The 50,794-nt window shown below is 41.0% G+C and carries 35 protein-coding genes and 4 tRNA genes; 15 read left to right on the top strand and 24 right to left on the bottom strand.

Annotated features, from left to right (window positions below):
* Window positions 1-502 precede the first annotated feature (502 nt).
* Window positions 503-1,276 carry an SDR family NAD(P)-dependent oxidoreductase gene (locus QNI22_RS36915; protein ID WP_314519227.1) on the top strand — a complete coding sequence of 258 codons (774 nt, stop codon included), beginning with the start codon at window positions 503-505 and terminating at the stop codon, window positions 1,274-1,276.
* A 317-nt stretch (window positions 1,277-1,593) separates the two neighbouring features.
* Entirely contained in the window at window positions 1,594-2,514 is a 921-nt protein-coding gene (locus tag QNI22_RS36910) for a helix-turn-helix domain-containing protein (RefSeq protein WP_314519226.1), read from the top strand.
* 533 nt (window positions 2,515-3,047) lie between these two features.
* Here the strand turns inward: QNI22_RS36910 and QNI22_RS36905 are convergent.
* The 8 genes from QNI22_RS36905 to QNI22_RS36870 all read right to left on the bottom strand — a co-directional run bounded on the left by QNI22_RS36905 (window position 3,048) and on the right by QNI22_RS36870 (window position 13,781).
* Window positions 3,048-4,172: a serine hydrolase domain-containing protein gene (locus tag QNI22_RS36905; RefSeq protein WP_314519224.1), complete on the bottom strand. Its 1,125-nt coding sequence runs from the start codon at window positions 4,170-4,172 to the stop codon at window positions 3,048-3,050.
* Window positions 4,173-5,374: 1,202 nt separating this feature from the next.
* Window positions 5,375-7,234: a TonB-dependent siderophore receptor gene (locus QNI22_RS36900; protein WP_314519222.1), complete on the bottom strand. Its 1,860-nt coding sequence runs from the start codon at window positions 7,232-7,234 to the stop codon at window positions 5,375-5,377.
* 44 nt (window positions 7,235-7,278) lie between these two features.
* Window positions 7,279-7,791 (bottom strand): hypothetical protein, encoded by a 513-nt coding sequence (locus QNI22_RS36895; protein ID WP_314519220.1) that lies wholly within the window; start codon window positions 7,789-7,791, stop codon window positions 7,279-7,281.
* A complete protein-coding gene (locus tag QNI22_RS36890) occupies window positions 7,791-8,723 on the bottom strand; it encodes a hypothetical protein (protein ID WP_314519218.1) in 933 nt (310 codons plus the stop codon). The genes QNI22_RS36895 and QNI22_RS36890 overlap by 1 nt, the downstream gene beginning before the upstream one ends.
* 12 nt (window positions 8,724-8,735) lie before the next feature.
* A complete protein-coding gene (locus QNI22_RS36885) occupies window positions 8,736-8,987 on the bottom strand; it encodes a hypothetical protein (protein WP_314519217.1) in 252 nt (83 codons plus the stop codon).
* 64 nt (window positions 8,988-9,051) lie between these two features.
* Window positions 9,052-10,749: a hypothetical protein gene (locus QNI22_RS36880; RefSeq protein WP_314519215.1), complete on the bottom strand. Its 1,698-nt coding sequence runs from the start codon at window positions 10,747-10,749 to the stop codon at window positions 9,052-9,054.
* Window positions 10,750-10,788: 39 nt separating this feature from the next.
* A complete protein-coding gene (locus QNI22_RS36875; protein WP_314519213.1) occupies window positions 10,789-11,304 on the bottom strand; it encodes a Riean_0653 family protein in 516 nt (171 codons plus the stop codon).
* A gap of 53 nt (window positions 11,305-11,357) precedes the next feature.
* Window positions 11,358-13,781 carry a hypothetical protein gene (locus QNI22_RS36870; protein WP_314519211.1) on the bottom strand — a complete coding sequence of 808 codons (2,424 nt, stop codon included), beginning with the start codon at window positions 13,779-13,781 and terminating at the stop codon, window positions 11,358-11,360.
* A 231-nt stretch (window positions 13,782-14,012) separates the two neighbouring features.
* On the opposite strand from QNI22_RS36870, the gene QNI22_RS40440 reads away from it, so the two are divergent.
* The 9 genes from QNI22_RS40440 (at window position 14,013) to QNI22_RS36830 (ending at window position 20,327) form a co-directional block, all read left to right on the top strand.
* Window positions 14,013-14,513, top strand: coding sequence for a leucine-rich repeat domain-containing protein (locus QNI22_RS40440; protein WP_419836267.1), 501 nt, complete (start codon window positions 14,013-14,015; stop codon window positions 14,511-14,513).
* Window positions 14,514-14,546: 33 nt separating this feature from the next.
* A complete protein-coding gene (locus QNI22_RS36865; protein WP_314519209.1) occupies window positions 14,547-15,812 on the top strand; it encodes a leucine-rich repeat domain-containing protein in 1,266 nt (421 codons plus the stop codon).
* 491 nt (window positions 15,813-16,303) lie between these two features.
* Window positions 16,304-16,377 (top strand) — tRNA-Leu (locus QNI22_RS36860).
* Window positions 16,378-16,436: 59 nt separating this feature from the next.
* Window positions 16,437-16,510, top strand: a tRNA-Leu gene (locus tag QNI22_RS36855).
* 9 nt (window positions 16,511-16,519) lie between these two features.
* Window positions 16,520-16,604 (top strand) — tRNA-Leu (locus QNI22_RS36850).
* Between the two features lie 11 nt (window positions 16,605-16,615).
* Window positions 16,616-16,696 (top strand) — tRNA-Leu (locus QNI22_RS36845).
* A gap of 21 nt (window positions 16,697-16,717) precedes the next feature.
* Window positions 16,718-17,155 carry a hypothetical protein gene (locus tag QNI22_RS36840; RefSeq protein WP_314519208.1) on the top strand — a complete coding sequence of 146 codons (438 nt, stop codon included), beginning with the start codon at window positions 16,718-16,720 and terminating at the stop codon, window positions 17,153-17,155.
* 559 nt (window positions 17,156-17,714) lie between these two features.
* Window positions 17,715-19,367 carry a carboxylesterase/lipase family protein gene (locus tag QNI22_RS36835; RefSeq protein WP_314519206.1) on the top strand — a complete coding sequence of 551 codons (1,653 nt, stop codon included), beginning with the start codon at window positions 17,715-17,717 and terminating at the stop codon, window positions 19,365-19,367.
* 72 nt (window positions 19,368-19,439) lie between these two features.
* Window positions 19,440-20,327 (top strand): dienelactone hydrolase family protein, encoded by an 888-nt coding sequence (locus tag QNI22_RS36830; RefSeq protein ID WP_314519204.1) that lies wholly within the window; start codon window positions 19,440-19,442, stop codon window positions 20,325-20,327.
* Between the two features lie 393 nt (window positions 20,328-20,720).
* On the opposite strand, the gene QNI22_RS36825 is transcribed toward QNI22_RS36830, so the two are convergent.
* The 7 genes from QNI22_RS36825 to QNI22_RS36795 all read right to left on the bottom strand — a co-directional run bounded on the left by QNI22_RS36825 (window position 20,721) and on the right by QNI22_RS36795 (window position 33,125).
* Window positions 20,721-22,139, bottom strand: a complete 1,419-nt coding sequence (locus QNI22_RS36825) for an efflux transporter outer membrane subunit (RefSeq protein ID WP_314519202.1) — start codon at window positions 22,137-22,139, stop codon at window positions 20,721-20,723.
* 10 nt (window positions 22,140-22,149) lie between these two features.
* Window positions 22,150-25,293 (bottom strand): efflux RND transporter permease subunit, encoded by a 3,144-nt coding sequence (locus QNI22_RS36820; protein WP_314519201.1) that lies wholly within the window; start codon window positions 25,291-25,293, stop codon window positions 22,150-22,152.
* Between the two features lie 17 nt (window positions 25,294-25,310).
* Window positions 25,311-26,447, bottom strand: coding sequence for an efflux RND transporter periplasmic adaptor subunit (locus QNI22_RS36815; protein ID WP_314519199.1), 1,137 nt, complete (start codon window positions 26,445-26,447; stop codon window positions 25,311-25,313).
* A 473-nt stretch (window positions 26,448-26,920) separates the two neighbouring features.
* Window positions 26,921-29,581, bottom strand: coding sequence for a DUF7133 domain-containing protein (locus QNI22_RS36810; RefSeq protein ID WP_314519198.1), 2,661 nt, complete (start codon window positions 29,579-29,581; stop codon window positions 26,921-26,923).
* 427 nt (window positions 29,582-30,008) lie between these two features.
* The gene (locus QNI22_RS36805) at window positions 30,009-30,764 is read right to left on the bottom strand and encodes a LytR/AlgR family response regulator transcription factor (protein ID WP_314519197.1); all 756 of its coding nucleotides are present in this window, start codon (window positions 30,762-30,764) and stop codon (window positions 30,009-30,011) included.
* Window positions 30,761-31,849 carry a sensor histidine kinase gene (locus QNI22_RS36800; protein WP_314519195.1) on the bottom strand — a complete coding sequence of 363 codons (1,089 nt, stop codon included), beginning with the start codon at window positions 31,847-31,849 and terminating at the stop codon, window positions 30,761-30,763. The genes QNI22_RS36805 and QNI22_RS36800 overlap by 4 nt, the downstream gene beginning before the upstream one ends.
* A 196-nt stretch (window positions 31,850-32,045) precedes the next feature.
* Window positions 32,046-33,125, bottom strand: a complete 1,080-nt coding sequence (locus QNI22_RS36795; protein ID WP_314519192.1) for a cytochrome-c peroxidase — start codon at window positions 33,123-33,125, stop codon at window positions 32,046-32,048.
* 251 nt (window positions 33,126-33,376) lie between these two features.
* Here QNI22_RS36795 and QNI22_RS36790 point away from each other — a divergent pair, with 251 nt between their 5' ends.
* Entirely contained in the window at window positions 33,377-34,993 is a 1,617-nt protein-coding gene (locus QNI22_RS36790; RefSeq protein ID WP_314519191.1) for a Na+/H+ antiporter, read from the top strand.
* Window positions 34,994-35,015: 22 nt separating this feature from the next.
* On the opposite strand, the gene QNI22_RS36785 is transcribed toward QNI22_RS36790, so the two are convergent.
* Together QNI22_RS36785 and QNI22_RS36780 are read right to left on the bottom strand one after the other, a co-directional pair.
* A complete protein-coding gene (locus QNI22_RS36785) occupies window positions 35,016-35,729 on the bottom strand; it encodes a LytR/AlgR family response regulator transcription factor (RefSeq protein ID WP_314519190.1) in 714 nt (237 codons plus the stop codon).
* Window positions 35,729-36,775: a sensor histidine kinase gene (locus QNI22_RS36780; RefSeq protein ID WP_314519188.1), complete on the bottom strand. Its 1,047-nt coding sequence runs from the start codon at window positions 36,773-36,775 to the stop codon at window positions 35,729-35,731. The genes QNI22_RS36785 and QNI22_RS36780 overlap by 1 nt, the downstream gene beginning before the upstream one ends.
* A gap of 275 nt (window positions 36,776-37,050) precedes the next feature.
* Between QNI22_RS36780 and QNI22_RS36775 the strand changes: the two genes are divergently transcribed.
* The gene (locus QNI22_RS36775) at window positions 37,051-37,677 is read left to right on the top strand and encodes a hypothetical protein (RefSeq protein WP_314519186.1); all 627 of its coding nucleotides are present in this window, start codon (window positions 37,051-37,053) and stop codon (window positions 37,675-37,677) included.
* Between the two features lie 149 nt (window positions 37,678-37,826).
* Here QNI22_RS36775 and QNI22_RS36770 read toward each other — a convergent pair whose 3' ends face one another.
* Window positions 37,827-38,042, bottom strand: coding sequence for a hypothetical protein (locus QNI22_RS36770; RefSeq protein WP_313981864.1), 216 nt, complete (start codon window positions 38,040-38,042; stop codon window positions 37,827-37,829).
* Between the two features lie 463 nt (window positions 38,043-38,505).
* Between QNI22_RS36770 and QNI22_RS36765 the strand changes: the two genes are divergently transcribed.
* Window positions 38,506-39,585: an NAD(P)-dependent alcohol dehydrogenase gene (locus tag QNI22_RS36765; RefSeq protein WP_314519184.1), complete on the top strand. Its 1,080-nt coding sequence runs from the start codon at window positions 38,506-38,508 to the stop codon at window positions 39,583-39,585.
* A 137-nt stretch (window positions 39,586-39,722) separates the two neighbouring features.
* On the opposite strand, the gene QNI22_RS36760 is transcribed toward QNI22_RS36765, so the two are convergent.
* The 5 genes from QNI22_RS36760 to QNI22_RS36740 all read right to left on the bottom strand — a co-directional run bounded on the left by QNI22_RS36760 (window position 39,723) and on the right by QNI22_RS36740 (window position 47,462).
* The gene (locus QNI22_RS36760) at window positions 39,723-40,454 is read right to left on the bottom strand and encodes a DUF92 domain-containing protein (RefSeq protein ID WP_314519182.1); all 732 of its coding nucleotides are present in this window, start codon (window positions 40,452-40,454) and stop codon (window positions 39,723-39,725) included.
* A 7-nt stretch (window positions 40,455-40,461) separates the two neighbouring features.
* Window positions 40,462-41,484 carry a synaptic vesicle VAT-1 family membrane protein gene (locus tag QNI22_RS36755; RefSeq protein WP_314519181.1) on the bottom strand — a complete coding sequence of 341 codons (1,023 nt, stop codon included), beginning with the start codon at window positions 41,482-41,484 and terminating at the stop codon, window positions 40,462-40,464.
* A 173-nt stretch (window positions 41,485-41,657) separates the two neighbouring features.
* Entirely contained in the window at window positions 41,658-45,362 is a 3,705-nt protein-coding gene (gene purL / locus QNI22_RS36750) for a phosphoribosylformylglycinamidine synthase (RefSeq protein ID WP_314519179.1), read from the bottom strand.
* Between the two features lie 644 nt (window positions 45,363-46,006).
* The gene (locus QNI22_RS36745) at window positions 46,007-46,666 is read right to left on the bottom strand and encodes an SMI1/KNR4 family protein (protein WP_314519177.1); all 660 of its coding nucleotides are present in this window, start codon (window positions 46,664-46,666) and stop codon (window positions 46,007-46,009) included.
* Between the two features lie 172 nt (window positions 46,667-46,838).
* On the bottom strand, window positions 46,839-47,462 hold the full coding sequence (locus QNI22_RS36740; protein ID WP_314519175.1) for a hypothetical protein: 624 nt from the start codon (window positions 47,460-47,462) through the stop codon (window positions 46,839-46,841).
* A 364-nt stretch (window positions 47,463-47,826) separates the two neighbouring features.
* Between QNI22_RS36740 and QNI22_RS36735 the strand changes: the two genes are divergently transcribed.
* On the top strand, window positions 47,827-49,932 hold the full coding sequence (locus QNI22_RS36735; protein WP_314519173.1) for an HRDC domain-containing protein: 2,106 nt from the start codon (window positions 47,827-47,829) through the stop codon (window positions 49,930-49,932).
* 212 nt (window positions 49,933-50,144) lie between these two features.
* Here the strand turns inward: QNI22_RS36735 and QNI22_RS36730 are convergent, their stop codons facing one another.
* Window positions 50,145-50,648: a nuclear transport factor 2 family protein gene (locus tag QNI22_RS36730; RefSeq protein ID WP_314519171.1), complete on the bottom strand. Its 504-nt coding sequence runs from the start codon at window positions 50,646-50,648 to the stop codon at window positions 50,145-50,147.
* Window positions 50,649-50,794: the final 146 nt, after the last annotated feature.

The following is a 50,794-nucleotide window of genomic DNA, read 5'->3' as shown; positions in this document are numbered from 1 at the left end:
ACAAAGATGCTGTGCTAAAAAAAAATGGATGTAGCCGTATTAATGGTCGTTGTGCCGAAATCAACGATTAGGGTAAAAAATGATGAAAAAAGGAGATCTAAGGATGGATTTGTATAGTTAATAGAGAGAAGGATGCTTCAGATGTAAATCTGTATTCCACCAAGTCGATGCCCAATGCATTGGCTTGGTGGAATACATTTTATTTCGGGTTATGGCCTAAAATGTGTGATAAGATAATTTCCTGATAATGAACAATTTTAACAAGGTCGCTTTTGCCTTATATGCATCACAACCTTTCTATACGTACAATTGAAAACTAATGTCTCATAATTCCGGTTTAACTGGTTTTCAAAGACTGATTCTGATTTTCTTTCCATCATACATTTTAGACCACAGCCTTATTTCGGTTACAAATGTCCTTGATTCGGTTATTTCCAGAAGACAATAATTGCTGAGTTTTGCCTTGCTTATCATTAGTTATTATTCTTAAGTTATTATTCTTATGAAAAACCAAAGTGAATCATCTGCCAATACACAGCGGGTTGCCCTTGTCACTGGTGCCAACCAGGGGGTAGGTTTTCAAATCGCAAAAGCACTTGCGGCTCAGGGGTATAGTGTATATGTTGGATCACGCAATCTGAATAATGGTGAGAAGGCCGCTGCTGAAATTAAAGCTAATTCACAGGCCATTCAACTGGATGTCACACAGCCGCTTTCCATCAGTGCTGCCGTAACCCGAATTGAGAAAGAGCATGGATGCCTGGACCTGCTGGTCAACAATGCGGGTATATCACATGCAGGCAAGCCCGGTCGCACACTGGAAGAAATCACCGAGGCTGGCCGTGCCAGTACCGCATCGCTGGATGAGGTACGGACTGCCTGGGAAACCAACGTATTTGGTGTGATTGCCGTTACGCAGGCTATGCTGCCTTTGCTACGGAAATCATCGGCAGCCCGTATTGTCAATGTATCAAGTGCCCTAGGTTCACTCACCTGGATCTCTGATCCGGCCTGCTGGGCCAGAGATCATTTCGGGATTGTATATGCTGCTTCCAAAACAGCACTTAATGCCATTACCCTGGCTTTTGCCATTGAATTGGAAAAAGAAAATATCAAGGTCAATGCCGTTAGTCCCGGCTTTACGGCTACCGCACTGAATAACTTTCAGGGCACTGATTCAGTGGAGGTAGGTTCGCGGGAACCCATCCGGGTGGCACTGGAGACCGATGGACCAACGGCTACCTTTACCGGTCCGGATGGCCTTCTCGCTTGGTAAGTGGTGTTTTTCGGGTACCTGGAAGCGTACTTTGATTAAGAATATATTTAGGGTTTTGGATTACAATTATCTTTTGGAGCAATCTTTGCCCAAACTCTTGGCTTTTTAAGTGGAAAACATATCCAATCAGATATCGTATCTGCACTCAGATACCGTATTGCACGAAGATCTCACAGGAGAAACAAAAAGATCATAAAAAAATAGAGTAGAAAATAGTATGTTTTGAAAAGGCACTGCCTGTTTGCTATTCTTACAACTAATTTTAATGGATGACTGGTGATTACAATTTTCACCGGTCATCGTTATTGTCTTTGAATATGAAAAATGAAACGCCTAAAGTCAGAAAGCTGGAATCTATACCAGACATGCACAAGATGTTGGGTCTTCCCGGCCCTGTACATCCGTTGATCAGTTTGCTGGATGCCACAAAAACACAAGTAAGCCTGAACCAGCTTCCGGGCAGCTATGTGCCAGGCTTTTATAAGATCTCTTTCATTACCAAGCTAGGCGGAAAATTCAGGTATGGTCAGGGCTATTATGATTTCGATGAGGGTAGTCTTATATTCACTGCTCCCAATCAGGTGGTAGGCAGCTTGAGGGAAAAATACGAGGATAACCAAGCCTATTCACTGATCATTCATCCGCATTTTCTGCAAGGCTATCCGCTAGTCAACAAGATTAAAGGCTATGGCTTCTTTTCTTATGCCAGCAACGAGGCGTTGCATCTTTCTGAACAGGAAAGAGCTACAATGCTTGCCATTTACAAGTTCATTGGGGAAGAATTAAACAGCCGCATCGATGACTTTAGCCATGAGGTAATCATCGCTCAGATCGAGTTGCTCCTGAGCTATGCCAAACGCTTTTATAAACGTCAGTTCCTGACCCGGCAGGCGGTGAGTGGTGACCTGCTTGAGCAATTGGAAGAGCTGCTAAATATATATTTTGAACAGGAACAGCCGCTTAATCATGGGGTGCCTACGGTACATTACCTGGCAGAGCGGTTGAACTTTACCCCTAACTACTTAAGTGACATGCTGCGTGCACTCACCGGACTAAGCGCACAACAGCATATCCATCAAAAGCTAATCGAAAGATCAAAACAACTGTTGTCTACCACAAGCCTTACCATCAGCGAAGTGGCTTATCAGTTAGGTTTTGAGCATCCTCAATCGTTCAGCAGGCTGTTCAAAATGAAAACCCAGGTGTCACCTGTGCAATTCAGGGCTGCTTTCAATTGATGTAGGCAAGTGTTTAGGATTACTTAACAAACAACTTTATAAAATCCAGGCTGCTTGTCCTGGTATGATTTTTATAGCGGTTGCTAGCCAGTTGTATATGGTGAGTGGTAAACATCGAATACATATATTGTCCCTGCTGCCACCTGGCATATAGCTCAGGTTCCCCTGCCGGGTAATCGGCTCTTTGTTTTTTAATGAATTAGGCAAAATCTTCCAGACCGGATAAATGATGCATCCTGAATTCCAGACAGGTTGCTGTTATTATTCAGTCGCATAACATTCAGTCTCACAACTGGTGCTGCATTCGTGTCCGGCAGCGCACGGAAGTTTTTCGTATCTGGACAATCAGATTTCGCCTAAACAATGATAAAAGGCCACGACTGTGCTTTGTAAGGGTATTTCGACCTTTGGCCTGCGATTTGATCTACAAAATTCCAACAAATGTGCCGCTTGGAACCCAGGTGCAGCCCCCAACAGTAGGCGCGCAAGTCGTTTGCAGACAATATACTGTCATTAATTCTTATTTCTAATTCTTATTTTTTCGATATGCTAGTTTTAAATACCAGATCAATAATAGGTTCAGTCAGATCTACTCTGGATTCAGTAAATTCCAGATTACTCAAAATGATCACACACAATCCATTGGTCAGGTACCTGTCTATACAAGCAGAAAAACCATCAATCCCCCCTTCATGAAACGTTCGGTAGTCCTGATAAGCTGTCGATTGACTCACATACCAGCCAAAGCCATAATAACTTGGCTGGACAGCTTTGTTTTCGGCAAATACTTGCTGAATTGTAACCTTTTTGAGCAATGTTTCATTTCGCAATGCCTGATCGAAAAGATAGAGATCCTCCACTGTAGAATACAGGCCTCCGGCTGCATAAGCTCGTCCAATGTCTTCTATCTGAGTTGGGACCACCTTTCCTTCCCTGAGGGTATAGCCTTGGGCAAAATCCTGTGATTGGGAAGATTGCAACTCGGAGGGTAGGTAACCTGTGCGTTTCATATTTAAGGGGTGCAGGATTTTATCATACAAAAGCTGCTGGAAGGTCTGACCGGTTATCTGCTCGAGTAATAGCCCTAATAAATAATAATTTGTATTACTGTAGGAAAACCTGCTGCCAGGTGCAAACTCAAGTGACAACTCTGGTAGGCAGGTCAGGAAATTCTTAGGCTGTATTGGGTGTTGGTCCAAAGCAGTACAGCTTAATTGGGTTTCAGTGTAATCAGCTAAACCAGTAGTCTGTTGCAGAAGCTGCCTGACTGTTATCTGACTTAGCTTAGTTTCTGTTGTCTGCTCTGATGGGAAATAGGTTGACAGGGGTTTATCTAAGTCAATTCTGCTTTGTTCGACAAGCTGCAGGACTAGCACACTGGTAAAGGGTTTGGTCAAAGAACCTATACGAAAGATGGTATGGGGAGTATTTGTTTTTTTTGATTCGCTATTGGCATATCCATATCCCTTACTTAAGAGGACTTTGCCTTGTTTGGCAATCAAAACAGCTCCGCTAAATTTTCCTTTTTTGACTAAGTCAGTTATATATTGGTCCGCTTGCTGCTGCAATGTTTGACTACAGGCAATACCAGTAATTAGTAAAATGCCACAAACCACTAGCAGGAGAAGGCGAAAAGGGTAGTATGGGTAATTTTTCATGATTTCTTTGTAAATGATGATGAAAACCCAAAATTTTAATGAATGCCAAGCTTCTTTAGCTGGCTTATTGTATGCTTAGTATTCATATTTCCATCTTCGGCAATGAGTTGATTCATCGAGAGAAATGAAAAAATGTGGTATACTCTTTAAATCTATTCTATTAACTGATTTACTAACTAATAATCTATTATAGTCTTGATTGGAGCATGCAGTCGCTGACTATTTTATACATAAACAGAATGTGCTATAATAACTATATAGTATCTGATCCCATAGCGTAATAACAGATATACTAATACTAAATATAGTAATAACAGATTCAGATACTAGTATTTATTATAACATACTACAAGCCAGTCAAAAAGTGGTTTGTTGAACTATTAGTGTTATTTATTGTCTGTCTCATTAAGAAATATCACGGCTGTTGATCTGAGTCCTTTATAAAAGAGAGCTTTACTGCTAACAGGTTTGAGAAATTGCTTCGCAGTAATTGTCTTTTTTATAATGACATGGCAAAGCGGTGAATAAATCTAATATTTTTTCGGTTTGATCCCTGTCTGAATTTTTTGGGGCTTACAAATCAACCAGATCAAAAAACAGGCAGATGGATAGGATTTCTTTGCTCCCTGCATTGGTTTGCTATATTTATAATTTCTGGCATTTTTCCTAAAATAGAAAGTGGTTGCTCACAACTAATGCTACAATTCAGATTTTACTACAAGGAGAGAGCATGTCTTTTGCCTATAGGCAATTGTTATATAATTTGATCTAGCGCATCTAAAGTGCTCACAAGAGTAGGAAATTTATCCTTATCAACGTGCTTATGCTTAACCCGAAAACCGTTGAGTAAGTTAAACAATGCTTGGGTAAGCCGTTGATTTATATAATCTGATTTATATAATCACGTAAGAGCTTATTGTTAAACTTTAAACATCAAATACTGTTGATCAAAATACAGTTCATCAAAAAGAGCTCGAAATAAAAATCCTGGCAAGGAGTAAATACTAAGGACTCTATGTAATCCTTTCCTAACGCCAACCTATTTCAGGAAAGGACAGATGAAAAATAAAAGCCGATCTTTCAAAGGATCGGCTTTACTGATTGAATTAAGATGTTCTTGGTTTACTATCAAGTATGAAATAGTTAGTATGTCTGTAGAAAAGAGATTTACTTTCTGAATCTCTTTTCCGTAGTGAGACCTGTTAAAACGTATAATTAACGCTTACTCTATAGTTGGTTGGAGCTTCTACCTGCCAGGAGTAATAATGAGGGTTAGGATCAGTCCAATCCTCATATCCACCACTATACAGGTATTTATTCAGGATATTATACACATTGGCTGTAATGCGTAACCTTTCTCCCTTCCAGAAAGCACCTCCATCCAGACGAAAATAATCAGGCAGCCTTGCAATTCCATCATGATTAAGCCAGCTAAAGCTATCCCGGTCCACCTGATAGGTAGCTCCGGTGGAAAGACCCAAGCCTTTCAGTACACCTTTTTGTAAGGTATAGGTTAACCAGGCATTGAAGTTATGGGTAGCATAGCCTGGAACACGGTCGCCTACCTGAATAGCTTCAACCGCTTCGTTAGCTTTTGTGACTTTTGAATCCGTATAGGCATAATTGACAACCATATTCAAACCCGATAGCAATTCTCCTTTAATATCCACTTCAATACCCTGTGCAACTTTTTGCCCCAGAACGACAGAATAGGGTACGGCTCCTGCAGTATCCGGATCATCGGTCAGTTCATTAGTATTCAGAATCCGATATAAACTCACCGTGCTGCTCCATCTTTGGTCAAACCATTCCTTTTTCAATCCCACTTCCATATTATTTCCGGTAATGGGTTTGATTTTTCCGCCACTTCTTAACACACCCGACTGTGGAACAAAGGATTGGTCATATAAAGCGTACAACGATGTTTGAGGATCCAGAGTAATACTTAGCCCTAGTCTTGGCGTTACTCGTTCTCCATTGTAGTCAACCCCATAATCCGTTTGTTTCACATACGTATACCGACCTGCCAGGGTAAGACGTATTTTGTTATCTAAAAAGCCAAGTTCATCCTGAAGATAGATTCCCGTATAGGCTTGTGAGGTAACGTAAGCGGCTCTCTGCTTAAGTGGCGTCGTACGATCCCAAACCGGATAGCCATTGACAGGAGTATTATAATCAGGTTTGTGAGGATCAAATTCTGCTCCTGCAGAATCCAATACATGATACTGATAGAAATCAGCTATGTATTTTTTTGTTCCCAGATCCAGACCTGCCAGAATCCGGTGATGTACAGCTCCTGTTTGTACATCACCATTCAGAAATATCTGCCCAAATTTATAGTTGCTTTCTGCATCCCAATTACCTACAGCACGTATCATTGTTCCATCTGCATTAACTATATCCGGCCACATACTTGTGCCTGTGTGTGAGTAGTTGAAATATGCCAGTTGTCCGGTCAGCTTCCAGTTTGCATTCAACCGATGTTGCAAATTAATGAAGGCACTATGGTCGTTGATGATTGTTGGTTCCATGCCAGGCAGTAAGGTGGTAAAATTACGTGGCAGAGTTCCAAATCCATTCGGAGCAAACGAGTAAACCGATCCCGGATCAGACATATTTGCACGCTGATAGGTATATTCCAGTGTCAGGGTGGTTTTGTCATCCAGTTTGAAGGCCAGGACAGGAGCAACGCTGAGACGGTTATTGAATTCATAGGGACGGAACGAGTTTTTTGTTTGCCCCATCAGATTAAACCGGAATAAGGCTTTTCCTGCTTTGTCCAGTTTTCCATCCAGATCCAATGTGCCACGGTATAAATCAAAGCTACCCAAGGTAAACCCAACCTGTCCATTAAAATCTCTTCCGGTTGGCTTTTTAGTTACTACATTATAAATGCCACTCGGATCACCATTGGACATCAGAAAGCCTGCCGGACCTTTTACAAACTCAATGTGATCTACAAAGCTCATATCTTCATTGAGCGGACCCCAGTTGGAAGTAAGATTTACACCATTCCGAAAAGCAGCAGCTCTGGCACCCCGCATATTGACACGTGTATACAAATCAGCCCAGTGCTCAATACGGGTAGCCCCACTTACATTTCGGATTACACCATCTGCTGCACATCATTGAAGGTAAACGTTAGCTTTCCATCGGAGTCAGTATTGGCAGTAGCCAGTGTGGAAGAGTACTCTGCCGGATTGACCTGCTGAACGGGAATCATTCCTTTTATCAACTTTGTTCCTGTAGTACCTTTACCGGCAGTGGTGTCAACCACGGCGTAAAATTTGCGCAGCCTGGCACTGCCCTGGTAGGGATAGGTTTCTGTGTCTGAATCGTACCGATACACAAGCTGCATTGTCAGGGTCACATCCCATTTGGAAATGTCATCCGGGATGATTTTGTACAGAAATTTTACCTTGTCTGACTGGGCCACTTTTTTATTGGTAACCGTGTCGGTTCCAGTAATGCGGATGGTATAGAACGATTCATGTGTTAGTACTGAAAGTGGCTTGATGGCAGAGTAATAAAACAGGTTTTTACTCGTCTGGGAGAGTAAAATGTTACTCGTATTAGCATCGGCAATTTCCATCGTATACCGCAAATCTTTTTTGATCATCAGAATATCAGACCCCGTCTGATTTTACTGGTCTTGGTGAGACCATTTTCCTGATAGGTAATCGTCTCGTAATATACCTGTGAACTGTCAACTGTCACAAATTCACTGCCAGGAAACCAGAATATGCCAAAAGGTTTTTGCTTATTGACTTCCATGACGGGTATTTTACCTGATGCCCACAGTGAATCACTGGGACTGATCAGCCGGATACGTGAGGCGGTCATCATGGGTTGAGAAACGTTGCTCAGATAGGTAAATGTATGTACTTCACTTCGTCCGCCATTGCGAAACACAGCCTTTTGCATGGGGTCTGTAGCCGTGACCCTATAAGCATACTTTCGCCCAGCCACCAGGGGCGGATCTGCCGGTCCATAGAGTAATGTGTTTGTTTGCACAGTGCGTTCAAAGAAAACCGGTACCGTTGCTGCCTGCAACGCATTGTTGGGATTCATCCCCGGCACGATTTCAACCATCTGCAGGGTATATTCGGTTGTCGGAGGTGCCGAAGCTGGTACTGTCCAGGTAAATAGCAGGTTTTGAACAGGCAAAGCCGGCAATTCGGCATCTGCGACAGGAGTAATTAGAATAGGTGGCTCCAGATTGGTAACCGGAAAGGAATTACTACATGTTTCTTCGGACAGCTGCAGATTGTTTCGTACGGCATCTACCGCATACGCGCATACAGTATACAATCCTTCCGGAAGGCCATCGTCAATCTGCGTACGACGATAAGTGATGCCGGTAAAGGCTAGTTTTCTCGAATCAAACAAATCCTGAATCTCAGCAACAGTCAGTTGACGGCTCTCTAGCGGATTAAGGGTAATCACGCCCGAAGCACCCCGGTCTTTGGCCACTACTTTGACATTGTTGTCCAGACCATTGATGCTTCCGACCAGGCGGAAACTTTGCTGCTGCCGACTCAGGTTGATCATCTGTACGATTACCTACTGTGGATGATCAGCATAGTAACTGACCGATACCGGATAGGGAGGTGTCACGGTAAGGACCAGTTTAACCGGCAGTGTCTGGGCCAGTGTCGCATGGCCCGCCCAGCCCAAAAGTATAAAAGCCAGATAGCCGGGTAGATACGTTCGTAAAAAAGACAGCGTTTTCATGTGTTTCGTGTTCTGTATTTTTCCGGCACTGCCGGGTTTTGCCTGTGAAAGAGATCCTATCTTCAGACATTCTATTTTCACAGATACTATTTTCAGACATCCTATCTTCAATTAGTCAATTTTCAGCTACTCAGAGCTCAGCTACTCAGAAAGTGAAGTTATAACCTACATCACCACGAACCTCGGTAAAGGTGGGATAGCCACCTGCCTGCTGCGATTCTGCACTTCCCTGGCTCTGTATGTAATTGACAGTCAGGTTCAGACTGTGTCGTTTGGTGGCCTGGTATGACCCCGACAGTCCGTTGGTATAAAGCATAGTCTGGGCGGTCCCTTGCAGATTCTGTAAAATTGAGCTATTTAGTCGTAATGTAAGTTTGCTATGTAGCAAACTTTTGCCCACTCCTAAGGTAAGTCCCTGATTGCCCGAGGTGAGCATCGCTGTTTGAAGACGGGCATAGCTCAAGCCTGCCGACAGGTTAAGCCCTGTGGCCTGAAAAGTGATCTGGTAATTGAAAAAGGCATTGGTCGAGTGCACATTTCTTTGTTGGTTCAGCAGACTCAGATCATTCAGCGTCATGTAGTTAACTAAAAGGGTAAATACATGATTTCGGGACGTTCCCAAAATGAAATAGTGTGGCGTAAAGGAAAAATTCTGCGTAGTCTGGGCTACGCGCAACGAATCGTTAAATTTAACGGCAATGGGTGTTTGGGAGGTGGCAAAGTTGCTGTAAGCCATCTCGATGCCAAACCGGCTGCTTAAGGCCAGCGAAGCATTGAGCGAGCCAATGACCCGGCGGGCCGTGGCTTGCTTTTGGCCAGAAAGATTGTCGCGCTGAATCCCCAGGCTGCCGTTGAATCGAATCTTGCCTTGCCAGAGCAGTACCATCGGGTTGAGGGTGATGTTTTCCAGATCGTTCTGAAAAAAATATGCCCCCATCGACTGGTAGTTCGGATCAATGCGACGGTATTGCAGGCTGAATCCGTATTTCTTTTGCCGGTAGCCAATCGCCCCGCGAAGGGCTTTGTTATTTTCGGTGCTGGCATTGATGGTCATTAAAGTAGGAAGCCATGCAGGAATATGGGCAACGGTACTGTCTATGGCAATGCTACTCCGGTTATTTTTTGTGTAAATACTCACCGCACCTTCGGCCTCCACAAAGAAATATTTTAACAACCCAACACGTCCTCCCAGGCTCATCACCAGATTTTCGGCGGGTGTAACAGGCAAAACACCAAGTGTATCCTGACCTATGTTCTGATACTCCACACTGGTGGCGTTGTCTTTGGCTTTGATAAAACTAAACTCGACATGGGTGGTATCACTACCGTAGCCGATTTTTCCGGCAACGCCCCGGCGGTTAAAAGATACTGCCTGCAGATCGCCCAGGTTCTGATTGGCGACTACTGCCCGGTTCAGACGGCCATACATCAGGCCGATGTGCCATTTGCCGGGCCGCAGCTCAACCCCGCCGCCCAGCATGGTATAACCATCCAGTGTAAAAGGAGAAAAGGACACGTTGCGGTAGCCGCCATGCAGAGTGATCCATTTATAGGAAGGACTCAGACCAAACTGATTGAACGGCTGGCGAAATGAACGTTCCTGCTCGGATACAATAAAAGTAAACGGAATGGAAAACCCATACAGACTCAGTGTCGGTGACCCAGTAATCAGATACGAAAAAGGTTGGCGGCGATTTGTGATTCCCTCAACATGGTAGAACATTCCCCGTACGTTAATACCTCCGTGAAACGTGAGGGGTTTCTGCTGGCTCAGGGTACTTAAATCCTGAGCCAGCAACGAATACCCTAGACAAGACAATAGCACACTCAGATAGCGTTTCATAGTAGATCAGATAGTGTTTCATCGCCGGACAACAATACCTTAGATTTCACTATAGGTTACATCCAATTCGCCATTGGTCACACTGACCTCTTTCTTTTTCTGGGTGTTGTAGGTAGTATAGCTAAAGGTTCCTTTTATGGTTTTTCCATCAAAAAACGTAATGACTAACTGGCCGGTACGTCCGCTGTTGGTTGTGTAGAAAATCGGATCCTGTGAGTTGGTATTGTCAACATAAGTTCCTGAATTTTTCCCATCGGCATCTCCCAGAGCATACGTACCCGTTTTCTTAGGAAATCCATATACGGTAATGGCCAGTAGGGTTGTGGTACCTGTGCCATATATATAGAGTTTGTTGTCTGTTTGGCTGAATATGGCACTGCCACCCGTCATCTGGTTAGGGCTGGGTGTGCCTTCAGTAAGAAAACTTTTCCCATCCACAGACGCTTTTACATAGACATTCTGATTGGGAGCGGGATTGTTCGATTCTTTTTTGCAGGCACTGATCAAAACCAGCAATACAAGGGAGAAACAGGCTTTTTTTAGAAATAATAACATGGTTGAAAAGAAGTTTTAGAAGATGAAAGAATATAGTAAGGCTTGTAGGTGAATTAAGGTTTATAGGTTATATAAAAAGTATGGATGCTTCCGTATACATAGCCATTGGCCGTTTTGGCGTAGGCCCGGAAAGAGTAGTCGGTATTTTGCGGCACGGTTACCTCCAGGCTAAATCCAAAGGGAAAGCTGGCGGGTACAGGCCTGGTCTTGCGCACTACACTCACAGTCTGGTCACCGACTTGAAAATTGGTTGTAGCATTGGCTGAAGGCACGTAACAGAAGCCATATTCGTCAATAACGGCTGAGCCACCTGATGAGATACTGCCAAACAGTGTCTGAATACCGGCTGCGTTGTCTTTGGTTGCAGTCCGGTCGGTCGTAATAGTCGGATTCACATACACCCCTACCACTATGACACTCCCATAGGCTACACCATTACTATTGGCAGCATAGGCCCGCACGTAATAGGTGCCGGGTGCCCACCGGATAAAGGAATACGAAAATGCCATAGGAACATTCCCTACCGTCGTACCCACATCGGTTGGATTGTCGGCAATGGTAGGTGTGGCACTGGTAGCCGAGTAGCAGAATCCATAGCGGGTAATTGCCGATACCCCAGCCGACTGGACCGAACCGCTGGCCGTTACCGAATTTCTGGCTTCACTGTACACGACACGGTCTGTAGTAACGTTGGGAGTGGCCACCAGGGTAGTAAAACGCTGGACAGCTCCGTAACTGGTTCCGACACTGCTGGTCGCATATGCCCTTACTGCATAGGTAGTATTGGGGACAAGTCGGCTCAGATTGCCGGTAAAACCGAACGGAAAACTCCCTGGCTGTGCACTAGCTGTGACTTGTTTGTTATCGGCAGTAGTCGGATTGGCATTTGTGGCCGAGTATACAATCCCGTATTCGGTTACAGGAGCAGTTCCGGAACTGGTCAGATTTCCCAAAACACTGGCCGAATTGTAACTGATGGAATGAATGGTAACGGTTTGCACCGTTGGCGGTGCTGTTGCAGCGGCAATGGTCCGAAACGTCTTGGTTGCGCCATAACTGGTGCCCGCACTGCTTCGCGCAAAGGCTCGTAGGGTGTAAACCGTTCCGGCTGCCAGCCCGGTCAGATTGCCCGTGTAGTTGAACGGAAAGCTGGTCGGTGAAGCGTTGCCGGACGTGATTAGTGCATCAGCAGTAGTCGGGTTGGGATTAGTAGTTGAGTAACAGAATCCGTACTGTACAATGCTGGCCGTTCCATCAGTCAGAAGAGTGCCGCTGGCTGTAGCCGAGCTGGTGGTGATTGAAGTGGCTACCACCTCGTTGGTTTGGACACTGGGCGGTGTTGCTACTGGTGTGCTTGTAGTGAATGAACGCACCACGCCATAACTGGTTCCGACGCTGCTGGTCGCAAAGGTGCGTACAAAATACATTGTGCGTTGGGTGAGTCCGGTTAGGGTTGCCGAGAAAGACAAAGGAAAGGTAGCAGGATCCGTAGTGCCCGCTACTACCACTGTGTTGGCAAGGGTCGGTGTCGCATTGCTGGGCGAATAACACACCCCATATTGTATAATGGGTGCTGTGCCCCGGCTGACTAAAGTGCCATCTATCGTAGCAGTGGTTGTTGTAATGTTGACCGTATTGTCAGTTTGGACAGTGGGAGCTGCCGTGGGTACAGCCGTGGTTTTAAAAGAGACCGTTGAACTATATGCTGTCCCCAGCGCATTGCTGGCGAAAGCCCGCACATAATAGGTTGTGTTATCTGTAAGTGAGGACAGTGCCTGCGCATAGCCAAACGGCAACGCACCTGTTACAGCACTACCTGTTACAGCACTACCTGTTACAGCGCTACCTGTTACCAGTACTTTATCTGCTAAGGTCGGATTAGTACTGGTGGTTGAATAACACACACCATAAGCGGTAATGGGTGTATTACCATCTGAAGTAAGAATTGCTTTGGCATTGGCGCTGGTAGCGGCTATGCTTTCGATGTCGTTTAAAGCCACTTCAGGGAGTATCCGGTTGTCAGGGACTAGCAATTGCAGCACATCTTTGTTGTAGGAAACGCCTTGAGCATTTTCCGCAAAAGCTCGCACATAATAGCGGGTAGCCCGTTTAAATAAAGCCGAGGAAAGGTGAAACGCAAACGGAAAAAAAGCTGGCTTACCCGTAACGGCCACTAAACTGTCACTAACGGTTGGCACGGCCCTGAATGCTGAAAATGCAAAGCCATACCGGGTCACTGTATCCGAGCCCTGTGCGGTAATGGTTCCATGTAGTTGCACTGGCAAACTGCGAGCATTTACACTATCGAGTTGCACGGTGGGAGGCATGGGTACAAATAACACTCCATATTCGGGAAGAGGTATCTGGCCAGGCTGATACCGGCAAGCAGAGAAGCTCATTCCGATGCAAATGAAGATGCAAGCAAGTAGAGAGTGTAGTGTAGGGAGTACCTGACGATAATCGCCAATGGGTTTCATAGTTCAGACACTGGGTAAGATGGCTCGGTTTGGTAAAGGCTTCAAGGCCTTATTGGTGTAATAACTTCTGTTCACTTTTAATGAGTGTAAAACTAGAGAGATTGCTTCCACCTGAAAAGACATGAATATGTGTATTTGCACACATGCGGATTCAGACACAGGCAGTGATACTATTTTTCAAACATCTTCTGGCTAAACAAACAACTATAGCAGCCTGTCAGGCTATATTTCTTGTTTGAGTATGTAGATTCTTTACCTTTCCAGATTAAGTATTTTATCAATTTGGAAGAGATAAATCTTTCACTCAATAATATTACAGAAGTTCTTGCCGAGATTGGGACTCTTGAGAAATTACAAATATTGAATCTGAGAGGTAATATATTGACCACCATCCCGCCGGAAATTGGCAAGTGCAAAAATCTTAGGGCATTGAATATATCAGATAATAGAGGCACTCGATTAGATACATTACCTTCTGAAATATGGAACTGTTATAATTTGGAAACGTTGAGATTAGCTAATAATAACTTTCAAGTCCTACCTGTCGAGATTTCTAAGCTATTACAATTAACAGATTTAAATTTGAGTAACAACAATCTACAGTCACTCCCTATAGAAATAGGTGAGCTTAAGAACCTGAAAAATCTGAATTTGTCAGGTAATCCGCTTTCTGAACAAGAGAGGAGTAAAATTAGATCTTGGGTGCACAATTGTAATATCAGATTTGAATAAAGAATTATGTTAACAACGTACAACGGGAAGATAATGCAATTACTTCTTTCCTATCAAGAAGATACTGATCGTATTTTGGAAATTATAAAGTCCTTCCAGATAAATAGTGAAGAGTTCAAAAATGATATTGAGATTGCTTTTAAGGTATTCATCTCTGAAAACACAGATAAGACTTTCATCGAGAAGTTAACCAATATTGTTTCCACAAAGGAAATCAAATGGTCTAAAGTAAATGGGGCATTTTTGCCTAAACAAATCCGATATTTTATTAATCTGGAAATTCTAGATCTTTCACAGTGTCAACTTGAAATCTTACCAGATGAAATAGGTGAATTAGCAAAGTTAAAAAAACTGGATCTTAGTAATAATCAGCTAATTTCCTTACCATCTACTATTGGTAAACTTACTCAACTGAGTACTCTAATTCTGACATCTAATAAAATCAGAGAATTACCTGCTGAAATCGGTAATTTGTCTGCATTAAACTACCTGATAGCAAATAAGAATGAACTTTATGCCCTGCCATCAGAAATTGGAAAGCTGAGTAATCTTATGCAGCTTTACCTTAAAGAAAACAGACTTTCCTCGTTACCTGCGAGTATAGGAGATCTTCGTGAACTTACTTTTCTGGATTTATTTTTCAATCAAATCCAAAGTTTTCCTGTTGAGGTTTGCAAATTGTCGAACTTGACTGATCTAGACTTGTCTTATAATAGAATTGCTTCATTACCTCAAGAAATTGGCGATTTGAGAAATTTATTAGAGTTAAATCTATCTGAAAATCAATTGGAATCTTTACCAAAAGAGATTAGTAAATGCAAAAATCTGACAGGGCTATATTTGAGACAGAACAATATACAACTTTTACCTCCAGAAATAGGTAAACTAACAAATATAACTTCTCTACAATTAAAACAGAATAACTTAAGTAGTATACCTTCTCAAATCGCCCATCTGAAACGATTAGAATATCTGAATCTGAGTGATAATCAATTTTCTGTATTTCCTCTGGAAATCTGCTATCTGAAAAATTTAGATAGGTTAGAGTTTGACAATAATAAATTGCAATTTATTCCTTCTGAAATTAGTAATTTGAGAAAGCTAGAAGGACTATCAGTATACGGGAATCAACTGATAAATTTGCCACCTGAGGTTAGTAACCTAAAAAGGTTAGACATGGTCTCCTTAGATAATAATCTTATTTCAGAAAAAGATAAACCCAGTATACGCGCACTGTTCCCCAAAAAGTGTAGTGTCTTTTTTGATCTGGAAGATGAGTATGATTTGGAAGAAGAATAAATTATAGTTTATTTGAAACTGCTACTGGACTACTCATAAACAGTCATCAAAACTATTTACCATCACAGGTTTGGAGCAAACTAAAAAATAGGCATACATTTGTAACATGAAAACGCAACTATTGTTTAGTCTCTACTTATTTCTACTATCTGCTCAAGATGGGGTAAACTAGTATTGTCTGAACATAACAATATGAAAAGCCCCAGCAACTAGTTGGGGCTTTTTCGTTTTACATAGAGTTTTTTAATGTGGGATAAGCTAACTAAGTAGAAGCGCAGCTCTGAAAAAGCTGAGGATGTGGAGCGTTACCACAATCCCGCACCAGTAATACATTTTCAAACAGAAAACAAAACTATGAGTACCTCTTACACATTCTTCTTATTGCAATTACTCGCACTCCTACTCTGGAAGGCAAGGGAGCCTTATGTGTAATTGGATTCAATGATGCATAAAAGCCTCCCTGCCATTGGTAAGGAGGCTTTTTTATTTATGCCCGGATGATGGAACTGGCATACATACGTGTCTCAGAAACACGGCTTTGTGGGTTCGAATCCCACTCCGGGTACGTAGGTCAGAAATATTTATTTCACAATGAGAGTGAGTTGAAAACTTTGTTTTAGTAATGTCCCTGTAGCCCAACTGGCAGAGGCACTGGTCTTAGGAACCAGAGGGTGTGCGTTCGAATCGCACCAGGGATACATGTATTTGTCCATATGGTGAAACTGGTAGACACATCCGTCTCAAACACGGATTCTTAACAGAGTAAAGGTTCGAATCCTTTTGTGGACACCATGAATTACTTTGTGCCTGTGATGAAACTGGCAGACATCTCAGACTTAAAATCTGAGGCTTTTAGCGTGGGAGTTCGATTCTCCCCAGGCACACAAACTCTAACTGTACTATCTATGCAAACAGCTGAAATCTGTATTTCTGATCCGTCAATGGATGGCAGGGATGCAACACGAATTTCAAAAAAACAATCCCGACGTCTGAAGCAGTTTCTGATGGATGTGGCCTATTTCTACGACCTTCCCAGATGGGCCAATGAAATTTTGTTTGAGCTGTTGATGGAAATGGATGCAGATGGGGAAGTTGTTATCAGCATGGGTGTAAAGAAAAGGATTGCTTCTGAATTGAGAATCAGCGTGCCTAGTATCAAAAATGCTATCTCAATTTATGCTAAAAAAGATATTCTGATCCGTCAGCAAACGGGTGTCTATCAATTTAACTCGCAGATATTTGGAAAAAGGCAGTGGCAATATATCCGGGATATCCGGATGGAAGTGAACTATGATACCAACGGCACCCGCCAGTTGCAGATTGAAGTCGAATACTACAACTAATAATATTGAGAACTTTATGCATAGAACTCTGCCTATGTAATTTTGTTGTGCATGGTTCTATGCATTTTCATTTGAAGAAATGATTTGGCGTTTGCCTCTGTCAAAACAGTTTTTGCCCAGAGTTCACCGCAAAAATGCTAATGCGTTGAATTAACCGCAAAAAATTATTCTGAACGGAATAAACCGCACGTTTTGTGTTTGAGCATAATTCACCGCAAAAAGAATCCACACGCGTTGTTTCAATCAAATCGCTCTGATGTATAGAACTATACACAGTGTCCTGAAAAGTTTGTGAAAAAAGCAGGCCTAGGGATAGTAATTCGACAACGTTGGATATTTTTTAAACATATTTGTAGAAACCCCTCTCCCCAATTCTTCTGAAAAGGCCTATCAATCCTATCAAAACGGCCTCTGGTTAGTTGACAGCAAAAAATAAGCATAATGATTTTTTCTCTGATTTACGTATTTCTTCAGAAGATACATCTATATTTAGGCTATCATTCCATACAAAGAAGCCTCCTTAACATTTACACCTATATGTTCATTCGATACTTTGTATATGAAAAGCGTTATTTTTTTGCTTCTATTCACTAGTGGTCTACTGTGTACAGCTATTGGTCAGCCAAAACGTGACTTTTCCACTAATTCTCCTCTTGTTAAAACAGCCCAGGGCACAGTAGAAGGCGTCACAGAAAAGAGTGGCATTCGTGCATTTAAAGGGATTCCATTTGCAGCTCCTCCCGTAGGCCAGTTGCGGTGGAAGGAGCCTCAACCGCCTCAACCCTGGAAAGGAGTGCGGAAAGCGGACAAATTTGGCCCACGGGCTATGCAGCGGGCGGTATTCGGAGATATGAACTTTCGTTCCAATGGTATGAGTGAAGATTGTTTGTATCTGAATGTATGGACTCCCGCTAAATCTGGAAATGAGAAACTGCCTGTGCTCGTCTATTATTATGGAGGTGGCTATATGGCGGGTGATGGCTCAGAGCCCCGGTATGATGGTGAGAATATGGCCCAGAAAGGAATTGTGACCGTTACAGTCAATTATCGTTTGGGTGTGTTTGGATTTCTGGCACATCCGGAATTAACCAAAGAATCTTCGCATAAGGCATCAGGTAATTATGGCCTGATGGATCAGAGTACGGCTTTACGTTGGGTACAGCAAAACATTGCTGCTTTTGGGGGTGATCCTAAAAAGATAATCATTGCCGGAGAGTCTGCTGGCTCTTCTTCTGTTTCTGCTCAGATGGCCTCACCCTTATCCCGAAATCTGATTGCTGGTGCCATTGGAGAAAGTGGTTCATTGCTTTCGCTGCAACCACTGGCTACATTGGCTCAGGCTGAAGAAATAGGATTGAATTATGCCAAAAGCATTGGGGCTACTACATTAGAAGCTTTACGTAACATGCCAGCAGATCAGCTTCTGGAAACTACAGCCAAACCTGAGACACCACGTTTCAGACCCATCGTTGATGGATATTTTCTACCAGACTTTCCTGTTGCCATTTTTCAGTCTGGCCAACAGGCGCATGTACCCCTACTGGCAGGCTGGAATTCAGAAGAAGCAAATTACAGATCCATATTGGGAGAAGATTCTCCTACTGTAGAAAATTATGAAAAAGCCCTACAAAAACATTTTGGCGAACAGGCTGGAGAGGTACTAAAGCTATATCCGGCTTCCACACAGGAACAGGTAATGGATATGGGAACCCAACTAGCCAGTGACCGGGGTACAGCATTTAGTACCTGGAAGTGGATTGATTTGCATAGTAAAACAGGAGGGAAGCCTGTATACCGTTATTTTTATACTCGTCCCCGTCCACCGATGACGCCTGAAATGGGTGATGCTTCAGCAGGTATGGCAGGTGGGGTAGTCAAAGCCAATGATCCTACTGCCATAAAAATGCCTCCGGCCCGGGGTGCTGTGCATTCAGCAGAGATAGAGTATGCTATGGGTAATCTGTCTACCAACAAGGTTTACTCCTGGACAAAAGAAGATTACAAAGTATCTGAAACCATGCAGGCTTATTTCGCCAACTTTATTAAAACAGGTAATCCCAATGGAGGTAATTTACCAAAATGGTCAGTTGTAGGTTCTCAGGGCGATGTACAGCTAATGAAAATTGATGTAACCTCTGCTGCACAGACAGATCAAAACAAACGTTACCAGCTATTAGAGCAGATTGCTGGTAAGAAAACAGCAGCCCGATAAGAAACTGCCATAAAAGTGTAAAGGTTTATAAACTCATGACTTAGTACTACATATATTCATAAACAAACCCATATGAGCCAACTAAACAAAGAAGACATTAAACAGGAAGTATTTGATCTGTATGACGATTATGCCCATAGCCGTATTGACAGACGTGATTTTATGCAGAAGCTATCTGCTTATGCAGTAGGGGGTTTAACAGTAACCTCATTGATGAGTTTTTTAATGCCAGATTATATAGGGGCGGTTCAGATCAAACCCGATGATCCGCGGTTAAAAACAGAGTATGTCCAATATTCTTCTCCAAAAGGAGGTAGCACTATCAAAGGTTTGCTGGCGATGCCTGCGGATACCAAAAAGAAGCTAGGAGGGATTGTGGTAGTCCACGAAAACAGAGGACTAAATCCGCACATTGAAGATGTTTGCCGACGGGCTGCATTGGCCGGATTTATTGCACTGGCACCAGATGCATTGACCCCTCTTGGTGGTTATCCGGGTAATGATGACGAGGGCAGAACCTTACAGAGTAAGCGGGATAGAAATGAAATGCTCGAAGACTTTATTGCAGCCGATGCATACCTGAGCAAACATAAAAACTGTAACGGTAAAGTAGGTGTGGTAGGCTTTTGCTTTGGTGGCTGGATTGCCAATATGATGGCAGTTCGTATCCCCAATCTGGCAGCATCCGTTCCTTTCTATGGTGGACAGCCCGCTACAGAAGACGTTCCCAAAATAAAAGCACCATTGCTGATACATTATGGAGAACTGGATACCCGTGTAAATGAAGGATGGCCCGCTTATGAGAAAGCACTCAAGGAAAATAACAAGGAATACACTGAGTATATGTATGCCAATGCCAATCATGGCTTCCATAACGATACCACTCCCCGATATGATAAAGCCGCTGCCGAACTTGCCTGGAAGCGTACTACTGATTTCTTCAAGGAGAAATTAAAGTAGTTTTGTTGAAGTAAGAGTAAAAAAGAGTTGCCTTGCTGTTGACTTTGTTAGTGAAAAGGCAACTCTTTGATGAGGATAAGAGACTTCGGACGTTTCTGACAGAACAGACCCCTGTAAAAAACATTTTTTGAAAGGGCAATAGCATTGCCGCCCTTTAAGTGTCTGATAAACAAAACGTTATTTTATTTAAAAATTTTCAAATTAACATTCGTGTTCAGACTGAATATACAATGTCCATAATCCTTTTTTTGTAAAATATTGTTAACCATACAGTTAAGCTAACTACATAGTTGCCTCCCTTTAAAAAATGTTTTTTACAGGGGTCTGTTCTGTCAGAAATGTCAGGTCTTTACTTTGATACTCTATACAAAACTACAGATATCAGCTTAAATCCTAATTTTCAACACCTCCACCAAGAGCCCGATACAAATCTGTAATCGCGTTTAATTTATCTCTTCGGATTGTAATAGCCTCCAGTTCATTTTGCAACGCATTGTTCTGAGCCGTAATCACTTCCAGATAGGTTGCCATAGCGCTTTTATAAAGCATCATAACATCATTGGTTGCCTTTGTAAGAGAGGCCTTCTTCTTCTCTACCAGCTCAATCCGTTCATCTGCATATTTTGATCTTACTAACGCATCGGATACTTCGCCTACTGCTGTTAACACAGATTGCCGGAACTGAGCGGATGCTTTCTGTTGATCAATCAAGGCAATGTCATAAGCGGCTTTAAGCGAACGTTTCTGAAAAATGGGTTGTGTCAGGCCAACACCCACGCTTTTTACCAGTGAGCCCGGAAGATCAAACCAGGTGTTAAACAAATAAGAGTTAGATCCTATAGATGGTGTGATACTTATCGTTGGATACAATGCTGCTTTGGCTAATCCGGTACGTGCATTGGCTGACACTATCATATACTCCATTGCTTTTACATCCGGCCTGCGACTTAACAGTGCCGCAGGTACACCTGAGGGAAATACTTCATCTGGCATTACGGCAGCGAGACTTTTGGCTCTGGTGATACTGTCAGGAAAACTACCACATAGGATACTCAGTGCATTTTCCTGTATAGCGATAGTCTGTAAAGTCATAGGAACCAGCAGCTCGGCTGTCTTTTTCTGTGCTTCGGCTTGTTCTACTGCCAACGAATTCACTAACGCTGAGTTATACTGTAGCTGGATCATACCTAAGGTAGTATCACCCAGTTCGACATTTCGTTTGGCAACCTTCAACTGTTCATCAAGGGCAATCAGGTTGTAATAAGCCTGAGCCACCTGTACAATGATCCGTGTTTTCAAGGCAGACAGATTTTCTTTTTGTGAAAAGTAGGTAGCCAGAGCCCCCTCTTTCTGCATTCTGGCTTTGCCCCATATATCAGCTTCCCAGGATAATCTGAGTGTGGCACTGTAATCATCCATATAACGGGTTCCCAGATACTGTTCACTCAACGAACCATTAAGCGAGTTTTTGGAAAGCCAGTTTCTGTTGGCAGACACATTCAGGTCGACAGTTGGCAACAATCCCAATCTTGCCTGTTTGTAGCTCAGCTCCACTTGCTGCATGTTCATCACTGCCCCTGCCACATCATTGTTTGTAGACAGCGCTTTCTCGATCAATCCTACTAATGTAGCATCTTTGAAAAAGGTTTTCCAGGGCAACAACACCGTATCTGCTGTGACAGACAATGGCTGTTCACGATACTGCTGAGGTATATTCAACTCTGGCCGGCTATACCTTTTCCCTACACGGCAGGAGGAAAGAAATATGATCAGTAAGATAATTGCTAGTATATATCGATTATATGGTTTCATACTTTGGTGTTTAGGCAGGTACTACCTTCGTTTTTTTGGATATTTTTTCCTGTAAGTATTGGAATATCATATAGAGCAGAGGAATAACAAATACACCGAGTAAAACCCCACTCAGCATCCCAACAGCGGCACCTGTACTGATAGATTTATTCCCTGCTGCCGAACCACCCTTTGCCAGCATCAACGGAATCATACCGACAATGAAGGCCAGAGAAGTCATTAGGATAGGGCGTAAGCGGGCTTTCGCTCCATCCAGTGCAGACTCCACGATAGACAAACCAGCCTGTCTGCGTTGTACGGCAAATTCCACAATCAGAATTGCATTCTTTGCCAGCAATCCAATCAACATAATCAAACCTACCTGTACATAGATGTTGTTATCCAATCCGATAGCTTTAATTCCAAGAAATGCCCCAATGATACCTGTAGGAATAGATAATAATACTGCCAGTGGCAACAGATAACTTTCATACAACGCTGCTAACAGGAAGTATACAAACATCAGGCTTAACAGCAGGATAACCATAGTCTGGTTACCAGAAGACTTTTCTTCCAGACTAAGTCCTGTCCACTCGTAGCTGTAATCTGCCGGAAGCTTATTCAGTACACTTTGTTCCAACTGATCCATAATCGCTCCATTACTTGTGCCAGGCTGAGCTTCTACATTTATGGTTACAGAATTGTACAGGTTATAGCGGTTTACAGATTCCGGGCCATATACTTTACTTAGTGTAACCATAGACTTTACAGGGACCATTTGGTTCATGTTGTTACGCACAAAAATCTCATTAAAGGCATCCTCATCCGTTCTGAAAATACCATCTGCCTTTATATTTACCCGATAGAACTTCCCAAATCGCGTAAAGTTCAGCGACTGATCTCCTGAGAAATAAGTCTGTATGGCTCCAAGCATGCTACTAACTTCTACACCCAATTCACTCGCTTTTTCTTCATCTACCTCCAGTTCCAATTGTGGATAGTCAGCACGAAACATGGTATAAGCAGATTGTACACCTGGTTGCTGCATAATCTGACCAATCACATTATCAGCCATTGCCTTTAAAGAAGCAGGATCTCTCCCCATCTTGTCCTGTAATACGATCTCAGCCCCACTGGTTACTCCGTAGCCTTCTACCGGAGGGAATCGAAACGCCATGACTGATCCTTCTTTGATGGTGCTCAGTTTTTCAGAAATAATGCCATGTATCACCTCAATATCCTTTATACTCCCTCTGTCTTTTACTTCTTTCAGTTGAATGAAACCCATAGCATAGGCAGGACCTGCACTACCACTCAGAATATTAAATCCGGTAATGCTGGAGTTGCTTTCAATAGATTCTACACCTTCCAGTAGTTTGTCAATTTTTCGGGCAACAGCCGTTGTATTGTCGAGAGCAGTACCCGGAGGCATACTTAAGCTGTAGGCAATAAAGTTGTCATCTTCCATTGGTACAAAACTTCGTGGAGTGCTGGTCATCAGAAAGGCTGCGACTGCTATAACCAATACAATCAGACCTATTCCCAGCCATTTCTTTCTGGCCAGAAACCGAACTCCTCTCACATACCGACCCGTCATATTATCGAATCCAGTATTGAAAGCTGCAAAGAAACGCTGACTGAAACCAAGCTTTTTCGCTTTGCCTGTATGTTCTGTATCATGTGTATTTTTCAATAGCAAAGCACACAGAGCCGGAGTAAGCGTAAGCGCGTTGACAGCAGAAATGATAATAGCAATAGCCAGTGTATAGGCAAACTGCTTGTAAAACAGTCCCGAAGAACCTGTCATGAATCCGATAGGGATAAACACCGCAGCCATAACAAGCGTAATAGAGATAACAGCCCCTGTAATCTCATTCATAGCGCTATGCGTTGCTTCTCTGCCACTCATCTCAGAACCTTCCATTTTGCTGTGTACAGCCTCTACCACTACAATGGCATCATCTACCACAATACCAATTGCTAGTACGAGTGCAAACAGCGTAAGAATGTTGATCGTAAACCCGAATGCCAACAGGAAGAAGAAGGTACCGACAATGGCTACAGGTACGGCTATAGCAGGGATAATTGTAGACCGAAAATCCTGCAGGAATAGGAACACCACAATAAACACCAGCACAAACGCTTCGATCAAAGTAGACTTTACCTGCTGAGTAGCCTCATCCAGTCGGTCTTTGGTGCTCATCAGTTTACTGTATTTGATACCAGGAGGAAATGACCGGGATGCTTTTTCAACTTCCTTATTAACACCTACCTCGATCTCATTGGCATTCGAGCCGGTAGTTTGCAGGATCGCAACCGTAACAGCATGTTTGCCATTGGCTTTTGTATTCCCACTATAACTGATTGATCCAAATTCAATACGGGCTACATCTTTTAGCCGGACCAGATTGGTGCCGTTTCTTTTAATAATGATATTCTCGTACTCTTCTGGTTTACTCTTTTTTCCTCTGTACCTGATTACATATTCCAGTGCTGCACCTGATTCCTCACCTAATTTTCCAGGTGCCGATTCCAGACTCTGACGGGAAATAGCATTCGTCACATCCTCAGGAATAAGTCCATAGTTAGCCATTCGCTGTGGGTTGAGCCATATACGCATAGAATAATCTTTCGTACCAAATATCTGCGCCTGACCTACACCAGGAACCCGTTTAATCTGTGGGATCAGATTTATGTTTACATAATTTTGAAGAAACAGTTCATCATATTTTTCATTATCGTTTGTGTAGACATTGAAAATCATGATCATACTGTTCTGTTGCTTGGAAGTAGTCAAACCCATTCGTACCACTTCTTGTGGCAAAATAGGTGTTGCCTGCTGCACTCTGTTTTGTACGTTTACTGCTGCCTGATCCGGGTCCACTCCTTGTTTAAATATGATACGAATAGAGAATGAACCGTCATTACTAGCACTGGAGGTAATGTACTGCATGTTCTCTACTCCGTTAATCTGTTCTTCCAGAGGGGTCACCACTGAACGCAATACCGCCTCACTGTTTCCTCCCGGATAGCTGCCACTGACCATAACAGTAGGAGGGGAGATATCCGGAAATCGGGTTATCGGAAGCCTGAGAAGCCCGATAAGGCCCAGTATGACAAATACTACGGATATAACCGTAGCCAATACTGGCCTGTCTATTATTTTTTGTAACATACTATACTGTCTTTATTTTAATTTGCCTGTTGAGTCCTGAGATGATCCGGTTTTACAACCATTCCTTCATTGAGTGCATCAATACGATTAATTGCCACCTTATCACCTGCTTTTAATCCCGTTTTTAGTATATAATTGTTGTCAGATTTCCCGGCGATTTCAATAGGCTTCATAGTTATCTTATTACTGTCTGCGAGCGTAAAAACAAAGTATTTATTCTGAATATCCTTTACACTGGACATAGGAACTGTCAGTGAAGAGGGTAGTGTCTTTCTCAGAATAACTTTACCCGAACCACCTGAACGCAGTAGTTTATCAGGATTAGGGAAAACCGCCTTTAAGGGTATACTACCCGTAGTGCGATCAATATTTCCACTGGCAATTTCCAGTTTCCCTTTGTGGTCATAGAGGGTTCCATCAGCTATAATGAGTTCAACGGTATTGATGCCTTCACCTGCTTTTCTGTCTTTCACAAACGATATAAAATCAGCTTCACTCAGAGAGAAATACACAAAGACATTGTTAATCTCAGAAAGCGTAGTTAATGGTGTAGCATCTGCCGGATTTACCAGGTTGCCAATACGGTTAGGTATTCTGCCGATATATCCGCTCACAGGAGCCTTTATAAGACTAAAGGCTGCATTAATTTCTGAAGAGCCTAATGCGGCACGGGCTTGCGCAACCTGTGCCTGAGCGGAGGCATAATTTGCTTCTGCAGTTTGTAACTGAAGTTGAGAAACTACTTTCCCGGCCACCAAGGGCCTTATCTTTTCCAGTTCAATGCGGGCATTCTCCTCTGTCGCTAACGCCGCTTTCAGAAAAGCCTGGCTGTTGTTTACCTGTTGCTTATAGACATCTCCTTTGATACGAAAAAGTGATTGTCCTTTCTGTACAAAATCTCCTTCACTAACATAAATCTGATCCAGATAACCTGTAACCTGAGCTTTAATATCAACATTGACAGATCCTTCTATTGAACCTGGATACTTCTTTTCCTCATGAGCTGTTGCCGGTTGAATTTCCAGAAAATCAACATCGGTAAGAGGGGCTTGTACCTGTTGCTGTTGATTGTTCCCACAAGCCAGTAACAAAAGAGATAAGGATGTAAAAAGGATAGTTTTAGTAGTTGTACCTTTTTGAGCAAACAGTTGCATCGTTTTTGTAGTTTGATTTCAGGCACAAAAAAAGGAAAACAACCTGGGAGGTAAGGACCAAAAGTAACCGAACCGTAAATATTCACTTCTGAAACGATTATAGCCTGAACCGAATCACTGGCATTATCTTAATGTATAACTTTTTTAATTTTGAGCAGTTTACTGAAGAAAGGTTATGTTAGAATAGAACTGGTTCGTATGTCCATTCGATGCTTTCAAGGTGATAAAGCGTTTTTTTTCTTACAAACCAAGCATGGCTCTGTTTGTCACAGGATTCTTTCGGAAGGACAAGTAGGGAGAGGTTTGTGTAAAAAGAGAGGGAGGATTAATCCTTCCAGCAGGTGTTTTCTTATTGTTTTTTCCTTAAAAAACAAAGCCTACGCTCTTGGAAAGGGTAGACTTTGTTCTGTTTACGATTTCAGATCGAATTATACCAGATTTAGGTATGACTCCAGTTTTTAACAAGAAGTCTCTTACTTCTTCTGTTGGGAAAGGAAGGTCACAAGAGATGCAAATTCCTCATAGGATAAAGCATTGGCTAACCCTGGAGGCATCATAGAAGTTTCCATTTCCTTGCGACTTAGAATATCAGCTGTTTTTAGGGTATATACCTGTCCTGCAATATCACGTAATACAAGTCGTGTAGACGATTCTTCAGTCACAAATCCGGTATAACTCTTATTGCCCTTGGCAGTAATAAAGACAGTAGCAAAGCCTTGTGAAATAGATGCATTGGGTTTGAGTATAGATTCTGCAATTTGTTCCCGATTCATAATTGAGCCAATTTGCCCCATAAAAGGACCTTTCATAGTTTCACTTTTGCTCAGACTATGGCAGGCGATACAGCCCTGTTGAGTAAACAGCGTTTTACCTAAGGAAGCATTTCCTTCTATCTTCGCCAAAGCAAGCATCACATCTTCAATAGATGATTCACCAATCTGCCCTTTCTTATTCTTAATCTTTTCCAGGTCTACTTTTACCTCTTCCTTGGCAACTGCTACTTCTTCTACACCAAATTCAGGAATTTCAAGTCGAAGACGGCTGTTTAGATCTGTAAAAAATTGTTTGTCACTGGTTTTGTTCCATTCTTCCATTAATACCTTTTTGATCGTTCCAGATCCTTCCCAGTCAATGGCTTTGTAGTAAGGGCCATGTGTATCCGGACGTGTGCTCCACCACCAGGAACCATCATAAGGAGCTTCTTTCTTATAAAGACGGCCCAATGTAATCAATATATTTTTTTTCAGTGTAACATCAGAGGTACGGTTATAAGCGGCGATCAAACCCGCAACGGCCTTTGGATCATGCATATAACGCAACGCCCATAAGGCAAGGGTTGAATTGTCAGACCCAATAGCATTAACACAGGCATCTACAGCATGCAGATTTACCAACGAACGTACCGCCAAATGAGCAGGAACGATAGCAGAGTTAGGAGTTGCATGTGGACCCTCCGTGTTTAATGCAGGAGCAACAAAAGAAGCAGGAACTTTTACTTTTAGTAAAGACTGTGCTGCTTCTGGTTTATTTAAACGGCCTAATCCAATAATAGAAGCCAGCTGTATGCGAGGGTTAGAAGCATTTAGTCCAGCCAGAAATGGCTCAGCAGGTACCTGAGCGAGAATAGGCTGGCGGTCAGCCAAGGCCCGTAACGCAAATTCTACAACCTCTTTGTCGAAGGTAAGTTTTACCAGATTAGCAATTCCTCCTGCTCCACTTGCCTGTGCATAGGTATAAATCCCTGCCACCCGGCTATCCAATGGAAGTTTATTGTTTGAAGCGATTTTCCATGCAATGGATGAAGCCTTTTTTGCTGAGCGGGCAATTAGCTCCTGTTGTGCAGCCAGGCGTGCTACACCACTACCAGAGGCAAGCAAAGAAGATAGTTCTTTGAAAGACGCTTTTTTGATATCTAGAAAAGGCTTATAACTCCAATTTTTTGGAATAACTCTGGTAACAAAACCTTTGGAAGGACTACCCGAATACCCGGCACCATCCCAGGCAGAAAGATATACCCTACCAGAGGCATCTATATCAACATCAGTAATCTGAGGAATCTTTATAAATTCTTCTTCTTTTTGTATAAAACTGGCTGCATCTGGTGTAAGTCTGTGAATATAGAGCTGGCTTCTTCCCCAGTCGGCCATCATAGGCACGTGGTTGTATTTTTCTGGCCAGGAAGGATCATCCATATACAAAGCTCCCGTACCTGAACCTCCTCCTACATCAATCAAAGCAGGAATAATTTCATCTGTAAAATGTTTGAAAAGAGTCGGATACCCATACTCTCCGGATTGAATATGGTGACTAAACCGAATATTCCAACCCCCTCCGTCATTGGTATTGTCCCGGGTGAATGTATTCATGTAGGGGTCAATTGCCACATCATATATATTTCGGGTACCATGGGTATATATTTCAAATTCAGAACCATCAGGCCGTACCCGAGCAATTCCACCTCCAAGCATAGTCAGTTGCTTTCCAGTTCGGTCAGTCGCATTATGAAAACCAAAGTCCCCTACAGCAATATAAATCCAGCCATCAATACCCATACGGATACCATTGGTAGCATGATCTGTTCCCCGATTTTGCAAGAATGTAGGATTACTGATGTGTTGGATAACTGGTTTAGAAGGGCCATCTGCTACCCCATCCTGATTTTTATCTTCAAAAACCACCAGATCCATACCTGTAGCTACCTTAGTTTCTTTTGAAAATACCGTATGAAGCACAAATACCTGATCTCCCTGAATGAGAATGCCTCGCGGATTGTCAACTTGAGCAAAAACAGAACGCTGATCTACTTTTCCATCATTGTTGGTATCTGTTAACTTTACGATACTGCCTTTACCTGGTTCCTTGCCCAGTGAACCCATTTTATCAACTCCTACATAGACCTCTCCGGTTGGAGCCACTGCCAGGCAAGCAGGACTAGGAGTAATATCCGGCCCGGTAAAAAGGGTAACATTCAGATCCGCAGGCCAGGTAGATGTATTTAGTAAGGAATCTCCTCTCTGTACATTTGGGTCTTGGACTTGTAAGGATAACTTTACTGGTTGAGAAGAAGGTGTTTCAGTAAGTGTGCCGGAAAGTAATAAAGCAATAGTAAAAAAGGGTAATGTAAACTTTAGCATATTCAATACTAGCAAGTGATTTGTAAGAAATTATAAAAGATTTTTGAGTAGTCAATAGAGGCAACTTTATTCATGTAAGATTAAATATATAAATATTGACGGTTTAATCTTTGAATAAGACAAAATTAAATTGTTGTTGTAAACTATTCAGGGGGGTAATTCGTCAAAATGAGGGGGGAATTGACTAAAGATGTTGTTATACTAATACTACTACAGATAAATACAAGTGCTATTTACTTTAACACCTTTGGTAAAAAGAAGAAACACCCCAAACAGGAGATAAAAGTCAAATTGGTAGCTTGGATCAGGAAAAGCGATTAGAAGCTTTCAGAAAACCCGAGGCTGTTAACTCACATAAAATGACCAGAGCTAAATAAGCTTAGCGAATAGAATGATTTCAAAAATCCTGATCAATACATCATAAGCACTAAAAATCCATCCAGCTTTTTAGCTGAGTTGCTTTTTCTCTACTTACAAGAATTTCTGTGTCCGGATCATTTTTGATATCCACTTTGAGTTTGCCATTGAAGTAATTATGTATCCTGTAAATGGCATCTATATGAACAATAAATTGTCTGTTGGCTCTGAAAAAAGTCTTGGGATTGAGTTGTTGTTCCAGATCTTCCAGTGTTTGCGGGACTATCTCTTCTGTTCCATTGTGTAGTCTGGCCCGGGTTAGTTTTGCCTCTGAATAAAAATAGGCTACATCGCTTACTAAAACCGACTTATACCCATCTTTATAAGGTAACAGAAATCGGTTTCTGAATTCTCTTTGTTGAAAAAAATTAATTAATCCTTCCAGGGACTTTTGATTACTACCTTCTGAAAGCGACTCCAGTTTCTCAAAAGCGACCTGTAGTTCTTCTTGTTCTACAGGTTTTAACACATAATCTATACTGTTGTACTTAAATGCTCTTACGGCATATTCATCATAGGCAGTGGTAAATATGATCGGACTGCTTAACTTGATTTTATCAAATATCTCAAAGCTTAGCCCATCTGCCAACCGTATATCCATCATCACCACGTCAGGCTGGGGATTTTCACGAAACCATGCTACACTATCTCCTACACTGTCCAAAACTGCCATTATCTCAGCCTTTGGCCTGATTGTCTTAATTAAACGTTTTAGCCTACCTGCGTTGGGTTGCTCATCCTCCAATATTACGATGGTGTTGATCATACTTTTATCAGTGATAGGATTACTTTAAAGGAAGCATCGTCTTGTACAATTCTTGGTTCCTGTACTGACAAGAGATTGTATCGTCGGATAATGTTTCGGATACCTATACCTGAAGAATCCAGCGGCTTCTCAATAGGCAGAAAAGAGTTTTCAACAATCAGTTCTTGTTTGTCGTTGTTGTATAGCCTGATTTTTAGAGGATCTTTTTTGCTTGTCTTATTGTGTTTTAATGCATTTTCAACAAGTAACTGTAAGGTGAGGGGAGGCATATGCAGGTTTCGGAGTTCTGTATTTACTGCAATATCAAAATGTACCCCTTCTCCAACCCGATGTTCGATAAGAAACATATAGGAATTCAGAAATTTTAATTCGTCATCCAGCGAAATAAGGTCTTTTTTGGAATTTACTAACAGGTACCGATAAATACGCGAGAAGTTTTCTGCATACTCATATCCAAGCTGTTGATCTTCCAGAATCAGCTCTGAAAGAACACTCAGATTATTAAAAACAAAGTGAGGATCGATCTGCAATTTTAATGATTGTAGCTCAGCTTCCATTGCCACCTGATTTAGTTCAGCAGACCGTATAGCTTCATTTTTCCAGTTTACAATAAGGTAGTTACCTGTATTGATTCCCATAATCATAAAGGCGATCATGATGCTTACCATTATCCATTGCAACATACCTCGTGTCTGTTCAATAGATATTTCCGGACTTATAACTGAGGTATCCTCACTGCTTATGTAAGAGCAAAGCTGATTGACTATCAGATTGATGAGTAAGACAGTAACTAAGTTCAGTCCTGTTTCAACGATAAGGCGCCGACCTGCATACTGAGTCCATGATATACGTTTATTCAACTCACTACCAATACGAATGCTGGATTCTGAAATCAGGAAGCAGAACACAGTTGAGATCAGACATTCTTCCAGAACTTCTCGCCAACCTCGGGTAAAGAAATTCTGCCAGTAAGAGGCATAAGGGTCTATTATGTAGGAAACAAGATAGAGGAGTACAAAAGCAAATACTGTAAACAGGATCCGTTTTCCATTATTATTTAAAAATGTATCTTTTTCTTTCCCCATTGTATAAAATCTCACAGTAAAGCCTTTGCTCTGCCAGATTTGGATAAATCTACAATAGCCATAAGCACCATCTATCTCTTTAACTCTACAAAGTTGAGAAGTATATCTTAAAGACTTTTCTTTTTTTTACCTAAACGTTGTTTTTAGGTACTGAATATCCGGATTTGCTTACTGAATCAAAAAGAAAGAATAGACTCTATTTCTGATCTGATGTGCCTAATGGATCGACAAAGCGAGTATCAACTAAAAAAGTCGGATCTGTGAGAGTTTTAAGAAAAGCGATAATCTCCTTTTTTTCGCTTTCAGTCAATAGGATACCTGGTTGTTCATTTTGAGTAAGCACTGGGTCTAATGTTGGAGAATATTTAACTCCCGAAACATAGTGATTTAGTACAGATTGTAATGTGCGAAACCGCCCATCATGCATATAAGGGCTTGTGCGTTCTACATTGCGAAGAGAAGGAACTTTGAACTTTGCTCTATCTGCCACATTTCCAGTAATCTGTTCCCTTCCATAATCTACAGGCGTTTCATCTAGGCCGTTGTTTCGATAGGAGTGATCTGTGAACAAATCAGTGGCATGACAACTGGCACATTTTTGTTTAAATAACTGTAATCCTGCTTTTTCCTCCTTTGTAAATTCTACTCCATTTTCGTGACGTATATAGTTGTCATACCGTGAATTAGAGGAAATCAACATGCCTGTAAATTGAGCCAGTGCACGTAACATCAGATCCGAAGTGATAGTATCTTTTCCGAAAATAGTCTTAAATTGTTTTTTATAAGTAGGATTTGCATTCAGCTTTTGTAGAACATTCACAAGTTTTTCATCCATCTCCTGGGTATTCTCAATAGCATTTAAGGGGACCAGATCAATATGACTTACTCCACCATCCCAAAAAAACTCAGATTGAAAGGCCAGATTCTGAATAGCTGGTGTATTACGAAATCCTACTTTGTCATTAACGCCATGACTCACATCATGCCCATGATCTGCAAACGCAAACATTTGTCTGTGACACGTACCACAGGAAACAGTGCCTGTTCTGGAAAGCCGGGGTTCGTAAAACAATAACCGGCCAAGTTCAAACCCTTCCTTAGTAATAAGATTATCCTTAAAAGCAAAGACAGGATCAGGGAAGTTAGCAGGAACATTTAATGCATAGAGATCTACAGGTGTTACCTTTGGTTGATCGCTACAACTGCCAAGAAGCATGCTATTGATACACACCAGTACACAATACCATTGGACTATGCGAAAGGATAGTGGTTTCATTTTTAACGGGCTTTGGCTTAATAGTGGTCATTGCAAATATATCCCAATTATGGTTTGTTACATACATTGCTTTTGAATCAAACATTTTTCAGTTGATTATCAGTTTAAGTTTGCGATTCAATATCTTCGGGGAAATGGATTTCATACAAGATCATTTCAGGAGGATTCTCATTTGATTTTACACAAGGTAGATAGATAGGTAGGATATTTCTCTGTTAGTAGCTTCTTGTTTTTATTTCTATATTTACTTCATGCAAACCCTTTTTGTTCAATACGTTTCTCTTATTCTGATTATTCTGGCACTAGTCATGCTTGCCAACAAGCTTCGTCTGGCATATCCAATTGTACTGGTATTGGGAGGACTGGCACTGAGTTTTACAAAAGCATTTTCACATGTTGTTATAGATCCGGAACTGATCTTTTTTATTTTTCTGCCTCCTTTACTCTATGAGGCTGCCTGGCAAACTTCCTGGAAAGAATTCTGGCGCTGGAGACGTGTAATTACCAGTTTCGCTTTTCCGATTGTGATTCTTACTTCCTGTGTAGTGGCATTTGCTTCTTATTTACTTATTCCAGGTTTTACACTGGCATTGGGCTTTTTGTTGGGAGGTATTGTTTCCCCTCCGGATGCAATCTCAGCTACAACCATTATGCGCCAGGTGAAAGTACCTCGATCACTGGTTAGTATTATTGAAGGTGAAAGTCTTCTGAATGATGCATCCTCTTTGGTTGTATTTCGCTTTGCATTGGTTGCCGTTACTACAGGACAATTTTATTTTTCCGAAGCTGTTGGTAGCTTTTTCCTCGTGATTATATTGGGAACACTCATAGGATTGGTAATCGGATTGATTTTCTATGCTATATATATGTGGTTACCTACCACACCCAGTATAGAGGTTGTGCTGAGTTTACTTGCTCCTTACTGTATGTATTACTTTGCTGAGCATTTTCACTATTCCGGGGTTTTAGCTGTCGTTGCCGGAGGCCTTCTATTATCCAATAGACGTCAGAATATGCTTACCTATCAGGGACGTGTGCAAAGTCCCAATGTATGGTCAACAATTGGTTTTGTTCTCAATGGATTGGTATTCTTACTTATAGGACTTCAGTTACCTACAATTACCAGCCAGATCAAAGAAGTAAGTTTGGGTCAGGCTATTTGGTACGGGTTAGCCATTTCGCTGGTATTAATTATCACAAGACTTCTGTGTTCACTGGGCGCTTCTCTTTTTACCAGATTCATGAAGCACTTTATTACTGTGGCAGATCCGAACCCAGGGTGGAAAATACCTATTATTTTCGGATGGGCTGGGATGCGGGGTGTAGTGTCACTTGCTGCAGCGCTGTCTGTTCCTCTACTTCTCGATAAAACGCACCCATTTCCTTACCGTGATCTGATATTGTTTATCACCTTTATTGTAATTCTGGTAACTCTTGTTTTTCAGGGAATGACTATGCCCTGGATAATCCGGAAAGTCAATCCGGAAGACCGATATACTACCATTCCTGAATCCAGACAAGAGATTATTATTCAGAAGAAAATGGCAATGGCCTCTTTACAGTTTTTAGAAGAGCAATACAGTGATCAGTTGCCTTTGAATGAGCACATCAATAATCTCTATGCCCGATTAAAACTGGATTTGGCCTTTTTTAACCAGGAGTTGAATGAATCAGAAGATTCAAAAGAGAATTCATTGAAGAGTTTTCAGCGTATTTACCTGGAAATACTTCAAAAACAAAGAGATTACCTTCACCAGATGAATCACCGTGCAGAATTTGACGAAGACCTGATCCGGAAATATCTTTCATTGATAGATCTGGAAGAAATGAAGGTTCGGGAGAAGTTATTGCAGGAATTAGATGTGTAAAAAAGAGAAAGTGAAAGGATATTCACTTCTTCTGAAGAATTTCATCCAGCTTTGCTTTGTATATTCGACCGATAGGTATTTCTACATTGTTAACGCGGATATACGTTGCACTTACAGCCTGTACATGATTGAGTGCAACGATAAATGACTTATGTATTCGTATAAAACGATTAGGAGGAAGTTTTTCTTCCAGGTAACTAATACGTAGATAAGAAACCAATGATCCTGAAACCGTATGAATACGAACATAATCTTTCAGGCTTTCGATCCATAGTATGTCATCCAAATAGAGCCTCACCATTTCTTTATCTACTTTAAAATACTGATAGTCTCTTGTGGTATTGGGTTGCTCCTGTACTTCTGGCTGAGTGAATGGCACTGCTGAAAATCGATAGAGCTTGCCTATAGATTGCAGGAAGCGTTCAAAGGAGATGGGTTTTACCAGAAAATCCACTACGTCAAACTCATAACTTTCCAGCGCGTATTCTCTAAAGGCTGTCGTAAAAATTACCTTAGGTCTGTAGCTCAAGGGACGTAACAAGTCAAACCCTGTCAGGCGGGGCATTTGAATATCCAGAAATATCACATCAACCATCATTTGCTGCAAGGTTCCTAACGCCTGGCTGGGACTGTTGGATATACCTACCAGCTCGAGATCTGGTAACCGGCTTATATAATCCTGCAGCAGATTAGTTGCCAGAGGTTCATCATCTAGTACAAAACAACGAATAGCCATTAGTTTATAGTGAATTTTAAGACTGCCAGAAACTGACTATCTTCTTGTAGTGTAACTAATTCGTAATTATTTGGAAAGAGAATCTCCAGTCTTTTTCTCAGGTTAGCTAATCCTAAACCTGTTGTAGGAATGGTTGGGCATTCATCTACCACTGAATTTTCAACAGAAAAGACCAGGCGATTACCTGTTTGCGTCAGATTCAATTGTATCCAGCAGTTCGTTTCAGATCGTGCAGCTCCGTGTTTGAACGCATTTTCGACAAATGGTAACAGCAACATAGGCGGAATCATAAGTTCAGACCAATTTGTGAGCTCATGAAAGTTTGTCTGTACATCCAGTCGTTCCCCATACCGAATCTGTTCCAGTGAGATATAGTCATTTAAATAGGCTATTTCTTTATTCAAAGGTACTGTAGATCGATTGCTCTCATGTAACTGATAACTTAATAAACCTGCCAGTCCATGCAGTAAATGAGGTAGTCGAGCTGGCTGATGCATGGACACTGAAGTCAGGTTATTGAGTGTATTGAACAAAAAGTGAGGTTGTACCTGTGATTGCAGCAAATGGTATTCTGCTGCAAGCTTCTCTCGCTTATATCTCTCACTTAATCGTTGCTGATTAAGGGCATGCCGTACCAGATCTACCACAACAAATAGGGCTACTACCAAATGTAGTTGCATGGATTCAGCGAGTATTTTAGGCCAATACAAGAAAGGTTTCTCTAAGCCAGGTATATTATAAGCCGGATAATACCACGTGTAATTAATATAGCGGCGAAGCAGTCCAAAAACCAATATACTTGCAATTAGACTCACCCAAAAGCCTGTTGTTCGGCCAGAGAGTAAAAAGTGTCGGATTGTAACAAAAAGATTCCAGTATCCTGCTACAATTAATAGGGGAATTTGCAACGTAATCAGACACAAGCTTTGCTGAAAGTTATCCAGATAAGCCCCTGTATTCAGCCATTCAAATAGAAAGTAACCTATCCAGAAAGCGCTTTGGGCCCACACTTGCCTGTAAGGTATTAATGCACTAAAACGAGCCATCCTCTTTATTCTATTTCAATTTGAGGACTAAATCTACTACTTTTTTTTCTGGTAAACTGTAGAATTTGCCCAACAACAAATTTGTAATCCTCAACTGTAAAAAGCACCTGACAAACAGCGTGTATTTTCGTCCAACTGCGATAGGTAGGTATCAAATGTTGTATAAATGGCAAGGTAGACCGATGGTCTAAATTGTCAGATTGAATAAAATAGTTTAGCGTACTTCGGCTTATCAAAATACTTTTTCCCTTTTTCAATTAAACCTTTACAAAATTATGAAAACGTTCCAAACCATTTCTCCATCATTCGTTTCTGATTCTGCATTTAGTACAAAGGGTGCTACCAGCCTTCGTTTTTACACTAAGTTTAAAAGGTATTCTTTTGTATGTGTTGGTATACTGACTTTGATTTTGTATCCGAAAATTACTCAAGGGCAAGACAATCAGCTTCTGGCAGAGAGCAATCTTCAGCATGTTTCTTCCAAACCTGTATCTATGCAGAATTCTGCTTTGTCAGATACCACCTCTGTAAGTGATCCGGATAAGAAGTACATGGTCTATGTTTTTGTGAATGAATTGGGTAAAGTAAAAGTGACAATTGATAACCCCAATCGATTACGTTATGTAATCCGAATGGTTGATAACCAGGACAGAGTACTCTATCAGGAGTTTACCAATCTGAGCCAGTATCGGCGTAGTCTGGATATTTCAGGTTTGATAGATAGCTTTTGCCAGGTTATTGTAGATATTGATAATCAACCTCTTACATATAAGATACAAAGAAAGAAGAACAAAGATTCTTATAGTATACAAAATCTTCCAGTTCAGGAACAACCTATTGTAACAGACAAAAATAAACAGAAATTACAGCAAGATTCTGTTATAGTTTCTAAACAAGATTAGTAATAATTTAAGTATGCTTCCTGTGAACAAACGAAAACGGGTTATATTTTATAGATTTACAATCTTAATTCTGAAAGAAGAAAAGGGTTGGGTGGTGCTCAACCCCTTTTTATTATCTACCCATCCACTTATTGAAACGAAGAAATAAATCACACAATCTCCCATTTCCCATCAGCATCTTTTGCATAAGACAGCCCGTTACTCATAACATGAATTTCACGTCCATCCTGATCAGTACTATTTTTCGACTCATATACCCGTATACCATTGTTATTTCGTGTCAGATATACAATCAATGCCTGTAATGTTGGAGCTACATCTGATAACCATTGGTCATCACTTTCCCGAATAAATGCCTGGCTCATAATTATTTAGTTTTAAACTATTGAAAGTGAAAATACATAAAAAATCCTGCCTCCATTTATTTACTACCTTGACAAGTTTGATTCTCTTTAGATAAAAGGCGACCTAAATCCATCCAGAAGAAATAATTTGATCAATGTGGATGGGATAGATTTCAGCCAGCCTACATATTTTTTCTTTCATCACAAACTTTTACAACTACCTAAGGATTGTCTATAAGAACTGTACGAATACTACTTTTGCAGGCCTTATAAAATTGTTTAAACAACCTGTATGATTTTTGGTTACGATTGTTTGAAATTCATACTTTTTTATTTAAAATTCTTTATCCTTTACACTACCTCAAAGAGTAAATTTGCTCCGTTATTAAGTGGTTATAAGGTTAATTATGACAAGCACTAACATAAAAAAAGAGTCTTGTAAAGACTTTGTGTAAAATTATAAGTATTAAAAATTAGTATTCAGATGGAAATCAGTAAAGTTACAAAAAGTGTAAAAGCCTTTGGTACAGAGGCTGCAGATGCACCCTTAAAATCACTTACCATTCAGAGAAGAAATGCTGCAGCATATGATGTTGAGATTGAAATTTTGTATTGTGGTGTTTGTCATTCTGATTTACATACTGCCCGCAACGAATGGCATGGTTCTGTTTATCCGGTTGTACCTGGCCATGAAATTGTTGGTAGAGTAACCCGTGTTGGTGATCGTGTTACCAAGTTTAAGGCAGGAGATCTGGCAGCTGTAGGATGTATGGTAGATTCCTGTCGTGAGTGTGAACATTGCAAAGAGGGTCTGGAGCAGTATTGTATTCCTGGATTTACCGGAACATATAACGATCTCGACAAACATTTGGGAACTCGAACATATGGTGGCTATTCAGAGAGTATTGTGGTAGATGAGCACTTTATATTGCGTGTACCTGAAAATCTGGATCTGGCTGCAACTGCTCCATTATTGTGTGCAGGTATAACAACATATTCACCACTGAAACACTGGAATGTAGGACCTGGCAAAAGAGTAGGAGTAGTAGGCATTGGCGGCCTTGGGCACATGGCAATTAAACTGGCTAAAGCGATGGGGGCACATGTAATAGCTTTTACTACCTCTGAGTCAAAGTTCGAAGAGGCCAAACGTCTGGGCGCAGATGAAACAGTGCTTTCCAAAGATCCGGAACAGATGAAAAAATATGCAGGGAGTCTGCATTTTATCATTGATGCCGTCTCTGCACAACATGATATGAATGCATACCTGCGATTGCTTAAAGTAGATGGAACCATTGCCCTGGTTGGTGCGCCCGAACATTCTCTTCCCGTACATGCTTTTAGCGTGATTCCAGGTCGAAAAAGCCTTGCTGGTTCTATGATTGGCGGCATTGCTGAAACTCAGGAAATGCTGGATTTTTGTGCAGCGCACAATATCGTTTCAGATATCGAACTAATTACTATGGATCAAATCAATAAAGCATACGAACGCATGCTGAAGGGTGATGTTCGCTATCGTTTTGTAATTGATATGGCTTCGCTCAAAAATGCTACTGGAGCATAAGTAGGATTAGTAGTTTACTAAATCATGTAAGGGCTTGTAATAGTCTGAAGAGGAATCTTCAGACTATTTTTTGTTTGTCTTATCTGAAACCAAGTAGTATTTTATACAGACGATAGATACTTTACTTTTAATATGGATCATTGAGAAACAATAGAATAGATTAACATAGCGGTTAATGCGCCAATAAGTGTATTGAGAAAGTTGACAGCATCATTAGATAAGTACTGTTTTCGTTCCATCGTTCCACCTAATATTGAATCTGAGAGGTTTCCAACCGTTCCTGCTAGCACAATCCATACCAGATTCCAGGTCCAACCAAATCCAAATCCATAAATACCTGCAATGATGCAACTTCCCAACATTCCTAGCAAAGTTCCTTCCAGGCTTACAACGCCATCTAGCCCCCGACTATCTGGTTTGAAACTGATAATATTGTAAAACCTTTTTCCATAAACATTACCTAGTTCGCTGGACAATGTATCTGAACTGGCTGAAGCGAAACTGGCTGCCAGCATTAGATGGAATAATTCTGATTGATGAGTAAACAGCCAGCTTAGAAGTCCCAGAATTCCTCCAACTCCTGCGTTGGCAATAACTTGTGAAGCTTTTCGGCGACCTTTATTTTCCTCTGCCAAACCCATAGAGGCTTTGTAGGCCGATCCCCAAGAAGTTGCCAGAGTTCCCATTACAAAAAAACTTGCCATCATAATCAGTCCTGGAAAGCCAGCTCCCAGAAAGACAAGAAACCCAAGCAAGCCTCCCGTAATGGCAGCCGGAGTAGTGAGTTTTTGTGCCTTTATGCTCAGGATCATTCCTGTCAATAGAATCAGGAGAACAAGTATGTATTGTATTTGAGTGGATAGTTGCATAGAGAGCTTAGCTGACTTCTACAATTATTTTTCCAATAGTCTTTCCCGTCTGGAAGAATTGTAATGCCTGTGGCAGTTGTTCAAAAGGGAAGGTATGACCAATCAAAGGAGGAGGGAGTTTCAATACATTGATTTCTGCCAATAACTCTTGCATTAGTTCTGCCTTCTCATAAATCCAGATCAGATTAAATGCCATTAAGGATTTATTCTGAGGGATCATTTTGAGGGGAGAAAGTCGTGGACGAAACAAATATCGCCAAACTAGTTTAAAATAATTAGGTCTATTTCCTTGTGTGGTAAACTGTGCTGATCCATAGGCAATTAAACGACCTTGAGACGCCAGCAATTCATAACTCCAGTAAAAGTATTTACTTCCGGTTGTTTCCAGCACAATATTTAGTTCGCGTCCCTGAAGAGCTTTTTGTACATCATTTTTAAATTGAGTGGAACGTATTACTGCACCGTCGTACCCTTCCTTATGTAATAGTTCCAGTTTGGAGGCGTTCCCTACTACACCAATTGTATATGCTCCCAGACGTTTAGCAATTCGATTTGCCAGAATGCCAACTCCTCCTGCTGCACTATGAATTAAAACAGTTTGTCCGTTTTTTAAAGCTCCCAGTGGCACTAATGCATAATAGGCTGTAAGTACCTGTACCGGAAATGCGGCTCCCTCTGCAAAAGTCCATCCTTCTGGTAAAGGCATGACATAACGGGCGTCTATATTCAGGCGTGTTGTATAAGAGCCAAATCGGGTTACTCCCATGATTTTGTCTCCTACCTTTAGATGTGTAACTTCACTTCCTACCTGTACTACTTCACCTGCATACTCCAATCCAGGTACAAAAGCCCCTTTTGGTGTAGCACTATAAAGACCCTTGATGGCAAAGATATCTGCATAATTGAGTCCAATTGCCTTCACTGCAATGGTTACCTGATCTGAATCAGGCAATGGGAGGGTTTGTTCCTGTATATATAAGTTTTTCAGTGAACCAGCTTTGGGTACAACAAATGCACGACGGCTAAGCATAGAAATAAGATGTTAGCAAGTAATAGTAATATGCTTTGTCAAAAGTAGTGATCTACATGGAGAATCTACTAACTCTTTGCTTCTTATACATAATGTCAGAGGTGGGGATAGATAAAATAACAAAGCCTCCAATTTCGGAGGCTTTGTTATTATGTATGTTCAATTAAACCGGATTAATAAACTTCCTGTTTAACTTTTTGTGCATTCACTACATCTATCCATTTTTTTGCATTCACAAATGCTTCCATCCATGGACTTACTTCATCTTTGCGGCCTTTTGGATAATTTGCCCAGTGCCATTGGAACAATGAACGCTCAATGTGTGGCATCATGACCAGATGGCGGCCTGTTTCATCACACAACATAGCTGTATTAAAGTCTGAATCGTTCGGACTCGCTGGATAGTTTTCATAGGCATACTTGGCAACAATCTGATACTTATCTTCCTGGTATGGTAGCTGGAATCTTCCTTCTCCATGCGATACCCATACACCAAGTGTAGCTCCTTCCAATGTTGACAACATTACAGATTTATTTTTCTGTATTGTTAATGAGGTAAAGATACTTTCGTGTTTGCCACTTTTGTTGTGTAGCATTTTAGGTTTCTCTGCATGGTCTTTATTGATTAGACCTAGCTCTATAAACAACTGACACCCATTACAAACACCTACTGATAAGGTATCCGGACGGTTAAAGAAGTTCTCTAAAGCCATTTTCGCTTTTTCATTATACAAGAATGCTCCCGCCCATCCTTTAGCAGATCCTAAAACGTCAGAGTTAGAAAAACCACCAACAGCACCAATAAACTGAATGTCTTCCAGCGTTTCACGGCCAGATATCAAATCAGTCATATGTACGTCCTTCACGTCAAAACCTGCAAGGTAGAGAGCATTGGCAAGTTCGCGTTCAGAATTACTTCCTTTTTCACGAATAATAGCTGCTTTCGGACGAGGAACTGTAGGATCAATCACTGGCTTCTTTCCATCAAATTGAGATGGAAAAGTATAGTGTAGTGGCTGGTTTTTGTAATTATCAAACCGCTCTTTTGCCTTTACAGGACCACTTTGTTTTTGGTCAAGCAGATAAGAGGTTTTAAACCATACATCACGCAGTTGATTAATATCCAATTGCACTGTTTGTGCTCCTTCTACTGTGATTACCAGGTTAGGCAGAGAGGTTACACGACCAATTTTATGATATGAAACATTAGCTGCACTGAGAGTAGCTTCAATACGTTTTTCTTCTCCTTCTGTTGCTTGAAAAACAATACCAATATTTTCTGAGAAAAGTAATTTAATCAAATCTTTTTCACCCAGACTGCTCAGATCAAGTTCTGCACCCAGATCACGATCAGCAAAACATAGTTCCAGTAGGGTGGTAATCAATCCTCCACTTCCAATATCGTGTCCTGCCTGGATCAGTTCTGCTTTAATCAGCTCCTGAATTGTATCAAAAGCCTTCTTAAATTGAGCTGCGTCTACTACATCAGGTGCTTCATTTCCAATCCGGTTCACTATTTGGGCAAATGAAGAACCACCTAATTTATAGGTATCTGCTGAAAGGTTAATGTAGTATATGGCACCTTCATTTTTCTGTAGTACCGGTTCAACTACCTGTGTAATATCATTGCAATGACCTACAGCAGAAATAATCACAGTACCTGGAGCAATTACTTCATCATTCTTGTATTTCTGCTTCATGGAAAGTGAGTCTTTCCCTGTAGGAATATTGATTCCCAGCTTAATGGCAAATTCCGAACAGGCTTCCACTGCTTTGTACAGGCGAGCATCTTCTCCTTCATTCTTACAGGCCCACATCCAGTTTGCGGATAGGGACACACCTTTTAATCCACTTTTGATAGGAGCCCACACAATATTTGACAATGCTTCTGCAATGGCATTACGGCTACCTGCTGCCGGATCAATCAGTGCAGAAAGTGGCGAATGTCCTACTGATGTAGCAATTCCATCTTTGCCTTGAAAATCCAGTGCCATTACGCCACAGTTATTCAAAGGTAACTGCAAAGGTCCTGCACATTGTTGTTTGGCTACCCGGCCACCTACACATCGGTCAACTTTGTTTGTTAACCAATCCTTACAAGCTACAGCTTCCAGCTGAAGTACTTGTTCGAGGTATTCGTTGAATTTACTTTGATCATATGTTATAGGCTGATAGGTTTTTTTCACTGTGCGATCTTCCATTACCAGCTTTGGTGAATTGCCAAACATATCCTTCAGTTCAAGATCTATAGGTTTAGCTCCACTGGTTTCTGATTGAAAAGTAAACCGATGATCGCCAGTCACATTTCCTACAACATACATAGGAGAACGTTCTCTATCAGCTATTTTTTGTAGTGTTTCTATATCTTTTTCACTGACAACCAATCCCATCCGTTCCTGCGATTCGTTTCCGATAATTTCTTTTGCAGAAAGGGTAGGATCCCCAACAGGTAGCTTACTGAGGTCAATTTTACCTCCGGTTTCTTCTACAAGTTCAGAAAGACAGTTTAAGTGACCGCCTGCACCATGATCGTGAATAGAAATGATGGTATTATTATCGCTTTCTACAATAGCGCGTATCGTATTGGCAACTCGTTTCTGCATTTCTGGATTAGAACGCTGAACGGCATTGAGTTCAATACCACTACCATGTTCCCCTGTATCGGCAGAAGATACAGCTGCACCACCCATGCCAATACGATAGTTGTCTCCACCCAGAAGAACGATTTTATCTCCAGGGTTAGGTTTATGTTTTTTAGCCTGATTGGCTTTGCCATAACCAATACCACCGGCCAGCATTATTACTTTGTCATAACCCAGTTTACGGCCATCTTCCTGATGTTCAAATGTTAAAACCGAACCCGTAATAAGTGGTTGGCCAAACTTATTTCCGAAGTCAGTAGCTCCATTAGATGCCTTAATCAGAATATCCATTGGAGTTTGGTATAGCCACTTTCTTTCTTCCACACTACGTTCCCATGGACGATCCTCTGCCAAACGAGAAAGAGCTGTCATATAAATGGCGGTTCCTGCCAGTGGGAGAGACCCTTGTCCACCAGCAAGTCTGTCGCGGATCTCACCTCCTGAACCCGTAGCAGCCCCATTAAACGGTTCTACTGTAGTAGGGAAGTTGTGAGTTTCTGCTTTCAGGGATATTACGGATTCAAAATCAGATGTTGTATAATAATCGGGAACATCCGAACGGCCGGGAGCAAACTGCTCGACAACAGGTCCTTTGATAAAGGCCACATTATCTTTATAGGCAGAAACGATTTCGTTTGGATTTTCCTCAGAGGTTTTACGAATTAATTTAAAAAGAGAAACAGGTTTTTCTTCTCCATCTATAATAAATCTTCCATTGAAGATCTTATGACGGCAATGTTCGGAGTTTACCTGAGAAAAACCAAAGACCTCTGAATCGGTGAGAGGTCTTCCAAGTCTGACAGCAAGAGAGTTAAGGTATTCTACCTCGTCCTCACTCAGAGAAAGTCCTTCCTGTTTATTGTAGGCTGCAATATCTGTTATTTCAAGAACAGGTTCCGGTGTTATATTGATCGTATAGATTTGCTGATCAAGCCCACTATACTTTCTGGAAAGCATAGGATCAAAGTCTGCAAAGTCTTCATCTACTTTTTTGAACTCCTCAATTCTGACGATATCTGTCAGTCCCATGTTTTGGGTGATTTCCACTGCATTGGTACTCCAGGGAGTCACCATGGCAGCTCTTGGGCCAACATAAAATCCCTCAAGTGCTTCTTTTTGCTGGAGGCTGGCTCCGCCAAAGAGCCATTCAAGTTTTTGGATATCAGTTGCAGAAAGTTGCCGTTTTACTTGTAAAGTGTAAACGGTCGCAGGTTGACTTAGAAAGAAATAAATCATGGTCTTTTTTCGAAACTGCAAATCTACTGCTAAAATTTTAAAACAGTAGCTAAAGAAGAAATATATTGGTTGTTTTTTGGTAAACCCAAAATAGCAGTAGTAAAGTTCATCATTTATTTATAACTGCTAATAAAGTTCTATCTGGGATTAATTATGAGTTCATACCAAAGATGACTTCTATTTCTACAAAATTGTTTGATTGAAGATACAGTAAAGGATTATAGTGTATTTAGAAAAATAGCTAGCAGGTAATGACACTCATCTTTGTCTCAATAGTCCACTTTTAGTTATATGTCCACTTTTTTGTCTGACCTATCAGCCATCTGGTATGACTTTAACTTTCTACTTTGCGACCTAGTAATTTTAGTTCTCTAAAGTTGTTTACATGAGTTTGCAATTGTAGGTTTTCATTCAGCCTGCAATTGCAAAAATGCGTAACAGACAAAGACTGGTTTTGCCACAAAGCGTGTTGTGGAATAAACGTTGATAATAACAAGGACTCGTAGCATATAAGAGGCCAGTCTTGGCCTCTTATATCTTTCAGATCATTTTGCCACTACCAGAAAAACTTCTCCTGATACAAAGTTAGATATTGACTAACTTCACACATTTACACGAAGTCTGAGTATAAAACCAATGCCTCATTAAACTGGGTCGGGCCTGAATATAGCAGTAGCACCCATTGCCTTTAATTGGTTAACTATGTGTTTCAAGTGGGCCAAATACCCTTCTTTGTATTCGATTTCTCCCTGTTTACTTACGACTAATGCCTGTTGAGGTGTTAGGTTCAATTGATCCTTGATGAATTGAATTAACTTCAGTTTATCTTTTCCAATGTCTGTGATAATGACCTTTCCTTTAATCCATTCAGATTTGTCTGTTATTTGCAGTTCATTAATAGGTTCCTCAGCTTTTTCCAGATATTCCACATAGACCTCCTTCCAGAATTCATTGGTAAGATCACTATGTTCTTCAAGATATTTTACTGCTTGTTGTGAGTCAGCTTCTATATTCTTGATGATTGTCAGGAAATTAGAAAATTCTGATAATGTTTCTGCTACTTTTACAGGCATCCAGTTACCGGCTCCATGCCATGAAAAATATACCGGAAATTCCTTGTCATTCTCTGAAAAGTCCACATAAAAAGGGTCATCAAAGTAGTTGGAACAGATTACATACCAGTTCTTGTTAAAATCCCCCTCATTAGTTCCTACTAAACTCTTATGTGTGATAGTATCATACCTGTAGCCTGCCTGAAAACACTCAAACGTATCCGGTTTAGGATAGTTTTGAGGAAGACACATGCTTTCCGCCAGAACTGGCTCTTCTAAAAATCTCTTTACTAAGTCGGGTACAACTATCATCCCTATGGCTGGTTATTTAGTATTGTAATTCATTACTAAGAGTTCTTTTGCATGAGTGGGTGTATCTATATTGTTTTCTTGGTAGTTTCTTCACTATAGAAAAATAAAATTGCTATTCCATGCGTTTTCTTATCAGTTCTATTAACTCTTCTTTGGTAAGGCAAGCATTTAAAAAATCCTCAAGACTACCTTCATTTGTTACTTCTGAAAAGAAAACTTCATGATCTGTTCCAAACAAGGTAGGATTTTCCGGATCAGGGTCTGACAGGCAGATATAATAGCTATCAGGAAAACCATAACTATGTAGTAAGGCTATAAAATCGGGTTCTGAAACATTTGTAAGCTTTACAACTTCACTTAGATCTATTTCCTCTTCCTGAAACCAATCATTCCATTCAGTGAAATCATCCGTACCTTCTCTAAATGGGGTAAATAATTGCGGGCTCCAGAACGCCTGCCCATGTCCTTCCTGTATAATACGATAGTAGTGATCGATTATCTTATCATAAAAAGCTTGCTTATTCTGCTGAAAAAGTTCCTGGTTTGCATTTATGTAGCTTCCAATTCCTATAATAGGCTCAGTTTCTTCTGCCTTTTGCCATGGAGTATCTATGGGTCGTTGGTATAGAACAGTGTTAAAAGTAATTGACAAAATATCGTCCTTTAATGAATGACCTTTTACTCTTTCCGTATTCCCTCCCAATTGTTGTATACGGTTTATGATTTCCTGTTTCACTGGTTGCTAGCTGATTAACTAAAAAATAACTACTAAAATATACCTTCACTGCTTTATAAAAGCAGTCTAAACAATTTCAATATATTCAAGAATTTCTTATGGAACAATTGCATTCCCCAAAATGAAATGTTTGTTACAAAGGAATATTGCTTAAATAAAATGAAACTAAAAATTAAATGAGCTTATTTCGCGGTTGGTTAGGTAGTCTCCTACCAGGATGGAAGATATACAAGCAGACAAAACGATAAAATACATACAATTAAGAGATTGTCTACATTATTTCATAAAGGAGACAAAGGGATATGTTGGGTTGTGACAGCCTATTTAAAATTGTACAAGGCAACTTCTTTGAATATCTACAGCTATGATATTAGATCAGATTCATGAACTTATTCTCAGATTTATTGAAAATACAGACCAACCTATTTTCCTAACGGGTAAGGCTGGTAGTGGCAAAACTACTTTTCTACATCACATCCGGGCAAATGTATCAAAAAGTATGGCAGTTGTCGCACCGACTGCTATTGCAGCTATTAATGCAGGTGGGGTAACATTACATTCCTTCTTTCAAGTTCCTTTTGGTCCGTTACTGCCTTCCAATCAGGAAAAAGCCTTTACTACAACTTCAATCAAACAGATTAATCAGGAAAAGGCAAAGTTATTGAAATGTCTGGACTTGCTTATCATTGATGAAATAAGTATGGTCAGAGCGGATATACTGGATTATATACACTCTGTCCTTTGTCAGGTGAGAGGCTCTACCAGACCCTTTGGTGGTGTTCAGCTGTTAATGATAGGAGATCCCTATCAGTTACCACCTGTTTACCAGAATGACTGGCCGGTATTGTCATCGTTTTATGAAGGTCCCTATTTTTTTAATAGCCGTATTTTTAAACAATCTCCTTTTTTAACCTTTGAGTTAGACAAGGTATATAGACAAAATAATCCGGCCTTTATTGAAATTCTCAATAGTATCCGAAGCGGGAATGTTTCTACCGATTTACTCGCCGTGTTGAATACTCGGTATTCTGCTACACTCAATGCTGATCAGGTAAAAGACCACATTACTCTTTCTACCCACAATAAACTGGTAAGTGATATTAACCAGATGCGATTGGAAGAATTAGAAGGGGAAGCACACATTTTTAAGGCAGTCATTACAGGAGATTTTCCCAGAGAAGCTTATCCAGCGGAAGAGGAGTTGGTGCTCAAAGAAGGAGCTCATGTTATGTTCATCAAAAATGACACATCTGGAAAAAGGCAATATTATAATGGCCGGTCTGGTCGTATTGCCCGTATTGAGCAGGGACGTATCTGGATAACTTTTCTGGATGATGGTTCAGAATTTATTGTCAATCCGGAAATATGGCACAATGTGAAATATTCACTCTCGGAAACAGAAGGTCAGATTAATGAGTCTAATACTGGTTCATTTACCCAGTTTCCTTTACGGCTTTCATGGGCTATTACTATTCATAAAAGTCAGGGGCTAAGCTTTGAAAAGGCAGTCATCGATGTCAATTCCGCCTTTGCTCATGGTCAAACGTATGTGGCACTTAGCCGTTGCCGAAGTTTGGAAGGTCTCATTTTGAAAGATCCTGTTCGGCAGCAGAATATAATCTGTGATCCACTCATTGTCCGTTTTATGAAGAAAGCGCTGGATGAAAAGCCGGATATGGATTTTTTAGATAAAGTTATCACTGAAACAGACAAGCAACAGTTGATCGACTTATTTGATTTTTCGCTTATAAGCCAATCGTTTAAACTGTTTCAAAGTATTTTAATTGAAAATGATCTCTCTGAGAGTAAAGCAACAAATGCAAATAAAACACTAAATCAGGAGGTTATACAGGTGGCTAACAAATTTGTCAAACAGGATTTGTCAATTCTACTTGCTGATCCCAGTTATGCTACTATTTGGCAGTCAGAAGTTATTCTGAATCGCCTACGAAAAGCAGCAGCGTATTTCCTGGCAAAAGTTACTATGTTAAGGCAAATAGTTCATGAGATGTATGCAGACCAGAGTCTGGACGACCTTTCTTTGGATATATACCCGGTTATGAATCACTTATTGGTTGCCCTGGATGAAAAGATAACAGCATTTACTCACTTGCCAGCTGCATCCTCCTTTAAGAATATTTTGGATGCAGTAAAGCAGATAGTTATTACCTATCAACCTGTATCACATAACTCTGCACAAAAAACGCAGCCTAAGGAAGTCGAAATTACAAATCCTGTCCTTTATGAACAATTGGTTAGTTGGCGTAAAGAAATAGCATTACAACGAGATGTACCAGAATATACTATACTGTCAGATTCAGTTTTACGAGAAATTTCCAAGAAACTACCCCGATCATTAAGTCAGTTATCACAAATAAAAAATTTTGGTCAGCTAAAGGCAACAGACTTTGGAAGCGAGCTGATACGTATGATAGGAAGCTTTCTTGGTGAAAATGAATTATTTTTCTAAAAGTGTTTTGAAAGGTAGTGGATAAAAACAAGCTAATGATAAGAGAAAGTAATCAGTAAGGTATGTGAATTGTTCAAGAATAATCAACATATATTACTGAGTGCTTACCAACACAATTAGAAACAGAGTAAGTATATGTAGACAGACTTTTTCGCTAAATAGTAAATAGCTGTACTGTAGATGTATAGCTTTCTCTGGTTCTAACTTATGTTTTACTTGGCAAATAATGTTGCCCCATCCCAATGCTCTACCGCTTTGCCATTTACTATACGCCACTGGTCAAACCAGGTAGTGGTGTAGGTCTTGCCAGGATCGTTTGGATTCTTTTCTTCTTTAACAAAGGCTACAGTTACCAGATCTCCTTCTGCAACCACAGATACTACTTTACTTTTCATTTTGTCAGGTATAGGAGAGGGTTTCACCTTTAAAACGTTGGTGAAAAATTTCACTACTGCTTCTCTGCCATTAGCTGCATTCGGATTGTGCTGTATGTAATCTTCTGCGATGTATTTGTCTGCAAGCTCCCAATGATTACATTCCAACAGGTCTTTTACTATATGATAGACGACCTGTTTGTTTTTGTGTAATCTGGTGTCAGAACTGGTAAATAATTTTTCGGGATCGGCTGCACTGGTTACAGGAGTCTGTGCCTGCACCTGAAAAGCAGATAGTAATATCAAAAGGGATACAATAATTCTGAAAGGTGTTAGTTTCATGACTTTGAGAAGATTTGGGTTAAAGTGATTTATCCAGTATGGTGGTGAAATGTTTTGCCATTTAACTGATAAATATAGTTGGTAGTTTAGCAGCTAACAAGTCCATCAACGAAGTTCCTTATAACTTATACCGAAGCTAAGTATTC

Source organism: Xanthocytophaga agilis (assembly GCF_030068605.1).
In the GTDB taxonomy this organism is placed as follows: domain Bacteria; phylum Bacteroidota; class Bacteroidia; order Cytophagales; family 172606-1; genus Xanthocytophaga; species Xanthocytophaga agilis.
The sequence above is the reverse complement of the archived record's forward strand: the minus strand, read 5'-3'. Positions and strand labels throughout refer to the sequence as shown.

What these genes read in the sequence shown, in the direction of transcription:
- QNI22_RS36915 (WP_314519227.1), top strand. Translation starts at nt 503, where the DNA reads ATGAAAAACCAAAGTGAATCATCTGCCAATACACAGCGGGTTGCCCTT.
- QNI22_RS36910 (WP_314519226.1), top strand. Translation starts at nt 1,594, where the DNA reads ATGAAAAATGAAACGCCTAAAGTCAGAAAGCTGGAATCTATACCAGAC.
- QNI22_RS36905 (WP_314519224.1), bottom strand. Translation starts at nt 4,172, where the DNA reads ATGAAAAATTACCCATACTACCCTTTTCGCCTTCTCCTGCTAGTGGTT.
- QNI22_RS36895 (WP_314519220.1), bottom strand. Translation starts at nt 7,791, where the DNA reads ATGATCAAAAAAGATTTGCGGTATACGATGGAAATTGCCGATGCTAAT.
- QNI22_RS36890 (WP_314519218.1), bottom strand. Translation starts at nt 8,723, where the DNA reads ATGATCAACCTGAGTCGGCAGCAGCAAAGTTTCCGCCTGGTCGGAAGC.
- QNI22_RS36880 (WP_314519215.1), bottom strand. Translation starts at nt 10,749, where the DNA reads ATGAAACGCTATCTGAGTGTGCTATTGTCTTGTCTAGGGTATTCGTTG.
- QNI22_RS36875 (WP_314519213.1), bottom strand. Translation starts at nt 11,304, where the DNA reads ATGTTATTATTTCTAAAAAAAGCCTGTTTCTCCCTTGTATTGCTGGTT.
- QNI22_RS36870 (WP_314519211.1), bottom strand. Translation starts at nt 13,781, where the DNA reads ATGAAACCCATTGGCGATTATCGTCAGGTACTCCCTACACTACACTCT.
- QNI22_RS36865 (WP_314519209.1), top strand. Translation starts at nt 14,547, where the DNA reads ATGCAATTACTTCTTTCCTATCAAGAAGATACTGATCGTATTTTGGAA.
- QNI22_RS36840 (WP_314519208.1), top strand. Translation starts at nt 16,718, where the DNA reads ATGCAAACAGCTGAAATCTGTATTTCTGATCCGTCAATGGATGGCAGG.
- QNI22_RS36835 (WP_314519206.1), top strand. Translation starts at nt 17,715, where the DNA reads ATGAAAAGCGTTATTTTTTTGCTTCTATTCACTAGTGGTCTACTGTGT.
- QNI22_RS36830 (WP_314519204.1), top strand. Translation starts at nt 19,440, where the DNA reads ATGAGCCAACTAAACAAAGAAGACATTAAACAGGAAGTATTTGATCTG.
- QNI22_RS36825 (WP_314519202.1), bottom strand. Translation starts at nt 22,139, where the DNA reads ATGAAACCATATAATCGATATATACTAGCAATTATCTTACTGATCATA.
- QNI22_RS36820 (WP_314519201.1), bottom strand. Translation starts at nt 25,293, where the DNA reads ATGTTACAAAAAATAATAGACAGGCCAGTATTGGCTACGGTTATATCC.
- QNI22_RS36815 (WP_314519199.1), bottom strand. Translation starts at nt 26,447, where the DNA reads ATGCAACTGTTTGCTCAAAAAGGTACAACTACTAAAACTATCCTTTTT.
- QNI22_RS36810 (WP_314519198.1), bottom strand. Translation starts at nt 29,581, where the DNA reads ATGCTAAAGTTTACATTACCCTTTTTTACTATTGCTTTATTACTTTCC.
- QNI22_RS36805 (WP_314519197.1), bottom strand. Translation starts at nt 30,764, where the DNA reads ATGATCAACACCATCGTAATATTGGAGGATGAGCAACCCAACGCAGGT.
- QNI22_RS36800 (WP_314519195.1), bottom strand. Translation starts at nt 31,849, where the DNA reads ATGGGGAAAGAAAAAGATACATTTTTAAATAATAATGGAAAACGGATC.
- QNI22_RS36795 (WP_314519192.1), bottom strand. Translation starts at nt 33,125, where the DNA reads ATGAAACCACTATCCTTTCGCATAGTCCAATGGTATTGTGTACTGGTG.
- QNI22_RS36790 (WP_314519191.1), top strand. Translation starts at nt 33,377, where the DNA reads ATGCAAACCCTTTTTGTTCAATACGTTTCTCTTATTCTGATTATTCTG.
- QNI22_RS36785 (WP_314519190.1), bottom strand. Translation starts at nt 35,729, where the DNA reads ATGGCTATTCGTTGTTTTGTACTAGATGATGAACCTCTGGCAACTAAT.
- QNI22_RS36780 (WP_314519188.1), bottom strand. Translation starts at nt 36,775, where the DNA reads ATGGCTCGTTTTAGTGCATTAATACCTTACAGGCAAGTGTGGGCCCAA.
- QNI22_RS36775 (WP_314519186.1), top strand. Translation starts at nt 37,051, where the DNA reads ATGAAAACGTTCCAAACCATTTCTCCATCATTCGTTTCTGATTCTGCA.
- QNI22_RS36770 (WP_313981864.1), bottom strand. Translation starts at nt 38,042, where the DNA reads ATGAGCCAGGCATTTATTCGGGAAAGTGATGACCAATGGTTATCAGAT.
- QNI22_RS36765 (WP_314519184.1), top strand. Translation starts at nt 38,506, where the DNA reads ATGGAAATCAGTAAAGTTACAAAAAGTGTAAAAGCCTTTGGTACAGAG.
- QNI22_RS36760 (WP_314519182.1), bottom strand. Translation starts at nt 40,454, where the DNA reads ATGCAACTATCCACTCAAATACAATACATACTTGTTCTCCTGATTCTA.
- QNI22_RS36755 (WP_314519181.1), bottom strand. Translation starts at nt 41,484, where the DNA reads ATGCTTAGCCGTCGTGCATTTGTTGTACCCAAAGCTGGTTCACTGAAA.
- purL (WP_314519179.1), bottom strand. Translation starts at nt 45,362, where the DNA reads ATGATTTATTTCTTTCTAAGTCAACCTGCGACCGTTTACACTTTACAA.
- QNI22_RS36745 (WP_314519177.1), bottom strand. Translation starts at nt 46,666, where the DNA reads ATGTGTCTTCCTCAAAACTATCCTAAACCGGATACGTTTGAGTGTTTT.
- QNI22_RS36735 (WP_314519173.1), top strand. Translation starts at nt 47,827, where the DNA reads ATGATATTAGATCAGATTCATGAACTTATTCTCAGATTTATTGAAAAT.
- QNI22_RS36730 (WP_314519171.1), bottom strand. Translation starts at nt 50,648, where the DNA reads ATGAAACTAACACCTTTCAGAATTATTGTATCCCTTTTGATATTACTA.